At 61.6% G+C, this 57,671-nt stretch carries 47 protein-coding genes (2 of these 47 only partly in view); 19 read left to right on the forward strand and 28 right to left on the reverse strand.

The genetic code is table 11. From position 1 onward, the window contains the following. From pfkB to P7C00_RS04870, 3 genes are all read left to right on the forward strand, one after another. Window positions 1-8, forward strand: the end of a protein-coding gene (pfkB, locus tag P7C00_RS04860; protein ID WP_041115950.1) for a 1-phosphofructokinase. It extends 934 nt beyond the left edge of the window; 8 of the gene's 942 nt are visible here — the last part of the coding sequence; its start codon lies off the left edge, out of view; its stop codon occupies window positions 6-8. Between the two features lie 11 nt (window positions 9-19). Continuing rightward, a complete protein-coding gene (locus tag P7C00_RS04865; protein WP_404938222.1) occupies window positions 20-1,762 on the forward strand; it encodes a PTS fructose-like transporter subunit IIB in 1,743 nt (580 codons plus the stop codon). Between the two features lie 834 nt (window positions 1,763-2,596). Further along, complete coding sequence (locus tag P7C00_RS04870; RefSeq protein WP_404938223.1) at window positions 2,597-4,138, forward strand: alkaline phosphatase D family protein; 1,542 nt, start codon at window positions 2,597-2,599, stop codon at window positions 4,136-4,138. Window positions 4,139-4,400: 262 nt separating this feature from the next. Here the strand turns inward: P7C00_RS04870 and P7C00_RS04875 are convergent, their stop codons facing one another. Then, window positions 4,401-6,932 carry a PepSY domain-containing protein gene (locus P7C00_RS04875; RefSeq protein ID WP_404938224.1) on the reverse strand — a complete coding sequence of 844 codons (2,532 nt, stop codon included), beginning with the start codon at window positions 6,930-6,932 and terminating at the stop codon, window positions 4,401-4,403. A gap of 155 nt (window positions 6,933-7,087) precedes the next feature. Continuing rightward, complete coding sequence (locus P7C00_RS04880; protein WP_346633655.1) at window positions 7,088-9,394, reverse strand: TonB-dependent siderophore receptor; 2,307 nt, start codon at window positions 9,392-9,394, stop codon at window positions 7,088-7,090. A 208-nt stretch (window positions 9,395-9,602) separates the two neighbouring features. Between P7C00_RS04880 and P7C00_RS04885 the strand changes: the two genes are divergently transcribed. Both P7C00_RS04885 and P7C00_RS04890 read left to right on the forward strand, forming a co-directional pair. After that, complete coding sequence (locus P7C00_RS04885; RefSeq protein ID WP_346633654.1) at window positions 9,603-10,283, forward strand: Fe2+-dependent dioxygenase; 681 nt, start codon at window positions 9,603-9,605, stop codon at window positions 10,281-10,283. A 3-nt stretch (window positions 10,284-10,286) separates the two neighbouring features. Beyond that, window positions 10,287-11,087: a tetratricopeptide repeat protein gene (locus P7C00_RS04890; RefSeq protein ID WP_346633653.1), complete on the forward strand. Its 801-nt coding sequence runs from the start codon at window positions 10,287-10,289 to the stop codon at window positions 11,085-11,087. Window positions 11,088-11,206: 119 nt separating this feature from the next. Here P7C00_RS04890 and wecB read toward each other — a convergent pair whose 3' ends face one another. From wecB to P7C00_RS04920, 6 genes are all read right to left on the reverse strand, one after another. Beyond that, window positions 11,207-12,295 carry a non-hydrolyzing UDP-N-acetylglucosamine 2-epimerase gene (gene wecB, locus P7C00_RS04895; RefSeq protein ID WP_346633652.1) on the reverse strand — a complete coding sequence of 363 codons (1,089 nt, stop codon included), beginning with the start codon at window positions 12,293-12,295 and terminating at the stop codon, window positions 11,207-11,209. Between the two features lie 366 nt (window positions 12,296-12,661). Next, window positions 12,662-13,825 carry a type III PLP-dependent enzyme gene (locus P7C00_RS04900; RefSeq protein WP_346633651.1) on the reverse strand — a complete coding sequence of 388 codons (1,164 nt, stop codon included), beginning with the start codon at window positions 13,823-13,825 and terminating at the stop codon, window positions 12,662-12,664. Window positions 13,826-14,502: 677 nt separating this feature from the next. Beyond that, complete coding sequence (locus P7C00_RS04905; protein ID WP_346633650.1) at window positions 14,503-15,660, reverse strand: ABC transporter ATP-binding protein; 1,158 nt, start codon at window positions 15,658-15,660, stop codon at window positions 14,503-14,505. Then, the gene (locus P7C00_RS04910; protein ID WP_346633649.1) at window positions 15,657-16,310 is read right to left on the reverse strand and encodes an ABC transporter permease; all 654 of its coding nucleotides are present in this window, start codon (window positions 16,308-16,310) and stop codon (window positions 15,657-15,659) included. Before P7C00_RS04910 ends, P7C00_RS04905 begins: the two co-directional genes overlap by 4 nt. Window positions 16,311-16,325: 15 nt before the next feature. Then, complete coding sequence (locus tag P7C00_RS04915) at window positions 16,326-17,219, reverse strand: glycine betaine ABC transporter substrate-binding protein (protein WP_346633648.1); 894 nt, start codon at window positions 17,217-17,219, stop codon at window positions 16,326-16,328. 24 nt (window positions 17,220-17,243) lie between these two features. Continuing rightward, window positions 17,244-17,960 (reverse strand): ABC transporter permease, encoded by a 717-nt coding sequence (locus P7C00_RS04920; protein ID WP_346633647.1) that lies wholly within the window; start codon window positions 17,958-17,960, stop codon window positions 17,244-17,246. Between the two features lie 349 nt (window positions 17,961-18,309). Here P7C00_RS04920 and P7C00_RS04925 point away from each other — a divergent pair, with 349 nt between their 5' ends. Together P7C00_RS04925 and P7C00_RS04930 are read left to right on the forward strand one after the other, a co-directional pair. After that, window positions 18,310-19,893 carry a peptide chain release factor 3 gene (locus P7C00_RS04925; RefSeq protein ID WP_346633646.1) on the forward strand — a complete coding sequence of 528 codons (1,584 nt, stop codon included), beginning with the start codon at window positions 18,310-18,312 and terminating at the stop codon, window positions 19,891-19,893. Between the two features lie 335 nt (window positions 19,894-20,228). Then, window positions 20,229-20,474 carry a hypothetical protein gene (locus tag P7C00_RS04930; RefSeq protein ID WP_346633645.1) on the forward strand — a complete coding sequence of 82 codons (246 nt, stop codon included), beginning with the start codon at window positions 20,229-20,231 and terminating at the stop codon, window positions 20,472-20,474. Between the two features lie 106 nt (window positions 20,475-20,580). Here P7C00_RS04930 and P7C00_RS04935 read toward each other — a convergent pair whose 3' ends face one another. The 11 genes from P7C00_RS04935 to P7C00_RS04985 form a co-directional block, all read right to left on the reverse strand. Further along, on the reverse strand, window positions 20,581-21,552 hold the full coding sequence (locus P7C00_RS04935) for a peptide ABC transporter ATP-binding protein (protein ID WP_346633644.1): 972 nt from the start codon (window positions 21,550-21,552) through the stop codon (window positions 20,581-20,583). Then, the gene (locus P7C00_RS04940; RefSeq protein ID WP_346633643.1) at window positions 21,552-22,520 is read right to left on the reverse strand and encodes an ABC transporter ATP-binding protein; all 969 of its coding nucleotides are present in this window, start codon (window positions 22,518-22,520) and stop codon (window positions 21,552-21,554) included. The genes P7C00_RS04935 and P7C00_RS04940 overlap by 1 nt, the downstream gene beginning before the upstream one ends. Before the next feature lie 10 nt (window positions 22,521-22,530). Further along, on the reverse strand, window positions 22,531-23,442 hold the full coding sequence (locus tag P7C00_RS04945; RefSeq protein WP_011059232.1) for an ABC transporter permease subunit: 912 nt from the start codon (window positions 23,440-23,442) through the stop codon (window positions 22,531-22,533). Window positions 23,443-23,453: 11 nt separating this feature from the next. Then, window positions 23,454-24,464 (reverse strand): ABC transporter permease subunit, encoded by a 1,011-nt coding sequence (locus tag P7C00_RS04950; RefSeq protein WP_346633642.1) that lies wholly within the window; start codon window positions 24,462-24,464, stop codon window positions 23,454-23,456. Window positions 24,465-24,537: 73 nt separating this feature from the next. Further along, the gene (locus P7C00_RS04955; RefSeq protein WP_346633641.1) at window positions 24,538-26,133 is read right to left on the reverse strand and encodes an ABC transporter substrate-binding protein; all 1,596 of its coding nucleotides are present in this window, start codon (window positions 26,131-26,133) and stop codon (window positions 24,538-24,540) included. A 78-nt stretch (window positions 26,134-26,211) separates the two neighbouring features. Next, window positions 26,212-27,618, reverse strand: a complete 1,407-nt coding sequence (locus P7C00_RS04960) for an OprD family porin (RefSeq protein WP_346633640.1) — start codon at window positions 27,616-27,618, stop codon at window positions 26,212-26,214. Window positions 27,619-27,784: 166 nt separating this feature from the next. Beyond that, window positions 27,785-29,371, reverse strand: coding sequence for an ABC transporter substrate-binding protein (locus P7C00_RS04965; protein ID WP_404938225.1), 1,587 nt, complete (start codon window positions 29,369-29,371; stop codon window positions 27,785-27,787). Window positions 29,372-29,678: 307 nt separating this feature from the next. Next, window positions 29,679-31,304, reverse strand: a complete 1,626-nt coding sequence (locus tag P7C00_RS04970) for an ABC transporter substrate-binding protein (RefSeq protein WP_404938226.1) — start codon at window positions 31,302-31,304, stop codon at window positions 29,679-29,681. A gap of 113 nt (window positions 31,305-31,417) precedes the next feature. Continuing rightward, on the reverse strand, window positions 31,418-31,855 hold the full coding sequence (locus P7C00_RS04975) for a hypothetical protein (protein WP_404938227.1): 438 nt from the start codon (window positions 31,853-31,855) through the stop codon (window positions 31,418-31,420). A 263-nt stretch (window positions 31,856-32,118) separates the two neighbouring features. Further along, window positions 32,119-32,682 carry a helix-turn-helix domain-containing protein gene (locus tag P7C00_RS04980; RefSeq protein ID WP_123727445.1) on the reverse strand — a complete coding sequence of 188 codons (564 nt, stop codon included), beginning with the start codon at window positions 32,680-32,682 and terminating at the stop codon, window positions 32,119-32,121. A gap of 222 nt (window positions 32,683-32,904) precedes the next feature. Continuing rightward, the gene (locus P7C00_RS04985; protein WP_346633636.1) at window positions 32,905-33,621 is read right to left on the reverse strand and encodes an SIMPL domain-containing protein; all 717 of its coding nucleotides are present in this window, start codon (window positions 33,619-33,621) and stop codon (window positions 32,905-32,907) included. A 239-nt stretch (window positions 33,622-33,860) separates the two neighbouring features. On the opposite strand from P7C00_RS04985, the gene P7C00_RS04990 reads away from it, so the two are divergent. From P7C00_RS04990 to P7C00_RS05000, 3 genes are all read left to right on the forward strand, one after another. Beyond that, on the forward strand, window positions 33,861-35,123 hold the full coding sequence (locus P7C00_RS04990; RefSeq protein WP_123727447.1) for an ATP-binding protein: 1,263 nt from the start codon (window positions 33,861-33,863) through the stop codon (window positions 35,121-35,123). After that, complete coding sequence (locus tag P7C00_RS04995) at window positions 35,116-35,676, forward strand: response regulator transcription factor (RefSeq protein ID WP_025132017.1); 561 nt, start codon at window positions 35,116-35,118, stop codon at window positions 35,674-35,676. Before P7C00_RS04990 ends, P7C00_RS04995 begins: the two co-directional genes overlap by 8 nt. 97 nt (window positions 35,677-35,773) lie before the next feature. After that, entirely contained in the window at window positions 35,774-37,501 is a 1,728-nt protein-coding gene (locus P7C00_RS05000; RefSeq protein ID WP_346633635.1) for an ABC transporter ATP-binding protein/permease, read from the forward strand. 97 nt (window positions 37,502-37,598) lie between these two features. Here the strand turns inward: P7C00_RS05000 and P7C00_RS05005 are convergent, their stop codons facing one another. Both P7C00_RS05005 and P7C00_RS05010 read right to left on the reverse strand, forming a co-directional pair. Then, complete coding sequence (locus P7C00_RS05005) at window positions 37,599-37,790, reverse strand: hypothetical protein (protein ID WP_404938228.1); 192 nt, start codon at window positions 37,788-37,790, stop codon at window positions 37,599-37,601. Between the two features lie 13 nt (window positions 37,791-37,803). Next, on the reverse strand, window positions 37,804-39,444 hold the full coding sequence (locus P7C00_RS05010; RefSeq protein ID WP_404938229.1) for a phospholipase: 1,641 nt from the start codon (window positions 39,442-39,444) through the stop codon (window positions 37,804-37,806). A gap of 166 nt (window positions 39,445-39,610) precedes the next feature. Between P7C00_RS05010 and P7C00_RS05015 the strand changes: the two genes are divergently transcribed. Next, window positions 39,611-40,552 carry an AEC family transporter gene (locus P7C00_RS05015; RefSeq protein ID WP_346633632.1) on the forward strand — a complete coding sequence of 314 codons (942 nt, stop codon included), beginning with the start codon at window positions 39,611-39,613 and terminating at the stop codon, window positions 40,550-40,552. 67 nt (window positions 40,553-40,619) lie between these two features. Here P7C00_RS05015 and P7C00_RS05020 read toward each other — a convergent pair whose 3' ends face one another. The 6 genes from P7C00_RS05020 to gatC form a co-directional block, all read right to left on the reverse strand. Then, entirely contained in the window at window positions 40,620-41,000 is a 381-nt protein-coding gene (locus P7C00_RS05020; protein WP_346633631.1) for a carboxymuconolactone decarboxylase family protein, read from the reverse strand. Then, on the reverse strand, window positions 40,997-42,034 hold the full coding sequence (locus tag P7C00_RS05025; protein WP_404939913.1) for a calcium/sodium antiporter: 1,038 nt from the start codon (window positions 42,032-42,034) through the stop codon (window positions 40,997-40,999). The genes P7C00_RS05020 and P7C00_RS05025 overlap by 4 nt, the downstream gene beginning before the upstream one ends. A gap of 77 nt (window positions 42,035-42,111) precedes the next feature. Next, window positions 42,112-42,567, reverse strand: a complete 456-nt coding sequence (locus P7C00_RS05030; protein ID WP_404938230.1) for a septal ring lytic transglycosylase RlpA family protein — start codon at window positions 42,565-42,567, stop codon at window positions 42,112-42,114. Window positions 42,568-42,574: 7 nt separating this feature from the next. Beyond that, entirely contained in the window at window positions 42,575-44,020 is a 1,446-nt protein-coding gene (gene gatB, locus P7C00_RS05035) for an Asp-tRNA(Asn)/Glu-tRNA(Gln) amidotransferase subunit GatB (protein WP_011059248.1), read from the reverse strand. A 10-nt stretch (window positions 44,021-44,030) separates the two neighbouring features. Next, window positions 44,031-45,482 carry an Asp-tRNA(Asn)/Glu-tRNA(Gln) amidotransferase subunit GatA gene (gene gatA, locus P7C00_RS05040; protein ID WP_346633630.1) on the reverse strand — a complete coding sequence of 484 codons (1,452 nt, stop codon included), beginning with the start codon at window positions 45,480-45,482 and terminating at the stop codon, window positions 44,031-44,033. A gap of 16 nt (window positions 45,483-45,498) precedes the next feature. Continuing rightward, window positions 45,499-45,786: an Asp-tRNA(Asn)/Glu-tRNA(Gln) amidotransferase subunit GatC gene (gene gatC / locus P7C00_RS05045; RefSeq protein WP_317071465.1), complete on the reverse strand. Its 288-nt coding sequence runs from the start codon at window positions 45,784-45,786 to the stop codon at window positions 45,499-45,501. A 210-nt stretch (window positions 45,787-45,996) separates the two neighbouring features. Between gatC and mreB the strand changes: the two genes are divergently transcribed. The 8 genes from mreB to tldD all read left to right on the forward strand — a co-directional run bounded on the left by mreB (window position 45,997) and on the right by tldD (window position 57,174). Further along, complete coding sequence (gene mreB / locus P7C00_RS05050; RefSeq protein ID WP_002555108.1) at window positions 45,997-47,034, forward strand: rod shape-determining protein MreB; 1,038 nt, start codon at window positions 45,997-45,999, stop codon at window positions 47,032-47,034. A gap of 178 nt (window positions 47,035-47,212) precedes the next feature. Then, on the forward strand, window positions 47,213-48,274 hold the full coding sequence (gene mreC, locus P7C00_RS05055; RefSeq protein ID WP_404939915.1) for a rod shape-determining protein MreC: 1,062 nt from the start codon (window positions 47,213-47,215) through the stop codon (window positions 48,272-48,274). Next, on the forward strand, window positions 48,274-48,765 hold the full coding sequence (gene mreD, locus P7C00_RS05060; protein WP_123727456.1) for a rod shape-determining protein MreD: 492 nt from the start codon (window positions 48,274-48,276) through the stop codon (window positions 48,763-48,765). The genes mreC and mreD overlap by 1 nt, the downstream gene beginning before the upstream one ends. A 43-nt stretch (window positions 48,766-48,808) precedes the next feature. Then, window positions 48,809-49,414: a nucleoside triphosphate pyrophosphatase gene (locus tag P7C00_RS05065; RefSeq protein ID WP_346633629.1), complete on the forward strand. Its 606-nt coding sequence runs from the start codon at window positions 48,809-48,811 to the stop codon at window positions 49,412-49,414. A gap of 56 nt (window positions 49,415-49,470) precedes the next feature. Next, entirely contained in the window at window positions 49,471-50,928 is a 1,458-nt protein-coding gene (gene rng / locus P7C00_RS05070; RefSeq protein ID WP_123727458.1) for a ribonuclease G, read from the forward strand. Window positions 50,929-51,003: 75 nt separating this feature from the next. Then, window positions 51,004-54,807, forward strand: a complete 3,804-nt coding sequence (locus tag P7C00_RS05075; protein ID WP_404938231.1) for a YhdP family protein — start codon at window positions 51,004-51,006, stop codon at window positions 54,805-54,807. Window positions 54,808-54,865: 58 nt separating this feature from the next. Further along, window positions 54,866-55,705: a carbon-nitrogen hydrolase family protein gene (locus P7C00_RS05080; RefSeq protein ID WP_346633627.1), complete on the forward strand. Its 840-nt coding sequence runs from the start codon at window positions 54,866-54,868 to the stop codon at window positions 55,703-55,705. A 26-nt stretch (window positions 55,706-55,731) separates the two neighbouring features. Beyond that, window positions 55,732-57,174, forward strand: coding sequence for a metalloprotease TldD (tldD, locus tag P7C00_RS05085; protein WP_041115974.1), 1,443 nt, complete (start codon window positions 55,732-55,734; stop codon window positions 57,172-57,174). 48 nt (window positions 57,175-57,222) lie between these two features. Here tldD and yjgA read toward each other — a convergent pair whose 3' ends face one another. Continuing rightward, window positions 57,223-57,671: the 3' portion of a ribosome biogenesis factor YjgA gene (gene yjgA / locus P7C00_RS05090; RefSeq protein WP_123727460.1), read on the reverse strand. 73 nt of this gene lie beyond the right edge of the window; only the last 449 of its 522 coding nucleotides appear in the window; its start codon lies beyond the right edge, outside the window; its stop codon occupies window positions 57,223-57,225.

A 57,671-nucleotide genomic window follows, 5' to 3' on the forward strand; every position in this document is an offset into this window, starting at 1 on the left:
AACAATAAGAGGGTTGCGTATGAAGTTAGCCATAGTTACCGCCTGCCCCAACGGCATGGTCACCAGCGTGCTCTGCGCCCGCCTGCTGGACGCCGCGGCCCAGCGCCAGGGCTGGAGCACCAGCGTTGAAGTGCACGATGAGGCGCACCCGGAACGCCAACTGTCAGCGGCCACCCTTGAAGCCGCCGAGTGGGTGCTGGTGGTCAGCACCGGGCCTGTGGATATGTCGCGCTTTGTCGGCAAACGGGTGTACCGCAGCAGCCCGTCCCAGGCCTTGCAGGATGTCGATGCAGTGCTGCGTCGCGGCGCCGAAGAGGCCCAGGTCCATGTGGCCAGCGAGGCCAGTGCCGAGCCCGTGGTCGAGGCGGGCAAACGCGCGCCGCGATTGGTGGCGATCACTGCGTGCCCGACCGGCGTGGCGCACACCTTCATGGCCGCCGAGGCCTTGCAGCAGACCGCCAAGCGCCTGGGCTACGACCTGCAAGTGGAAACCCAAGGCTCGGTGGGCGCCCGCAACCCGCTGAGCGCCCAAGCCATTGCCGAGGCCGACGTGGTGCTGCTGGCGGCGGACATCGAAGTGGCCACCGAGCGTTTTGCCGGCAAGCGCATCTATCGCTGCGGCACCGGCGTGGCCCTGAAACAGTCCGAGGCGACCCTGAACAAGGCCCTGGCCGAGGGCCAGCTGGAGTCCTCCGCGCCAGGCGCCCAGGCACCGGCCAAACAGGAAAAGACCGGGGTCTACAAACACCTGCTGACCGGGGTGTCGTTCATGCTGCCGATGGTGGTGGCGGGCGGTCTGATGATTGCCCTGTCCTTCGTCTTCGGCATCACCGCATTCAAGGAAGAGGGCACCTTGGCCGCGGCCTTGATGCAGATCGGCGGCGAGACCGCCTTCAAGTTGATGGTGCCGCTGCTGGCGGGTTACATCGCCTACTCCATCGCCGACCGACCAGGGCTGGCACCGGGAATGATCGGCGGCATGCTCGCCAGCACCCTGGGCGCGGGTTTCATCGGTGGCATCGTCGCCGGCTTCCTCGCCGGTTATGCGGCCAAGGCGATCAATAAATATGCGCGTTTGCCACAAAGCCTGGAGGCGCTGAAGCCGATCCTGATCATCCCGCTGCTGGCCAGCCTGTTCACCGGGCTGGTGATGATCTACGTGGTGGGCAAACCCGTGGCGGGCATGCTCGAAGCCCTGACCCACTTCCTCGACAGCATGGGCACCACCAACGCGATTCTGCTGGGCGTGCTGCTGGGCGGCATGATGTGCGTGGATTTGGGCGGGCCGATCAATAAGGCGGCCTATGCGTTCTCGGTAGGACTGCTGGCTTCCCAGAGTTATGCACCGATGGCCGCGACCATGGCCGCGGGCATGGTGCCGCCCATTGGCTTAGGGATTGCCACCTTCATTGCCCGACGCAAATTTGCCCAGACCGAGCGTGAAGCCGGCAAGGCAGCCCTGGTGCTGGGCCTGTGCTTTATCTCCGAAGGGGCGATTCCGTTTGCCGCCAAAGACCCGTTGCGAGTGATCCCGGCGAGCATTGCCGGCGGCGCCCTGACCGGGGCCTTGTCGATGTACTTCGGCTGCAAACTGATGGCGCCCCACGGCGGCCTGTTCGTCATGCTGATCCCGAATGCCATCAACCATGCGTTGCTGTACCTGCTGGCGATTGTCGCGGGCAGCCTGCTGACGGCGGTGGTGTACGCGTTGGTGAAGCGGCCCGAGGCGGTGGAGCTGGCCCTGCAACCCGCCTCTTCGTAGGAGCCGGCTTGCCGGCGAACAGGCCCTTGAGCCTTGCACCGTTCCGGCCCACGCCTTCGCTGGCAAGCCAGCTCCTACGGAGGAGAGCGCGCCACCGCAGTTCCGTAGGAGCCGGCTTGCCGGCGAATGGGCCCTTGAGCCCTGCGCCGTTTCGGCCGACGCCTTCGCTGGCAAGCCAGCTCCTACGGAGGAGAGCGCGCCACCGCAGTTCCGTAGGAGCCGGCTTGCCGGCGAATGGGCCCTTGAGCCCTGCGCCGTTTCGGCCGACGCCTTCGCTGGCAAGCCAGCGCCTACGGAGGAGAGCGCGCCACCGCAGTTCCGTAGGAGCCGGCTTGCCGGCGAAGAGGTCCTCAAGCCTTGCACCGTTCTGGCTGGCGAAGACGTCCTCAAGCCGGGCTCGCCCTTTTTCCTCGCCGCTCAACCTCGGCGCACCTGCTATTGCAGGCCGCGCCCAGGGCTTATTGCGGCTTTCTCCAGCGGCCACCGTCGGCCAAGTCTCTTTCTTTTGTAAGGGGTTTCCGAGGCACTCCTTGGCGCTTGCGGCTGGGTATTCAGCTCAATAGGCTCGGTTCGTCACTGAATATTCAGTGATCGGGTTTAGCCGCCTGATTCCAAGACACGCAAGTATTGCCCCTGTCCCGGTTGGCTTTTGACCTGCCGAGTTCTGTTATGGCGGCTGTGCGTGGGGCGCCCTTGGGTGCGCCGGATTCCTTGGACCGGTCTGCTAACCCGCGTACAGCTGCCACCCTGCATGGCGGCCGTATGTCCTTGCTGTCACACCCCCTTCATCCCCACTGACTAAGGTTGCCTTTTGACCATTGTCAGGGAGTCACCATGAGCGAGTTCAACCTCGGCCGTCGTCGGATCATGCAAATCGCCGGGGCGGGGCTGTTGCTGCCGAGCCTGGCGCCGGCGGTGATCGCCTCGGTCAAGGATCGGCCGCAGCTCACCGATGGGGTGCAGTCCGGGGATCTGCTGGGGGATCGGGCGATGATCTGGAGTCGCAGCGACCGCCCGGCGCGGATGGTGGTGGAGTGGGATACGCGCAGCATGTTCAGCAACCCTCGGCGTTTCATCTCGCCCCTGGCCGATGCGCGGACCGACTTCACGGCGCGGGTGGAGTTGACCGGGTTGCCGGCCGATCAGGCGATCTTTTATCGGGTGACCTTCGAGGACGCCCAGTCTGGCGTGGTCAGTGAACCCTGGTTCGGCCATTTGCGCAGTGCGCCGGCGCAACGCCGGGATATCCGTTTTGTCTGGAGCGGTGACACGGTGGGCCAGGGCTTTGGCATCAACCCGGACATCGGTGGTATGCGCATCTATGAGGCGATGCGCCTGCGTCTGCCGGACTTTTTTATCCACAGCGGCGACACCATCTACGCCGACGGCCCGGTGCCGGCGCAGTTGACCGTGGAAGACGGGCGCATCTGGCGCAATATCACCACCGAGGCCAAGAGCAAGGTGGCTGAAACCCTGGACGAATACCGGGGCAATTACCGCTACAACCTGATGGACGACAACCTGCGCCGCTTCAATGCCGAGGTGCCGCAGATCTGGCAGTGGGACGATCACGAGGTGGTCAACAACTGGTCGCCGAGCAAGCAGTTGGACGAGCGTTACGTGACCAAGGACATCCAGACCCTGGTGGGCCGCGCGCGGCAGGCGTGGCTGGAGTATTCGCCGATGCGCCGGCAGAGCGCCGATGGCGGCGGACGGATTTACCGCAAGCTCAGCTATGGGCCGTTGCTGGATGTGTTCGTGCTGGATATGCGCAGTTATCGTGGCGCCAACGATGACAACCTCGGTGGCGAGAAACCCTTCCTCGGCCGTGAACAACTGGACTGGTTGAAGCGCGAACTCAAGGATTCTTCGGCCCAGTGGAAAGTGGTGGCGGCGGACATGCCCATTGGCCTCGGTGTGCCCGATGGTGAAGTCAGCCCCGGGGTGGCGCGTTGGGAGGCCGTTGCCAACGGCGACCCGGGGCCGGCCCAGGGGCGTGAGCTGGAGATTGCCGAATTGCTGGCGCATCTGCGCAAGCATCAGGTGCGCAACCATGTGTGGCTGACGGCGGACGTGCATTACTGCGCGGCCCACCATTACCACCCGGATCGCGCGGCGTTTCAGGACTTCGAACCGTTCTGGGAGTTTGTTGCCGGCCCGCTGAATGCCGGGAGTTTCGGGCCCAATGTGCTGGATAAAACCTTCGGCCCGGAAGTGGTGTTTCAGAAGGCGCCGCCTGCACAGAACACTTCGCCCTTTGCCGGCTTCCAGTTCTTTGGCGAAGTGCAGATCGATGGGCAGACGGCAGAGCTGAAGGTGATCCTGCGGGACCTGGATGGCGTGGCGGTGTACGAGCACAACCTGCAACCGGTGTAACCCTCCTCGACAACGCCCCGTCCCGGAGCCGGCTTGCCGGCGAAGAGGCCCTTGAGCCTTGCGCTGTTCTGACGGGCGCCTTCGCTGGCAAGCCAGCTCCTACGGAGGGTGCGGCACTATGGGTGTAGGAGCCGGCTTGCCGGCGAATAGGGTTTTGAGCCTTGCGCCGTTCTGACGGGCGCCTTCGCTGGCAAGCCAGCTCCTACGGAGGATGCAGCACGATGGGTGTAGGAGCCGGCTTGCCGGCGAAGCGTCTGAGGCCTCAGTAAACGTCGCGGCGATAGCGACCCTGTTCGATCAGGCGTTCGACGTGGTCTGCGCCCAGCACTTCATTGAGCACTTGATCCACCCCCGACGCCATGCCCTGCAAGCTGCCGCAGATGTAGATCGCGGCGCCATCGTCCAGCCATTTTTTAAGCTCGTCCGCCGCCTGGCGCAGGCGGTCCTGGACGTAGACTTTCTCGGCCTGGTCCCGGGAGAACGCCAGGTCCAGGCGGCTCAGGTCGCCGCGGGTCAACCATTCCTGCAGTTCGTCCTGGCAGTAGAAGTCATGCTCGGCATTGCGCTCGCCAAAGATCAGCCAGTTGCGTTGCTGGCCCTCGGCGATCCGCGCCTTGAGCAGGCTGCGCAAGCCAGCCAGCCCGGTGCCGTTGCCCAGCAGAATCAGCGGGCAAGGTTCGGCCGGCAGGTGGAAGCCGCTGTTGCGTCTGACCCGCAGGCTGATGCTGGCGCCCACTGGCGCGTGTTCGGTCAGCCAGCCGGAGCCGATGCCCAGGCTGCCGTCGGCGTGGCGTTCCTGGCGTACCAGCAGCTCCAGGCAACCGTCGGCAGCAATCGAGGCGATGGAGTATTCGCGCACGCTCAAGGGCACTAGGGCGTCTACCAGGGCTTGGGCATGCAGCCCCACCAGATGGCTGCGGTTTTCCGGCAGTTGGCGGCTGCCCAGGGCCTGTTCGAGGCTTTCTTCCAGGCCGTCGAGCTGTACCTTGCTCTCACCGCAAAGGCCCAGGCCGTTGAGGAAGTAGTCGACCATCCATGGGCTGTTGCGTGGCATGACTTCCACCAGGTCGCCCGCTAGCCAGCTACTGGTGCTGGGGGCCAGCAACTGCAGCAGGTAGACTCCGGAACCGCTGCTTTCAGGGTTGAGCAGGGTGCGGGTGTTCAAGGTCCAGTTGTCGAAGGCCGGGGCCTGCCACAGGTCCACGGGAGCCTGTCCGGTCAGTTGGCCCAGTTGCTGTTGCCAGTGGCGCAGGGCGTAGGTGTCGCCGCTGTCCACTTCGATGGGGGCGAACAGGGTGTTGCCGCCCTGGCTCGACAGCCAGTCATGCAGGCGCCGGGCAAAGCCGCAGAAGTGCTGATACTGGCGGTCGCCGAGGCCGAGCACGGCGTATTGCAAACCCGCAAGCGGCAGCTCGCGGCCCAGCAGTTTGCGTTCGAAGCCCCTCGCGCTGTCCGGGGCTTCACCGTCGCCGAAGGTGCTGACTACGAACAGCGCGCGTTGGGCGCTGCGCAGATCCTGTTCGCTGAGGCTGGCCAGCGACTGGACCTTGGCGCTGACCCCGGCAGCTTGCAATTGCCCGGCCGTCTGCCAGGCCAATTGTTCGGCAAAGCCGCTCTGGCTGGCGAAACCGATCAGCCACGCCGAGCCATCGTCGGCGGCGCTTTCCAGGCCTTGGCGAGCGTTCTTGATCTGGCGCTTTTTGCGACGCCGGTCCAGGTACAGCAGCCAGCCGGTGACGAAGAACAGCGGCATGCTCAATGAGGCCAGGGTCAGCACTATGCGTCCGATCAGGCCGAAGTAGCTGCCCACGTGCAGGGCGTAGACGCTGGTGAGCAACTGCGACTTGAAGCTCTTGTCGGCGTAGCGGTCATGACGGCTGATGACCCCGGTGGCGGGGTCCAGGGTCAGCTGGTTCAGCGCTCGATCGTGGGGCGAGTCCTTCAACAGGTAGAACACCGTCGCCGGTTGACCGGCCACTGGCGGCATGCGGATGTTGTAGCCGCTGAGGTCCTTGCCGGCGGCGCTGTAGATGCTGCTCCACATGGCGTTGTAGTCCGCCAGCGGCGCCTGGCCCTTGGGCGGTGGGCCGCCGCGACCGCCGCGCTGGCGTTCACTGTGTGGCGAGTCGGAGAGCAGTTTGGTCAGGCCCTCTCTGTACCAATCGTAGGACCAGTACAGGCCAGTGAGGGCGAACAGCAGATAGAACAGCAGGCACCAAGTGCCGAACACCGCGTGCAGGTCCCAGTTGAAGCCGCGACCTTTCTTGGCCCAGTCCAGGGTCAGCCACACGCGCCAGTTGCCGACCTGGCGCGGCCAGCGCAGGTACAGGCCGGACAGGCAGAAAAAGATCAGGATCAGGGTGCAGGCGCCGGTGATCTGGCGGCCGGTGTCGCCGATGGCCAGGAAACGGTGCAGTTGCAGCATGAAGCCGAAGAAGTCCTGGCCGACGGCGTCGCCCATGAATTCGCCGGTATAAGGATCGAAGTAGCGCATCTGGCCACGACGTTCCCCCGGCGGCGGGGTGAAGAACACCCGTGCGGCGTTGCCACTGTCGGTTTCCACCCAGAGCATGGACACGGTCTTGCCTTCGGCGGCCTGGATTTTTTCCACCAGTTCGGCGGGCGGCAGCACTCCGGCGGGGAGCTTGTCGACTTGCAGCACCGATGGGTTGAGGGCGCGCAGGATCTCGTCCTGGAACGACACCGTCGCCCCGGTGATGCCCATCAGGGCCAGGATCAGCCCCGCGCTGATGCCGAAGAACCAGTGCAGCTGGAACAGGGTTTTCTTCAACACATCGACCGCCTTGTACGTCCAGAGAGGTGAAACACGGCGCGCATTATGCCGTGGGTTGTCGAGAAGCATTCTTTCTTACACGCAAAAGCCCCAGGCATTGAAATGCGCGGGGCTTGGCTGCCTGTGGCCGGGGCCACAGGAGGGGCTGCGTTGGATCAGAAGTGGAAGTTGGCACTCATCAGGGCGGTACGGCCGGCCGCCTGGTTGGCGAAGTGCGACGCGTAAGCCTTGTCGTAGTAGGTCTTGTCGGTCAGGTTCTGTACGTTCAACTGCAGGTCGACGTTCTTGGTCAGCTTGTAGCTGGCCATGGCGTCGTAGCGGGTGTAGGACGGTACGTACACGGTGTTGCCGGTGTCGCCGTAGACATCGTCGACGTAGAACGCACCGCCACCGACGGTGAGTTTCGAGGTGATGGCGTAGGTGCTCCACAGGCTGAAGCTGTTCTTCGGCGTGTTGGGCATTTCATTGCCTTTGGCCGAGGCCGCACCTGCGGTGATCACGCCGTTACGACCGGTCAAGCCTGGATCAACCAGCTCGCTCTTGAGGTAGCTGTAGCCAGCGAAGACTTGCCATTTGTCGGTGATCTTGCCGCTGGCGCCCAGTTCCAGGCCGTCGACACGGGACTCACCGGCGTTCTGGTAGGTCAGTGCGTCCACCAGGACGCGGGTGTTTTTCTTCTCGGTACGAAATACCGCCGCGGTGAGGGACATGCGGTCGTTGAGCACGTTCCACTTGGTCCCCAGTTCATAGTTGACCGTCTCTTCAGGTTGCAGGTCGCTGGTACTGGCGCCGGCAGCCAGGGGGTTGCCCTCGGCACCTTCGCCCACCAGCGCGCCGGCCGGGGTAGCCGAGGTGGCGTAGGAGGCGTAGACACTGCCGTTGTCGGTTGGTTTCCAGACCAGGCCGGCCTGCCAGTTCCAGAACTGGCTGTCGTCTTTGAGCTTGCTTCTGGCCTTGACCGTGGCAGTGGGGACCGCGTTGGTGTTGGCCACGGTGTCGAAGGTGTCGTAGCGCAAGCCGACGTTCAGCAGCCATTGCGGGTCCAGTTCGATGGTGTCGAAGACGTAGGCGGCACGGCTGGTGGCCTTGGTGTTGGTGCCGTTGTAGTTGCGTGCAACGCTGCCGGTCCAGGCGTCGTCCGGGTTCGGATTGCCCAGTGAGGTGCAACTGCCGCCGCTGTTGCCCACTTTGTTCGTGGTACAGGTCGGGTTGCTGTTGGGGCTGACGGTATAGCTGCTGACACGGGTTTCTTCGCCCGTGAACTCAAGCCCGGTGGAGTAATTGTGCTTGAAGCCCAGTGCGTGGAATTCGCCAAACAGATCGGTCTGGTTGGTGGTGGTTTCCGTGGTCGAGACGCGGCTGTTGGCGCGACGCCATACAGTGCCATAGCGGTTGACGTTGAACTTGCTGTCGTCCGGCTGGGTGAGGACATAGTCCTGCCCGGTGCTGCCGTGGCGCAGGGTGTTCTTGAGCGTCATGGTGTCGCTCAAGTCATGCTCGATGGAGAAGGTGCTGATGTCCGCGCGGGTCTTGCGGAAGTCACGGTCCTTCAGGCCGTAGAAGTTGCTGCTGTCACCGCCGTCGGTGGGCTTGTCGTGACCATGGGCCGTGGCGCTCGCCGAGCTGTAGCCGTAGGGAATGCCCGAATCCGGCAGGTCGTCGCTTTCCATGTGGTAGTAGCTGAGGTTGACCCGGGTCGGCGTGCCCAGGCCGAAGGTCAGCGACGGTGCCACGCCCCAGCGGTCGTAGTTGACGGCGTCACGACCCGCCACATTCTGTTCGTGGCTCATCAGGTTCAGACGGAACGCGGCACCCTCGAGGAACTGCCGGTTGACGTCCAGGGTGTAGCGTCGGGTCTGGTCGGAACCGTAGGTGAATCCACCGTTGAGGAAGTCTTGCTGCTTGGGCATCTTGCTGGTCAGGTTCAGGCTGCCGCCCGCGGAGCCACGTCCACCAAAGGCCGAGTTCGGACCTTTGCTCACTTCAATGGTTTCGATGTCGAAGATCTCGCGGCTCTGGCCACCGGTGTCACGCACACCGTCGAGATAGGTGTCGCCCTGGGCGTCGAAACCACGAATGAACGGACGGTCACCTTGAGGGTTGCCACCTTCACCGGCGCCGAAGGTGATGCCCGGTACCGTGCGCAGTGCGTCTTGCAGGGAGGTGGCAGCGGTGTCCTTGAGGACCTGCTGCGGAACCACGGTGACCGAGCGCGGTGTATCCACCAGTGGCGCGGTGTATTTCTGTGACGACGCCTTTTCCACCTGGTAGGACGTGCTGTCCTGGGCCTCACCGGTAATGCTGGTGGCCTCCAGAGCAATGGCTTTGCCCGAGGTCTTCTGGTTGGTGTCTTCAGCGGCCTGGGCCATATGGCCCGCGGAGCCGGCGGTAATCGCCACGCCAATCGCAGACGCCAGCAGGCGTGGTGAACTGACAGCGGATGGTGGTTGTTGGCGTGACATGGTGATTCCCCTCCCCAAGGATTTGAGGCCGCGGAATATAGGGGAAAGAAACAATTGTTATCAATTGCGAAACATTACTATTCGCACTGAATTTACATTCTTTACAATTTATCCTTACGGTTTTTGCGTTCTCGTTCGTCTGTCGGGTTTTACACAGTCAATAAGAATCAATATCATTGACGGCCTTTCGCTGCTCAGGTACCTGGCCATGTTGCTGCATATCCCCGGCGTGTTCACCCGTGATGAAGTGGGGCGTATCCGTGAAGCCCTGGAGCAGGCGGACTGGGCGGACGGCAAGATCACCGCCGGGTATCAGTCGGCCAAGGCCAAGCACAACCTGCAGTTGCCCGAGGGCCACCCGCTGGCCCAGGAGATCGGTGCAGCGATGCTTGATCGCCTGTGGCAGAACCCCTTGTTCATGTCCGCCGCCTTGCCGCACAAGGTGTTCCCGCCCTTGATCAATTGCTACACCGCCGGCGGCAGTTTCGACTTCCACATCGACAACGCCGTGCGCCAGCCCAAGGGCAGCCCGGAGCGGGTGCGCACGGACCTGTCGTCGACCCTGTTCTTCAGCGACCCCGAGGATTACGACGGCGGCGAGCTGGAGATCCAGGACACCTACGGCCTGCAGCGGGTCAAGCTGCCGGCGGGGGACATGGTGCTCTACCCCGGCACCAGCCTGCACAAGGTCAACCCGGTGACTCGCGGCGCTCGCTACGCCTCTTTCTTCTGGACCCAGAGCCTGGTGCGCGAAGACAGCCAGCGGGCCTTGCTGTTCGAAATGGACGGGGCGATCCAGGAACTGACCCGAGATATGCCCGAGCACCCTTCGCTGATCCGCCTGACTGGCACCTATCACAACCTGCTGCGTCGCTGGGTCGAGGTGTAAGCCGTGACTTTTCAACTTCGCCGCGAGGAAGTCCTCGACGGCGCGCAACTGAGCGCCATGCTCCAACAGAGCCCGGCCCGTGCGGCCCAGGCGATACTGGTGGCGGCCCGGGAAGGCCTGGTGGATGCCCAGGCGCTGCTGGGGCAGATCCTCCTCGATGGCCACGGTATCCAGCAGGATCAACCCCTGGCCTTGCGCTGGTTCGACATCGCCGCCCAAGGCGGCCACCTGATGGCGCGCAACATGCTCGGCCGCTGCCATGAACATGGCTGGGGTTGCCTGGCGGATGCAGCCAATGCTGCACGGCACTATCGCCAAGCCGCGGAAGCGGGGCTGGATTGGGGCTTGTACAACTACGCCAACCTCCTGGCCACTGGTCGTGGTGTAGAGCAGAACCATGCCTTGGCCCTGGACTGTTATCGTCGTGCGGCGGGCTTAGGCCATGCCAAGTCAATGAACCTGCTGGGGCGTTACCTGGAGGAAGGGGTGGTGTGTCCGGCCGATCCCGAAGCGGCGTGGGACTGCTACCGACGTTCGGCCGAAGGCGGGGATTTCCGTGGGCAATTCAGCTATGCGGCGGTGCTGGCGGATGCCGGTCGTATCGACGAAGCCGTGGATTGGCTGCAACAGGCCCTGGCTGGCGGCAATTTGAACTTCCTCCGAGTGGCTCGTTTTTCGTTGTTGAGCGCTGCTCATCCGGAGGTCAGAGATATGGCTGGGGAGTATTTTCAGCGCGCGGCTGAGCTGGGGGATAAGAGCGATAGAGCTGAGCTGGCTGCTTTTTCCAATGTCGCCAGGTATTGAGGGCAACACTGGCCTTGTTGGCCGGTAGATCTAAAGGTGGTTGCAGGGACGTTTTCCGTCCCTGAACAATCCTTGAGCTGCGAGTAAAGTGAGATACAGGCTGACCAGAAGGCGCGGTCTCAAGCTCCCATTATCAAGTGCTTGATAATTGCCTGGCTTGCACTTCCGTTCCCGTAGGGGGCGCTCTGGTCGCCGTTCTGGCCGTCCTTCAACTGTGCGAAAGCATTCAGGATACGAGCTTCGGATGCACCCACCACATGGTTCCAACCGAGGGCCACTGTTTCAACCCACTCGGTTTCATCGCGCATGGTGATGCAAGGAACCTGATAGAAAAACGCTTCTTTCTGGACGCCGCCGGAGTCGGTGAGAATCACCTTGGCTGCCTGTTCGAGTGCCACCATGTCCAGAAATGCCAGGGGCTCGACGATCGTGAGCTTTTCCAATAGATGTTGCAGCTTGTGGTCATTGACCAGTTTGCGTGTTCGAGGGTGCAGTGGCAGAACCACTGGTAGTTCTGTACTGATGGCTGCGAGTGCCGAGAGGATCGCATTCAGTCGTTCAGGCGAATCAGTATTTTCAGCGCGATGGCAGGTGGCCAGGGCAAAGCCCTTCTCGGACAGGCCCAGGGTGTCGAGGATTCGGCTGTTGCTCCGTGCCCGATCACGGTAGTAGAGGGCCACGTCATACATGACATCGCCGACGTTATGGACGCCTTGAGTGATGCCTTCCTGTGCCAGGTTATCGACTGCCACTACCGTTGGGCACAGCAGCAATGTCGAGACCCGATCGGAGAGAATCCGGTTGATCTCTTCCGGCATGCGCATGTTGAACGAACGCAGGCCAGCCTCGACATGAGCGACTGGAATATGCAGTTTCGCCGCTGCCAGCGCTCCTGCCAGGGTCGAATTGGTATCTCCGTAGATCAGAACCCAGTCGGGTTTCTCGTCCTGCAGGATTTGTTCGATGCCTTCAAGCATGCGGCCGGTCATGGCCCCGTGTCCCCCGCCCGATACTTCCAGGTTGTATTTCGGAGCGGGAATCTCCAGCTCATCGAAAAACACCTGGGACATGTTCGGGTCGTAGTGTTGGCCAGTGTGGACCATGATTTCTTGCAGTTGGTCAGGGTGTTTGAGGATCTCTCGCGAGACTGCTGCGGCCTTGATGAACTGAGGGCGTGCGCCGACGATGGTGATGATTTTACAGGTCATGCGTTAATTCTCTTTTCAAGGCGTTCACTATGGCTATTCAGAGCCTTCACTGAGATACCGATAATTTGGCAGGCTCATGATTCGAAGAGCAAGGCTATCGCTTGCTTTGGCTGAGTGTGGCAGTGCTTGATCGCCGGTTTGGTGAATTCGGAGAGTTTACGGTGACGGGTCCGAATGGTGCTGGCGATATCGCTGCAACATGTCCTGTCATGCCGTTCTCTCAGGGCGAGAGGTGCTACGGCCACCTAGCGAGCTGGGCACTCCAGCGAAACCCCAACGGCGCTGTAGTTCGCTAGTAGATCAAAAAAGCCCATGACAAGTCATGGGCTTTCACTTACCGCTTGCCGCTGGTCACTTGCAGCTTTCTTACAGATAGTAGGCCTTCAGCGGCGGGAAGCCGTTGAATTCCACCGCGCTGTAGCTGGTGGTGTAGGCACCGGTAGACAGCCAGTACAGGCGGTCGCCGATGGCCAGGTTCAGCGGCAGGCCGTACTTGTAGTTCTCGTACATGATGTCGGCGCTGTCGCAGGTCGGGCCGGCGATGACCACTTCTTCGACTTCACCTTTTTTCTCGGTCCAGATCGGGAACTTGATGGACTCGTCCATGGTTTCGATCAGGCCGGAGAACTTGCCCACGTCGGTGTAGACCCAGCGCTCCACGGCGGTGCGGGATTTGCGCGCCACCAGCACCACTTCGCTGACCAGGATACCGGCGTTGGCAATCAGCGAGCGGCCCGGTTCCAGAATGATTTCCGGCAGGTCGTCACCGAAGTCTTCCTTCAGGAAGCGGATGATTTCCTCGGCGTAGGTTTCCAGGCTGTTGGTACGGGTGATGTAGTTGGCCGGGAAGCCGCCACCCATGTTGATCAGCTTGAGCTCGATGCCGTCTTCTTCCTTCAGGCGCTCGAAGATCACCTTGACCTTGGCGATTGCCGCGTCCCAGACGCTGATGTCGCGCTGTTGCGAACCCACGTGGAACGATACGCCGTAAGGCACCAGGCCCAGGTCGCGGGCGAGGATCAACAGGTCCATGGCCATGTCGGTCTGGCAGCCGAATTTGCGCGACAGCGGCCAGTCGGCGGTGGTGGAACCTTCGGTGAGGATACGCACATAGACTTTCGAACCCGGGGCGGCCTTGGCGATGTTGCGCAGGTCGGCTTCGGAGTCGGTGGCATACAGACGCACGCCCTTCTCATAGAAGTAGCGGATGTCCTTGGATTTCTTGATGGTGTTGCCGTAGCTGATATTGGCCGGGTTGACGCCGCGGCCCAGCACCTTGTCCAGCTCGTAGATCGAGGCGATGTCGAAGCTCGAGCCTTTTTCGTGCAGCAGGTCGATGATCTCGGCAGCCGGGTTGGCCTTGACCGCGTAGTAGACCTTGGCGAATTCGAAACCGGCGCGCAGGTCGTCGTAGGCCTTGGAGATCATCTGGGTGTCGATGACCACGAACGGGGTTTCTTGCTGGTCGGCGAAGGCCTTCATTTTCTGAAAGGTTTCGCGCGCGAAATAGTCTTCGACGTTAATCGACATGCGTTGGGAGCTCCTACTGGCAAACGTTGGTAATCAATGGGTTTAAGGACAGGTCATGGATGACACCGCCTTGTGAACGTCCTCCGTATCCCCACTTTGGTTCGCCTACTTCCCAAGGCATGTCGCCGAAAGCAAAAAGGCCATGGGAAAGTTGCCCTTGGCCTTGCTGTCTCGTCGTCAGTACTTGAGCCGGATGGATCGTTTCCAGCATGGACGTTCGGCGCGAACTTTAGGCGGTGAGGGGCCTGAGATCAACAAAAAATGTCGCGTTTTTGCACTTGTCTGACGTGCGTGACGGACACCTCTCTTTGTAGCCGACACAGATGACGGGCAGATGTTCCCGAAGAATTCACGGGTGTTAAAAATACCTGCACGTTCGACGCTTTTGCGTGCCAAGTGGCTGGTAAGTATGAAATCGTCAACATCGGCGACGTTAGCGGCGAGAGGCGGGTGTGAGGGGGATTTTGGCTGTTTGGGAAGGCGTCGCCGGACAGCATTCACGGGGGTGGCTGTTGATATTTTTTTCCGGCGCGTTGGCAGGCAAAAAACCTTGTGGCGAGGGAGCTTGCTCCCGCGGACTGCGCAGCAGTTCCACTCTTTTTTGCCAAGAGGGTCCGCTTCGCGGCCCAGCGGGAGCAAGCTCCCTCGCCACAGGTTCGTTATTGGCTATTTATTGATCAGGCAACCACCGCTTCAGCCGGCGAGACGATATTGGTCTTCATCCCCCGTGAACGCCCCGAGCTCAGGTAGGCAGCAATGGATTCCTGGGTCACTTCCCCAAGGAACACCCGTTCGGCATCCATTACCGGCAGCCACGAACGGTTGAACTCGTACATGCGCGACAGAAGAATCCGCAGGTGTTCGTCATAGGCAGCGGTGGCGTTGAACTCCCGCAGGAACTGCGCGCAGGTGCCGGTCTGACGGTGCAGGTCGCGACGACGTACATAACCCAGGGCCTTGTTCTCGGCGCAGGTCACCACCACGTAGCGGCGGTCGTGTTCGTCCATCAGTTCCAGGGCATCGGCCACTGGGGTTTCCGGGCTCACCGACGGTGCGTTGTCTGCGGCGTCTTCGGCTTTCACCAGCAGCAGGCGCTTGAGGGTGCTGTCCTGGCCAACGAAATTGCTGACGAAATCGTCCGCCGGGTGCGCCAGCAGGGTGTCCGGGTGGTCGATCTGCAGCAGCTTGCCGGCGCGGAAGATGGCGATCTTGTCCCCCAGCTTGATGGCTTCATCGATGTCGTGGCTGACCATGATCACGGTCTTGTTCAGCGCTCGCTGCATCTCGAAGAATTCGTTCTGGATCATCTCGCGGTTGATCGGGTCCACCGCGCCGAAGGGTTCATCCATCAGCAACAGCGGCGCATCCGCCGCCAGGGCGCGAATCACGCCGATGCGCTGTTGCTGACCACCGGACAGCTCTCGCGGGTAACGGTGCAGGTACTGCTTGGGCTCGAGCTTGATCATGCTCATCAGCTCGCGGGCGCGGTCGTGGCATTTCTGCTTGTCCCAGCCCAGCAGCTTGGGCACCACCACGATGTTTTCCTCGATGGTCATGTTCGGGAAAAGGCCGATCTGCTGGATCACGTAGCCGATGTTGCGGCGCAGGGTTACTTCGTCCAGGTCGGTGGTGTCTTCGCCGTTGATCAGGATCTTGCCCGAGGTGGGCTTGATCAGGCGGTTGATCATTTTCAGCGTGGTGCTCTTGCCGCAGCCGGACGGCCCGAGGAACACGCAGATCTCGCCTTCATTGACGGTCAGGCTTACCGAGTCGACGGCTTTGACATCTTTGCCGTTGCTGCGAAAGGTCTTGGTCAGGTTTTGAAGTTCGATCATTTCAGGAGTCCTTTTGGAGTCAGCGAGCGTTGCAGCCATTGCAGAAGCAGGTCGGCGAAGATGGCCAGAAGACTGACCAGCACCGCGCCGACGATCAGCATCGACATGTCGCTGCGGCTGATGGAGGCAAGAATGAGTACGCCCAGGCCGCCGGCGCCAATGGTGGCGGCGATGGTCATGACGCCGATGTTCATCACCACGGCGGTGCGCACCCCGGCGAGGATCACCGGCACCGCGATCGGCAGTTCGACCATGCGCAGGCGCTGGCCGAAGGTCATGCCGATGCCGCGGGCAGCTTCGCGGATACCCGGCTCGACACCGGTCAGCGCCAGGTAGGTGTTGCGCATGATCGGCAGCAGGGAATAGAGGAACACCGCAGTGATGGCCGGCAGCGGCCCCAGGCCCTGGCCGAACTTGGAGTAGAACGGCAGCAACAGGCCGAACAGGGCAATGGAAGGAATGGTCAGCAGCACCGTGGCGCTGGCCTGCAGGGGCCCGGCGAGGGAGGGAAAGCGGGTCATCAGAATGCCCAGGGGGACACCGAAGACAATCGCCAGGGTCACGGCGATACCCACCAGGGTGATGTGTTGCCAGGTCAGGTGCAGGACCTGGGTCCAGTCAAGATGGGAAAAGGCGTTTAAAAATTCCATGTCTTCTCCTCTCTATTAGTTGATCGGGTGTTGGCGCAGGAAATCGGCGGCCACGGCGGAGGGGCTTTCATGGTCAACGTCGACTCGCGCGTTCAACTGACGCATGGTTTCGTCGTCGAACAGGGCCGCCAGCGGCTTGAGGTCGGCGGCCAGTTGCGGGTGGGCGTCGAGATAAACCTGACGCACCACGGGCGCTGCGGTGTAGTCCGGGAAGTAGTGCTTGTCGTCTTGCAGCAGCTTGAGCTTGAAGGCGTTGAGGCGGCCATCGGTGGTGTACACCAGGCCGGCAAACACCTGGCCATTGCGCAAGGCGGTGTAGACCAGGCCGGCGTCCATTTGCCGGGTGTTTTTGCGGGTCAGGTTCATGTCATACAGCTTGACCATGCCGCCCATGCCGTCGGAGCGGTTGGCGAACTCGGTGTCCAGGGCCACCAGGCGGTTTTCCTTGGGGTTTTCGGCCAGGGCCTGGGTCAGGTCGCTGATGCTGTTGATCTGGGGGTGTTCCCGGGCCACGTTCTCCGGCAGGGCCAGGGCGTAGGTATTGCTGAACTTGGACGGCGACAACCAGACCAGGCCTTTTTTCGCGTCGAGTTCTTTCACTCGGGCGTAGGACTGTTCGCTGTCGAGTTTCTCGTCGATGTGGTTGTAGGCCACCAGCGAGACCCCGGTGTATTCCCAGATCAGGTCCAGCTGTCCGCTTTCCTGGGCACTGCGGGCCAGGTTGCTGCCCAGGCCGCCGGTAACGCGGGTGTCGTAACCCTTGCTGCGCAGGTACTGGGAGGTGATTTCCGCCAGCAGGGTCTGTTCGGTGAAGACCCGGGCACCAATGCGGATCAGCGGTTTTTCCGCGGCTTGCACCCATCCGGAAAAAAGCAGGATGCAGCCGAGTATCAGGCTTGTTTTTTTCATGTTCATTCCTTGGCGCTTACGGACTTAAGACGGGCGCAGACCACGTTCCAGCCAGAGGCGGCTGGCCAGGGTTACCAGGCCGTCGAGGAGCAAGGCCAGCAACGCGGTACAGGCCGCGCCGAGCAGCAATTGCGGCTGATTGTTCAGGGCTATGCCGGGGAAGATCAGGCTGCCCAGGCTGTTGGCGCCGATCAGGAAGGCCAGGGGCGCGGTGCCGACGTTGATCGCCAGAGCCACCCGTACGCCACCGATGATGATCGGCACGGCATTGGGCAATTCGACTTTCCACAGCACTTGGCGTGGCGTCATGCCGATGCCGACCGCCGCTTCCTTGAGGGAGCCCTGGACGTTTTTCAGGCCTTCATAGGTGTTGCGCACGATGGGCAGCAAGGAGGCGAGGAACAGAGCGAAGATGGCCGGGCCACTGCCGATGCCGAGAATCCCCAGGGCGATGGCCAGGACGGCCAGAGGGGGGACGGTGTTACCGATGTTGAACACTTGCATGAAGCGTTCGGCGCGTCCGACCATGCTCGGGCGGCTGAGGAAGATGCCGGCGGGGATGCCCACTAGCAGTGCGGCGAGCATGGACGCCAGGACCAGGAACAGATGAGCTTGCAGGTAGAACAACAGATCGTCGCGGTAGTGTTCGATCGTACTGATGCCGATCCAGTGGATCAGCAGGGCCAGGAGGGCGATTACCGCAACCCCTCCTATCAGCCCTTTGCCATAGCGAATAGCCACAGGCGGACTCCTTTTGTCGGTCGGCGGGTACTTTCCCGTGTGGCAGGGCCATTCCTGGCTGCCGGGAAAGTACGCGCGAAAAGCAGCTCGTCGAGTGCCGGCAGAGCGGCGGTTGAACGAGCCATGAGCGCAGCTTCGTCAAGCTAACTTGCTGATATTTCAGCCCCTGACGACAGCGCGTGACAGGGGAGTGGACGTCTCCACGTTTTAAAAGGTTCCATACTTGGCAGCATATAGCCACCGTTTATCTGCCTTGCTGTGGTTTGGGCGACGGGGGCAGCGGTGGCCCGCGAGGCTTTGTCTGGGCTATAATCTGCGCCCTTTTTTGATCACCGCCAGGCGATTTCCCATGACCAAACAGGCCGCCGAAGTCGCGAAACGCCGCACTTTCGCCATTATTTCCCACCCGGATGCGGGTAAGACCACCATCACCGAAAAGCTCTTGCTGATGGGCAAGGCAATTGCGGTGGCGGGCACCGTCAAATCGCGTAAGTCCGATCGCCATGCCACTTCCGACTGGATGGAGATGGAGAAGCAACGGGGTATTTCCATTACCACGTCGGTCATGCAGTTCCCCTATCGCGAACACATGATCAACCTGCTGGACACCCCGGGCCACGAAGACTTCTCGGAAGACACCTATCGCACCCTGACCGCGGTGGACTCGGCGCTGATGGTGCTCGACGGCGGTAAGGGCGTTGAGCCACGGACCATCGCCCTGATGGACGTCTGCCGCCTGCGGGACACGCCCATCGTCAGCTTCATCAACAAACTCGACCGCGACATTCGCGATCCGATCGAGCTGCTGGACGAAATCGAAGCGGTACTGAAGATCAAGGCCGCGCCCATCACCTGGCCGATCGGTTGCTACCGCGACTTCAAGGGTGTGTACCACCTGGCGGGCGACTACATCATCGTCTACACCCCGGGCCACGGCCACGAACGCACTGAAACCAAGATCATCGAGAAACTCGACTCCGACGAAGCCCGCGCCCACCTGGGTGACGAGTACGAGCGTTTCATCGAGCAACTGGAGCTGGTGCAGGGTGCCTGCCACGAGTTCAACCAGCAGGAGTTCCTCGACGGTCATCTGACTCCGGTGTTCTTCGGTACCGCCCTGGGCAACTTCGGTGTCGATCACGTTCTCGACGCCGTGGTGGACTGGGCGCCGTTGCCGCTGCCCCGTGAAGCCAACGAGCGAGCCGTGGCGCCCCAGGAAGAAAAATTCAGCGGTTTCGTGTTCAAGATCCAGGCGAACATGGACCCCAAGCACCGCGACCGTATTGCCTTCATGCGCATCTGCTCGGGCAAGTACGAGAAGGGCATGAAGATGCGCCACGTGCGTACTGGCAAGGACGTGCGCATTGGCGACGCCCTGACCTTCTTCTCCTCCGAGCGTGAGCAACTGGAAGAGGCCTATGCTGGCGACATCATCGGCCTGCACAACCATGGCACCATCCAGATCGGCGACACCTTCACCGAAGGCGAGGCCCTGGGCTTTACCGGTATCCCGCACTTCGCCCCGGAACTCTTCCGCCGCGTGCGCCTGAAGGACCCGCTCAAGTCCAAGCAACTGCGCCAGGGCCTGCAACAGCTGGCCGAAGAGGGCGCGACCCAGGTGTTCTTCCCGGAGCGCAGCAACGACATCATCCTCGGCGCCGTGGGTGTGCTGCAGTTCGATGTGGTGGCCAGCCGCCTGAAGGAGGAATACAAGGTGGAGTGCTCTTATGAGCCGATCACCGTGTGGTCTGCCCGTTGGATCGAATGCAGCGACAAGAAGAAGCTGGAAGAGTTTTCCAACAAGGCGGTAGAAAACCTGGCGTTGGACGGCGGCGGTCACCTGACCTACCTGGCGCCGACCCGGGTCAATCTGGCGCTGATGGAAGAGCGCTGGCCGGACGTGAAATTCCGCGCCACCCGCGAACACCACTAAGTTCGCCTGCGACACCCCAAGCCCCGCTGTGCAGACAGCGGGGCTTTTTGTTGCGCTCAGGATAGGCCCGCCGCCCCGTAGCAGCTGGCTCGCCAGCGAAGGCTACGGACGCGGCGGTGCATGGCTTGCGGGCCTCTTCGCCGGCAAGCCGGCTCCTACGGGTTGTGGTGTATTTCAGGGAGCGCCGTTAGTCGGAAGGGCCCGGTCGGCTCGGGTATCGATAGCCTGCTATCTGGAAAAGCCGGGATATCGGGACTAGGTTTCAGACAGTGCTGCGACCTTCACAAGGTTGGGCGCAGCCTTTGATGATTCACCTGTGAAGGATGGAATCGGCTATGAATATTTTCCAACGCACGCTGTTGCTGATCAAAGTGCTGGTGATGCTGTCGCTCGGAACCTCGGCGGCCTGGGCCCACAACCTGCTGGAGGTCAAGGAACCGGGCTTTTCGTCGACCATAAGCGAACCGGTACAGATGCTCGCCAAGTCCGAGTCGGAGCCGGGGGATGAAGGGCAGGGGGGCAGTTCGGGGGATGACGATCAGACCACCGACGATGACGACGATGGCGACAGCCAGGGCTAAAAGAAAACCCCTGGCAACGGACTGATGCGCAATCCGTTGCCAGGGGCGGGTGGAACACTGTACAGGCGCTCCCGGACCGTTTCGGGAGCGCCTTTTTCATGTCCGCTTAAACCACAAACTGCTCGGCGTAGTGGCAAGCCACCTGACGGCTGTCGAGCTGGCGCAGGGCTGGCTCTTGCGTGCTGCAACGCTCGGTGGCGTAGGGGCAGCGCTTGTGGAAGGCGCAGCCCGACGGCGGGTTCAATGGGTTGGGCAATTCGCCGACGATCTTGATCTTCGGTTTGTCCGGGTCCGGGTGGATGGTTGGGGTCGCCGACAGCAGCGCCTGGGTGTAGGGATGCAGGGGGCGGGTGTAGATGTCCTCCTTGGGGCCCATTTCCACCGGCCGGCCGAGGTACATCACCAACACTTGGTCGGCGACGTGACGCACCACCGCCAGGTTGTGGGAGATGAACACGTAGGCAGTGTTGAATTCCTGCTGCAGGTCCATGAACAGGTTCAGCACCTGGGCCTGGATCGACACGTCCAGGGCCGAGGTCGGCTCATCCGCCACCAGCACCTTGGGCTGCAGCATCATGGCCCGGGCCAGGGCGATGCGCTGGCGCTGACCACCGGAGAACATGTGCGGGTAGCGCTGGTAGTGCTCGGGGCGCAGGCCCACCTGTTTCATCATCGCCTGGACTTTCTCCCGGCGTTCGGCGGCGGACAGCTTGGTGTTGATCAGCAGCGGCTCGGCCAGTTGGTCACCGATCTTCTGCCGCGGGTTGAGCGAGGCATAAGGGCTCTGGAACACCATCTGCACGTCTTTGCGCAGTTGCTTGCGCTGGGCCTTGTCGGCGCCGGCGACTTCCTGGCCGGCGATTTTCAGCGAGCCCGAGGAGGGTTCTTCGATCAGGGTCAGGGCCCGGGCCAGGGTGGACTTGCCGCAGCCGGACTCGCCGACCACGGCCAGGGTCTTGCCGGCTTCCAGTTCAAAGGACACGCCGTTGAGGGCGCGCACGGTGGCATGGCCCTTGAACAGGCCACGGGACACTTCGTAGTGACGGGTCAGGTCGCGGGCGGTAAGAACGACGGCCATTACGCCACCTCCTGATTCAGCGGGTAGAAGCAGCGCACCAGGCTGGCGGCTTTTTGATCGAGGCTCGGACGCTGCTGACGGCAGTTGTCCTGGGCGTAGGGGCAGCGCGGCGACAGCAGGCAGCCCTGTGGTCGGTCGTAACGCCCGGGGACGATACCGGGCAGAGTCGAGAGGCGGGTGGCGCCCAGGCTATGCTCGGGAATCGCCGCCAGCAGCGCTTCGCTGTAAGGGTGAGCGGGGATGTCGAACAGCTCCGGTACCTGGCCGACTTCCACGGCTTGCCCGGCGTACATCACGCACACGCGCTGGGCGGTTTCGGCCACGACGGCGAGGTCGTGGGTGATCAGCACCAGGCCCATGTTCTGTTCTTTCTGCAGGTTGAGCAGCAGGTCCATGATCTGCGCCTGGATGGTCACGTCCAGGGCGGTGGTGGGTTCGTCGGCGATCAGCAGCTTGGGCTCGCCGGCAATCGCCATGGCGATCGCCACCCGTTGGCTCATGCCGCCGGACAGCTGGTGCGGGTAGGCGTCCATGCGGCTGGCCGCGCCAGGGATCTCGACCTTTTCCAGCAGCTCGATGGCGCGCTTGCGCGCCGCCTTGGCGGACATCTTCAGGTGCAGGCGCAGCACTTCCTCGATCTGAAAGCCCACGGTGTAGCTCGGGTTCAGCGCGGTCATCGGGTCCTGGAAGACCATGGCCAGGTCCTTGCCGACGATCTGCCGGCGCTGGCGGGCGCTGAGCTTGAGCATGTCGCGGCCGTCGAAGCTGAGGGCGTCGGCGGTGACGATGCCGGGGTGCTCGATCAGCCCCATCAGCGCCATCATGGTCACCGACTTACCCGAGCCGGACTCGCCGACGATGGCCAGCACTTCGCCCTTGTCGACCTTGAGGTCGAGGCCATCAACCACCGGCACCGCCGTGGCATCGCCGAAGCGTACGTTGAGATTCTTGATTTCTAGCAGTGACATGGGAATCTCCTCAGGCGGCGTTCTTGAGTTTCGGGTCCAGCGCATCGCGCAGGCCGTCGCCCATCAGGTTGATTGCCAGCACGCTGAGCAAAATGGTCAGACCCGGCAGGCTCACGACCCACCAGGCGCGTTCGATGTAGTCCCGGGCCGAGGCCAGCATGGTGCCCCATTCCGGAGTCGGCGGTTGCACGCCCAGGCCGAGGAAGCCCAGGGCGGCGGCGTCGAGGATCGCCGAGGAGAAGCTCAAGGTGGCCTGGACGATCAGTGGCGCCATGCAATTGGGCAGCACGGTGATGAACATCAGGCGCGGCAGGCCGGCACCGGCCAGGCGTGCTGCGGTCACGTAGTCGCGGTTCAGTTCGCCCATCACCGCGGCACGGGTCAGGCGCACATAGGACGGCAGGGACACCACGGCAATGGCGATCACGGTGTTGATCAGGCCAGGGCCGAGGATGGCGACGATGGCCACGGCCAGCAGCAGCGATGGCAGAGCCAGCATGATGTCCATCAGGCGCATGATGGTCGGGCCCAGCAAACGCGGGAAGAAACCGGCGAACAGGCCCAGGAGGATGCCCGGGATCAGCGACATCACCACCGATGACAAGCCGATCAGCAGCGACAGCCGCGAGCCCTGGATCAGGCGCGACAGCAGGTCGCGGCCCAGTTCGTCGGTGCCCAGCAGGAACTGCATCTGCCCGCCTTCGAGCCAGGCCGGCGGCGTCAGCAGGAAGTCGCGGTACTGCTCGCTGGGGTTGTGCGGCGCCACCCAGGGGGCGAACAGTGCGCAGAACACGATCAGCAGCATGAACAGCAGGCCGGCTACCGCGCCCTTGTTGCGGGAGAAGTGCTGCCAGAATTCTTTGTAGACGGACGGATAGAGCAGGCTTTGATCGACTGCTACTGAGGAAGTTGGAGTGCTCATTAGTCTTGATCTCAGCGCTGGTGACGGATGCGTGGGTTGGCAAAGCCGTAGAGGATGTCCACCACGAAGTTGACCATGATCACCAGGCAGGCGATCAGCAGGATGCCGTTCTGCACCACGGGATAGTCCCGGGCGCCGATGGCTTCGATTAGCCACTTGCCGATCCCCGGCCAGGAGAAGATGGTTTCGGTCAGCACTGCACCGGCCAGCAGGGTGCCGACTTGCAGGCCGACTACGGTCAGCACCGGAATCAGCGCGTTGCGCAGGCCGTGGACGAATACCACCCGGGCCGGCGACAGGCCCTTGGCCTTGGCGGTGCGGATGTAGTCTTCACGCAGCACTTCGAGCATCGAGGAGCGGGTCATCCGCGCGATCACCGCCAGGGGAATGGTGCCCAGGACAATGGCCGGCAGAATCAGGTGGTGCAGGGCGTCGAAGAAGGCACTGGTGTCCCCGGCCAGCAGGGTGTCGACAAGCATGAAGCCGGTCTTGGGCTCGATGTCGTAGAGCAGGTCGATGCGCCCGGACACCGGGGTCCAGCCCAGACTCACCGAGAAGAACATGATCAGGATCAGGCCCCACCAGAAGATCGGCATCGAATAGCCCGCGAGGGAGATGCCCATGACCCCATGGTCGAACAGGGACCCTCGCTTGAGGGCGGCGATCACCCCGGCCAGCAGCCCGAGCACGCCGGCGAACAGCAGGGCGGCCATGGACAGTTCCAGGGTCGCGGGGAACAGCGAAGTGAATTCGCTCCACACACTGGTGCGGGTGCGCAGGGATTCGCCCAGGTCACCGTGGGCGAGCTTGCCGATGTAGTCCAGGTATTGGGCATACAGCGGTTTGTTCAATCCAAGGCGTTCCATTGCCTGGGCATGCATCTCGGGGTCGACCCGACGTTCGCCCATCATGACTTCCACGGGGTCGCCGGGAATCATGCGTATCAAGGCGAAGGTCAGCAAGGTGATGCCGAAGAATGTGGGGATCAACAACCCCACACGGCGGGCAATAAAACTAAACATCTTCTGAAATACCTCAATCAGCCGGTTAGGCGTTCCCGCCACCCTTGGGGTCAAGGGCGGCGGGCGTTTCTTATCACTTCACTTGGGTGGTCGCGAAGTTGTTGGTGGTCAGGGGGCTCTGGTGGTAACCCTCGACGTTCTTGCGCATGGCTGTGAACATCTTCGGATAGGCCATGGGAATCCACGGTTGATCCTGTTGGAAAATCAGCAACGCTTTTTCATAGAGCTCTGCGCGTTTGGCAGGTTCAGCGTCGGAACGGGCCTGGTCGATCAGGTCCTGGAATGCCTTGTTGCACCAGCGGGCGTAGTTTTCGCCGTTTTTCGCTGCGTCACAACTCAGGTTCGGGGTCAGGAAGTTGTCCGGATCGCCGTTGTCACCCGCCCAGCCGGCCGACACCATATCGTGTTCGCCGTTTTTCGCACGCTTGAGCATCTCGCCCCACTCCATGACGCGGATGTCGAGCTTGAGGCCGATCTTGGCCAGGTCGGCCTGCATCATCTGGGCGCCCAGCAGGGGGTTGGGGTTGGTCGGGCCTCCGCCATTGCGGGTGAACAGGGTGATGACCGTGCCATCCGGCACGCCGGCGTCCTTGAGCAGGGCGCGGGCCTTGTCCAGGTCCCGGGCCGGGTTCTGCAGGCTGGTGTTGAAGCCCAGCAAGGTCGGAGGATAAGGGCCGGTACCCACCAGGGCGTTGCCTTTGCCGTACAGGCTGTTGACGTAGGCTTCCTTGTCAAAGGCAATGTCGATGGCCTTGCGCACTCGCACGTCGCTCATGTACTTGCGCGTGGTGTTCATGGCGATGTAGCCGGTGGTCATGGCAGCCAGCTCGTCGACCTTGAGGTTGGCGTCGGCCTTGATGCTGGGGATGTCGTCGGGTTTGGGGTACAGGGCGATCTGGCACTCGTTGGCCTTGAGCTTCTGCAGGCGCACGTTGTTATCCGTGGTGATCGCCAGCACCAGCGGGTCCGCCGGCGCCTTGCCCCGGAAGTAGTCCGGGTTGGCCTTGAAACGTACCTGGGCGTCCTTGGCGTAGCGGGTGAAAACGAACGGGCCGGTGCCGATGGGCTTGCTGTTGAGGTCGCCGGTCTTGCCTTCCTTGAGCAGCTTGTCGGCGTATTCCGCCGGGAATATGGAAGAGAAGGCCATGGCGATGTCGGCCAGGAACGGGGCCTCGCGGCGGGTCAGGGTGAAGACCACGGTGTGGTCGTCAGTCTTCTCGACGCTTTTGAGCAGCTCCTTGAAACCCATGCTTTCGAAGTAGGGGAAGCCGACGCTGGACTTGTCATGCCAGGGGTGCTTCGGGTCCAGTTGACGCTGGAAGCTCCAGAGCACGTCGTCGGCGTTCATGTCGCGGGTTGGAGTGAAGTAGTCGGTGGTGTGGAACTTGACGCCTTTACGCAGGTGGAAAGTGTATTGCAGGCCGTCCGGGCTGATCTCCCAGGATTCCGCCAGGGCGGGCTGGATGTCGGTGGTGCCGGGCTTGAAGTCCACCAGGCGGTTGAAGATGGTTTCCGCCACCGCGTCGGCAGTGACTGCAGTCGTGTACTGGACCATATCGAAGCCTTCCGGGCTGGCTTCGGTACAGACCACCAAGGGTTTGGCTGCGGCGCCCATGGCAACGCTCAGCAGTGCGGCGCCCATGGCCGCTCTCAGGGGAAGCATTTTCATCAAGAACCCTCTGCAATCAATTGAACCAGATTAGCTTGAACGGCGGATTCGTCATGAATCCGCCCTTCAACTGGTGGGTTAGAGAATATTGAACGGGATGGTGGTGACCAGACGGAACTCGTTGATATTGCCGTCGGCCTGGTTCTCGCTGGCGCGGTGAGTGGTGTAGGTCGCCCGGATCGCCGTGGCTTTGAGCGGACCACTCTGTACGGCATAGGATGCGCCGATGCCATATTCATAGTGGTGTTCGCCGTCCATGGTGCGTACGCCGTAGACGGTGCCGTCGGCTTTTACGCCGCTGTAGGCGGTGCCGTTGTAGTGGGTACCATCGATGCCCCAGCCGCGAGCCTGGTAGATATTGAACTTCAGGCCGGGCACGCCGTATTCGGCCATGTTCAGGCCGTAGGCGATCTGGAAGGATTTCTCGTTCGGGCCGTTGAAGTCCGAGAGCAGGGAGTTGGCCAGGTAGATGCCGTTGGTTTCGTGCAGGTAGTCGAAGTACTCGTTACCGTTAATTTCCTGGTACGAGAAGGTCAGGCTGTGGGCCTGGTGGGTCAGCCCCAGGGAGAGGGAGTAGGTATCGTTGTCGATGTTCCCCATCTCTTTCTTGCCGGTGTCGACGGTCTTGTAGTAGTTCAGGCCGGTGGTCAGGCTCAGTACCTGGCTATCACCCAGCTCATGGGTGGCGCCGAAGTAGTACTGGTTCCAGAAGTCTTCCACCTTGGAGGCGTAGAGGCTGGTCTTCAGGCTTTTCAGCGGCTGGTAGTTGACACCGACAAGGCTGACGCGATCGGTCTCGGCGCCATTGGTGTTGTACTCGGAGCGGAATTTCGAAAGGCTCTGCTCGGTCCGTGGCGATACCCGGTCGAAGGTGCCGGCGTCGAACGACAGGTTGTTGAATTCTTCGCTGTGGATGCTCACCCCTTCAAAGCTGGAAGGCAGTGGACGGTTGCCGATGACATCGACGATTGGCGTGCTGAAGTTCTGCCGGCCGGCGGTCAGGGTGGTGTTCGAGACACGGAACTTGACGTTGGCCAGACCGAGCTTGCTCCACTGGCCTACGGCGTCGCCGTCGGAGTGGGTCAGGGTGCGGTTGTTCTTGCCGGCGATGTCCTTGCGGTCACGATCCAGGGCAATGGCGTTGTAGGCCGCGACTTCGGTGCTGACACCCACGGTGCCTTCGGTGAAGCCCGAGGTGTAGTTGAGGATGGTGCCCTGGACCCAGTTGATACGGCGTGGGGTCGAGGTGGGAACGCCATTGTGGTTGTACGAGAAACGGTCATTGCGACGGTTCAGCTCGTTGGCGTACCAGTTGCGGGTGCTGCCCGACAGGCTCTGCCCTTCGATGAAGCCCTTGGTTTCAGCCTGGGCCTTGGTGCTGTTCAGTTCAGTCGGGACGAAGTCCTGGCTGACATTCTCCGCATAGGCCGTGGCGGTGATGCTACTGATAGCCAAGGCTAACAATGCGCTGCTGCTCAGTTTCATGGGTGAAGCTCCTTTGTTTTCTTTTTTAGATGCCGGTTTTTTTGGGCCGGCTGGTTTTTGGAACTCATTCATGGCATCGCAAACGTTTGCACGCGGCTCAATCGCCGAATTCAGGCAAAGCGCCTGCGTGAGGGCGAGAATCGCCCTCAGGGTTTTGGCTCGTCGGTTATGGGGCTAGGCCGACACCTGAAAAGGAGTTGCGGCCGAAGGGACTGACCTTGAAACCCTCGACTTTCGCGCTTAACGGCTGGTTGATCGTCGAGTGGGCCACAGGCGTGATCGGCACTTGCTGCTTGAGCAACTGCTGGGCCTGCTTATAGAGCTCGGTGCGCTGTTCACGGTCGGTGACGACCTTGGCTTGCTTGATCAGCGTGTCGTACTGCGGGTCGCACCACATGGAGTAGTTGTTGCCGCCGATGGCGTCACAGCTGTACAGGGTGCCCAGCCAGTTGTCCGGGTCACCGTTGTCTCCAGTCCAGCCGATCAGGCTGATGTCGTGTTCGCCGTTCTTGGTGCGCTTGATGTACTCGCCCCATTCGTAGCTGACGATCTTCACCTTGAGGCCGATCTTCGCCCAGTCGGACTGGAGCATTTCGGCCATCAGCTTGGCGTTGGGGTTGTAGGGGCGTTGCACGGGCATGGCCCAGAGGGTGATTTCCGTGCCTTCCTTGACCCCGGCAGCCTTGAGCAGCTCGCGGGCCTTTTCCGGGTTGTAGGCGGCGTCCTTGATGGTCTCGTCGTAGGACCACTGGGTGGGCGGCATGGCGTTCACCGCCAACTGGCCGGCGCCCTGGTACACGGCATTGAGGATGCTGTGCTTGTTCACCGCCATGTCCAGTGCCTGGCGCACTTCGAGGCGGTCGAAGGGTTTGTGTTGCACGTTATAGGCGATGTAGCCGAGGTTGAAGCCGGGCTTCTCGATGACCTGCAGTTTTGCGTCGTTCTTCAGGGCATCGATGTCGGCGGGACGCGGGTGCAGGGTCACCTGGCATTCGCCGGCGCGCAGCTTCTGCACGCGTACCGAGGCATCGGTGTTGATGGCGAAGATCAGCCTGTCGAGCTTGACCCGGCTCGGGTCCCAATAGTGCGGGTTGGCGGCGTAGCGGATTTGCGAGTCTTTCTGGTAGCGCTGGAATACGAACGGCCCGGTGCCGATGGGTTGCTGGTTGATCTGGCTGGGAGTGCCGGCCTTGAGCAGTTGCTCGGCGTATTCGGCGGAGAGGATCGCGGCAAAGCTCATGGCCAGGTTCTGGATGAACGCGGCGTCCACGGTGTTGAGGGTCATGACCACGGTCAGTGGGTCGGTTTTCTCGACCTTGGCGATGTTCTTGTTCAGGCTCATGCCGTTGAAGTAAGGGAACTCCGTCGGATAGGCCTTACGGAACGGATGTTCGGCGTCGAGCATGCGATTGAAGGTGAACAGCACGTCGTCGGCGTTGAGGTCGCGGCTGGGCTTGAAGTAAGGAGTGTTGTGGAACTTCACGCCTTCACGCAGGTGAAAGCTGTACCTGAGGCCGTCCTCGGAAATGTCCCAGCTCTTGGCCAGGGCCGGCAGTACGTTGGTTGCGCCTTTCTCGAACTCCACCAAGCGGTTGTACAGCGGCTCGGCGGCATCGTTGTCGGTGGCGGTGGTGTACTGCGCGGTGTCAAAGCCTGCGGGGCTGCCTTCGGAACAGAACACCAGGCTGCGGTCGGCAGCGCTGCAGATCGAACTGGTGGCCAGCAGGGCCGAGAAAATCAACGAATGACGCATGACGGTCCATCTCCATTTTTTGTTGTGATGATCAATGGACCATGGCTCCTTCCTGGAGCCTGTACAGGCCATTGATGCCAAACCATGGCTGCAGCAAATGCCCACCGACAGACGCAGTTTTGCCATGCCTCGACGTTAGGAGCCGATGGCTGGGGCGTATATGCGCTGTACCTGAAAGCCTTGTAGGAATCGGCTCTAAATTCGAGCGATCACGTACAAAGGGATGCGATCTCGACCCCAGGGCCGGACGCTTTCAGGGGGAGCGGTAACACAACGGCGACGTCATCGACGTCGCCGTTGCACAACCTTATTTGCCGATGCCTACGCCGTAGAAGGAGTTCAAGCCAAAGGGGCTGATCTTGAAATCCTGCACGTTGGCGCGCATGGGTTGGAACACCGTCGAGTGAGCGATAGGTGTCATCGGAACGGCATCTTTGAGGATGTGTTGCGCCTGCTTGTACAGCTCGGTGCGTTTGGCCACATCCGAGGTGGCCTTGGCTTGCTTGATCAGTGCGTCATAAGGCTTGTCGCACCATTTCGAGAAGTTGTTGCCGTTCATTGCATCGCAACCGAACAGGGTGCCGAGCCAGTTGTCGGGGTCACCATTGTCGCCGCTCCAGCCGATGATCATCGCCTGGTTCTCGCCGCCTTTGGAGCGCTTGATGTACTCGCCCCACTCGTAGCTGACGATGTTGACCTTGAGACCGATCTTGGCCCAGTCGGACTGCAGCATCTCTGCCATCAGCTTGGCGTTCGGGTTGTACGGACGCTGTACCGGCATGGCCCACAGGGTGATCTGGGTGCCTTCCTTGATGCCGGCCTCCTTGAGCAGCTGCTTGGCTTTCTCGGGATCGTACTTGGCATCCTTGATGGTGGTGTCGTAGGACCACTGGGTCGGCGGCATGGCGTTGACCGCCAGCTGGCCGGCGCCCTGGTAGACCGAGTCGATGATCTGCGGCTTGTTGACGGCCATGTCCAGCGCCTGGCGAACCTTGAGGTCAGCCAGCGGGTTGGCGTCGGTGCGGCCCTTGAGCACCGGCATCACGTTGTAGGCGATGTAGCCCAGGTTGAAGCCTGCCTGTTCAGGCATCTTCAGGGTCTTGTCTTCCTTGAGCGCCTTCAGGTCGGCCGGACGCGGGAAGAGGGTGACCTGGCATTCGTTCTTCTTCAGCTTCTGGATGCGCACCGATGGGTCGGTGGTGATGGCGAAGATCAGGTTGTCGATCTTCACGTCTTCAGGCTTCCAGTAGTCCTTGTTGCCGCTGTAGCGGATGTTGGAGTCTTTCTGGTAGCTCTTGAAAACGAAGGGGCCTGTGCCGATCGGCTTCTGGTTGATATCGCTGGTCTTGCCTTCCTTGAGCAGCTTGTCGGCGTACTCGGCGGACTGGATGGAGGCAAAGCTCATGGCCAGGTTCTGGATGAACGCGGCATCAACGGTTTTCAGGGTGAACTTGACGGTCTTGTCGTCGACTTTCTCGACCTTGGTGATGTTGGTGTCCATCCCCATGTCGGTGAAGTACGGGAATTCGGTCGGGTATGCCTTACGGAACGGCATGTCCTTGTCGATCATGCGGTTGAAGGTGAACAGCACGTCGTCGGCGTTGAAGGTACGGGTCGGGGTGAAGTACGGCGTGGTGTGGAACTTGACCCCTTCGCGCAGGTGGAAGGTGTAGGTCAGACCGTCGTCCGAGATGTCCCAGCTGGTGGCCAGGCCAGGAATGACTGCGGTGCCGCCACGTTCGAACTGGCTGAGGCGGTTGTAGAGGGTTTCGGCTGAGGCGTCGAAGTCGGTTCCGGTGGTGTACTGGCCAGGGTCGAAACCGGCCGGGCTCCCTTCAGAGCAGAACACCAGGTTAGTCGCCGCGTGGGCGAAGGGTGCGCTGGCCAGCAAGCCGGCACTGACTAAAAACGGAAGGACTGCTTTTTTGAACATGGTGGCCTCATGATTTGTTGTCATTTTTGGTGTAGAGGGCGACCTTGTGAGTCGACCCGCCGATACTTATGCAGCCCTCATACCCATTGCAAGATGCAGGGCCGACACAAGTCTCAAAGAGTGGAACGAACGTACACGAATGACGCATTTGTATAAATATTGACGCATTTGACCGATTGCGCCGGTTTTTTCTGGTGCGTGCGTTGCTTCTCCATTGGGCAAACGGGGCTGTTCGTGCTCCCGGTTGGTGCGTCAATGGAGCGGGTGCCTACTGGCTTGCGCTTGAACCGCCAGGCCTTTTCAGGCTGGCGCAAATCTGCGACGCATCCGGCTGACCGGATGGCGTAGGGCGATGGAATGGGGGAGGCCGTGGGAGACGGTTGCCCGGGACCTTGCAGGCGACGGCAGGTGGTCAGCGCATCGTCGGCGGTGTTGAAGTCGCGGCTCGCAGTGAAGTTGTCACTGTGGAGGTTGCTGCTGGCATGCGACAGGCGTGGGTCGAGGATCAGCCCCGCTGTCTGCCAAACCTGGAGCGGAAAGGTCTTACGCATGCAAACCTCATTTTTTCTTTTTCTAGGGCATATCTGAGGATTGGCCTTATGGGCCGCGGTAACTCGCCTTTCTATGGGGCGTGGATGCAGCCCCATGGACCCTGTGCGGCGATGGCGATCGCTTATTGTGTTGTTGATTGTCGATTCGCCGATGCCGAAATTAAGTCATGCTGAAATCGTGGTCAACGAAAATTAAGCCTGACTAACATTTCTCTTGCGCACAGGTGTGTCTGTGAGGTTCGGCAGGCGCCTGCGCGTGGGGCTTACGCCGCCGAATGGTCGTCGAACAGACCCATGGTCGTGACAGTCAGGACTTCCGCCGGGCCGCTGCCGACATTGGCCAGGCAGTGGGTTTTGGTCGAGTCGAAGTGCACCGAGTCGCCGGCGCCAAGGGGATATTGGTGACCCTCGATGGTGTAGACGATCTGCCCTGAAAGAACGTAGGAAAACTCAGAGCCATCGTGGGAGATCAGTTCCGACTGGTAGCCCACCGGGATGTTCATTTTCACCGCGTTGATCAGGTTGCCGGGAAAGGAACTGGACAGTCGCTCGTAGGCCAGTGGCTGGCCTTCGATGGTGTAGCGCACCCGCTTGCCGTCGTGGGAGTCGGGTTGCGCCTGGGTTGGCTGGTCGAACAGAGCGTTCAGCGGAACGTTCAGAGACTTGGCAATGTTGACCAGGGAAGAGATCGAGACACCGGTGAGATTGCGTTCCGCTTGGGAGAGGAAACTGGCGGTCAGGCCAGACTCACTGGCAATTTGGCGCAGGGTTTTCTTGGCGGCGCGGCGATAGCGACGCAGGCGTTCGCCGATGCGATCTGCGGTCATTGGAGAGACTCTTATAGGAAAGGAGCAGTATACCCGGCGCACGACCATGACGCCTGACAGGCGCAATACCGAGGTGCGTAACTTTAGCATCACCACAGTGGCCGAACGCACCCACCCAGAGCTGAGTTCATCGGCTGCGGGTTGAAATGCCTGGTCACGAAAAACGGCGGCGACCTCGTTTTGCACTAGAGGTTACCGCCGTTGGGGGACGCTGGGAGAGGTTTACGGCATCAGCACTTCGATGGCGCCGTCGGCGGTCATGCTGACCTGGCTGGTGCCGGCCTCGACTTCCGGAGTCACTGGCGCCGAATCCATGCTGGCGGCCTTCATCATCATCGGTGCTCGCAGGTAGGGCTGTGGATAACCGTTGCTGTTGAGGTTCAGATTGACGATTTTGTATCCCTTGCCGCCCAGGGCTTCGGTGGCCAGTTGCGCACGGGCCTTGAATGCTTTGACCGCGTCCTTAAGCAGGGCATCTTCGCTGGCCTTGCGGGTCGGGTCGGCGATGGCGAAGTCCATGCCGGCCATTTTCAGGTCGCCCAGCAGCTCACCGGTGAGCTTGGACAGGGCGGCGAAGTCGGAGCTTTCCAGGCGCAGTTCGGCGCGTTCGCGCCAACCAGTGATCTTCTGACCCTTGCCGTCGTAGATCGGGTAGCTGTTGCGGCTGCCCTGGCGCAGGGTCACATCCTTGACCTGGCGGGCCTGACCCAGGGCCTTGTTCATGGTGCTGGTGATTTCTGCGGCGAGCTTGGCCGGGTCGCTGTTCTGCGATTCGCTGTAGAGGGTCACGATCATCAGGTCCCGTGCCACTTCCTGACTGACTTCGGCACGCAGGGAAATCTGGTTGTAGTGCAGTTCATCGGCGGCCAGGGCGGGCAGACTGGTGAGGGTGCCGGCGCTGAGGGCCAGAAGGGCGAGGCTTCGACGGAAATGCTGCATGGAAACTCCTTGAGTGCGGTCCGCAGGATCAGCTCAGAGCCTGCGTGAAACGTTCAGACAGTGTCGGGCTGCGGCAAGTTTCAAGCCGCAAGCTGCGTGTTGAGAGCCAATACGCTTGTAGCTCAAAGCTTGCAGCTTGCCACTGTTTTTCTGTGACGCTTTGCCGCAGTTTTGCCTGTGGCGGGGGCTGCTTGGTTATACTCCCGCCGATTGCCCTGGAGCGCTCATCAGGAGAGCTCATGCTCGCCCCCGTAAAATTATTGTCTGCCACTCGTCAGAACCTCTGGCGCCTGACCTTTATCCGTACCCTGGTTCTGGCTGCTCAGGCCGGTTCGGTGGGGCTCGCCTATTGGCTGGAATTGTTGCCGCTGCCCTGGTTGCAACTGGGCGTCACTCTGATGTTTTCCATGGTGCTCTGTGCCTTCACCGCCATCCGCTTGCGAACCTCGTGGCCGGTGACGGAGCTGGAATATGCCCTGCAACTGGCCTGCGACCTGTTTATCCACAGTGTGCTGCTGTATTTCTCCGGCGGCTCTACCAACCCCTTTGTCTCCTATTACCTGGTGCCCCTGACGATCGCCGCCGTGACGCTGCCCTGGCGCTATTCGGTGGTGTTGTCGGGTATTGCCCTGACCCTCTATACCTTGTTGCTGGCGCGCTTCTACCCCTTGCAGACTTTCCCCATCGCCCGGGAAAACCTGCAGGTCTATGGCATGTGGCTGAGTTTTGCCCTGGCGGCGGCGGTGATCACCTTCTTCGCTGCACGCATGGCCGAAGAACTGCGCCGTCAGGAAGAGTTGCGGGCGATCCGCCGTGAAGAGGGCCTGCGCGATCAGCAGTTGCTGGCCGTGGCGACCCAAGCCGCCGGCGCCGCCCATGAGCTGGGTACGCCGCTGGCGACCATGAGCGTACTGCTCAAGGAAATGCGCCAGGACCATCCCGATCCGCTGTTGCAAGATGACCTCAGCGTGCTCCAGGATCAGGTCAAACTGTGCAAGGAAACCTTGCAGCAGTTGGTACGTGCCGCTGAGGCCAATCGCCGTCTGGCGGTGGAAATGCAGGAAGTCACCCAGTGGCTGGACGAGGCGTTGAACCGCTGGCACCTGATGCGCCCTGAAGCCAGCTATCGTTTCCACCTGCTGGGTGAGGGACCGGTGCCGCGCCTGGCGCCGCCGCCGGACCTGACCCAGGCCTTGCTCAATCTGTTGAACAATGCAGCCGATGCCTGCCCCGAAGGCTTGGAAGTGCGCCTGGACTGGGACGCGGAAAACCTCACCATCAGTATTCGCGACCACGGTGCCGGAGTACCCTTGGCCATCGCCGAGCAGATTGGCAAACCGTTTTTTACCACCAAGGGCAAAGGCTTCGGCCTGGGCCTGTTTTTGAGCAAGGCCAGCGTGACCCGCGCCGGTGGCTCAGTGAAACTCTACAGTCATGAGGAAGGCGGAACGCTCACCGAGCTGCGCCTGCCCCGTGCCGCCCGAGGAGACGACCATGAGTGAAGAGATCCAAGTCGAAGGCGAAGAACTGCCGCATTTGTTGCTGGTGGATGATGACGCCACCTTTACCAGGGTGATGGCACGCGCCATGAGCCGCCGGGGCTTTCGCGTCAGTACCGCAGGTTCCGCGGAAGAGGGGCTGACCATCGCCCAGCAGGATCTGCCGGACTACGCCGCGCTGGACCTGAAGATGGATGGCGACTCCGGGCTGGTGCTATTGCCCAAGCTGCTGGAGCTGGACCCGGAAATGCGCGTCCTGATCCTCACCGGCTATTCGAGCATCGCCACGGCGGTGGAGGCTATCAAGCGCGGCGCCTGCAACTACCTGTGCAAACCCGCGGACGCCGATGATGTGCTGGCCGCGCTGCTCTCCGAACATGCGGACCTGGACACCCTGGTGCCGGAAAACCCGATGTCCGTGGACCGTCTGCAATGGGAGCACATCCAGCGCGTGCTGACCGAACACGAAGGTAATATCTCCGCCACTGCCCGGGCCCTGGGCATGCATCGCCGTACCTTGCAGCGCAAACTGCAGAAGCGTCCCGTCCGTCGCTGAACCGCGACTGAATGAATGTCGCTGGACACCGTGAAAAAGCGAGCCGATCTACTAAGATCGGCTCAACGCTTGTCCCTCTCCCTATCGAGCCACAACGATGAATCAGAACGCTGAGTACTCCGCGGTCAACGATGCTGTGCGCGGTCAATTCTTTCGCCGGGTCTGGGCCATGATTACCCCTTACTGGCGTAGTGAAGAGAAGAACAAGGCCTGGCTGTTGCTGATCGCGGTGATTGGCCTGTCGCTGTTCAGTGTTGCCATCTCGGTGTGGATCAACAGTTGGTACAAGGACTTCTACAACGCCTTGCAGAAGAAGGATGAGGCGGCCTTCTGGAGCCTGATCCTGTATTTCTGCGGGATCGCTGCGGTGGCCATTCTCGGTGCGGTGTATCGCTTGTACCTGACCCAGATGCTGACCATCCGCTGGCGCGCCTGGTTGACCGAAAGACACTTTGCCCGTTGGCTGGGCAACAAGAACTACTACCAGCTGGAGCAGGGTGGCTACACCGACAACCCCGACCAGCGGATTTCCGAAGACCTCAACAGTTTCACCACCAACACCTTGTCCCTGGGCCTGGGGTTGATCCGCAACGTGGTCAGCCTGGTGTCCTTTTCCATCATTCTCTGGGGAGTGTCCGGCAGTATCGAGGTGATGGGCTACACCATTCCCGGCTATATGTTCTGGTGCGCCCTGGTGTATGCGGCGGTCGGCAGTTGGCTGACCCACCTGATCGGGCGTCGCTTGATTGGCCTGAACAATCAACAGCAACGTTTTGAAGCCGACCTGCGTTTCTCCATGGTGCGAGTCCGGGAGAACGCCGAGAGCATTGCCCTTTACGACGGCGAGAAGAACGAAAACCAGCGTCTTAGTAGCCGTTTCAGCAAGGTCTGGCACAACTTCTGGGACATCATGAAGGTGTCCAAGCGCCTGACCTTCTTCACCGCCGGTTATGGCCAGATCGCGATCATCTTCCCGTTTATCGTCGCCGCGCCGCGCTACTTCGCCGGCAAGATCGAACTGGGAGAGCTGATGCAGATCAACTCGGCTTTCGGCAATGTCCAGGAGAACTTCAGTTGGTTTATCAGCGCCTATTCGGACCTCGCCGCCTGGCGCGCTACCTGTGACCGTCTGTTGAGCTTCCGTCAGGCCATGAGTGAAAACGAGGAGCGTCCTCCGGCGATTGACGTGCAACACCAGGGCGAACAATTGCAAGTGCGTGATCTGGGCCTGGATCTGGCGGACGGCCGTCATCTGCTGGCCGGTGCCCAGATGACCGTGAGTCCTGGCGAGCGACTGATGCTCAGTGGTCGCTCCGGCAGTGGCAAAAGCACCCTGCTGCGGGCCATGGGACGGTTGTGGCCGGCGGGGCACGGCAGCATCTTGCTGCCGAACCAGCGCTACCTGTTCCTGCCGCAGAAACCTTACCTGCCCATTGGCAGCCTGCGGGAAGCCTTGAGTTATCCACAGTCGGGCGACAGCTATCCCGAGGAGCGTTATGCACAGGTCCTGGAAACTTGTCGCTTGCCCCACCTGGTGGCGCGTCTGGACGAGAGCAATCACTGGCAGCGCATGTTGTCGCCGGGGGAGCAGCAGCGGCTGGCGTTTGCCCGTGCGTTGCTCTATGCCCCGCAATGGCTGTACATGGACGAAGCCACATCGGCCATGGACGAGGAAGACGAGGCCACGCTGTATCAGGCCCTGATCGACCAGTTGCCGGGCTTGAGCATTGTCAGCGTTGGCCATCGCAGCAGCCTCAAGCGCTTCCATCCACGGCACGTTCGTATCGAGCAAGGGCATCTGCTGGAGCAGACTTTCACGGCTTGACGGCGGGCTGGGCGCTGGCATCAAGCCCAGCGCCTTGCACAGCCGGTGCAAGGGCGCTGAGCCGTTTCGCGGGCGAGCCCGCTCCTACAGGGGGCGATCAGGCCTGGTGCAGGATCGAGCGGTCCACACGCACGGCCAATTGGCCATTCCCCGGTTTGGCGTTGAAGGCCACGTTGCCGTGTTCATCCACGCTGGCCCGGGCGATGGGGGCGCCATTGAGCAGCAGCTCCAGAGGTGCGTCCTTGAGGGATTGCCCGGAGGCCAGTTGCAGTTTCAGGTTGATAGCCATGGTGATTTCCTTATCAGGCGTTACGGTCGATGAAGCGGTTGGCGTTCTTGTCGATGGAACCGATCAGCTCCGGTGAGCCACCGCGAAACTGACGGAACACATTGCGTCCGGTGGCGCTGCTGTTGCTGGTACCCGCCGGAATGTTCAGGGTGGGCTGGAAGCTGTCGCTCAGTTCCATGTAGGCCGACCATGGACCTATATAGGACTCGTTCAAGCCGTTGGTTTCGCTGAGGGCGTAGCGCACCGCCTGGCCAGGGAGCCAGTTGGGCTCGCTGGGGGTGTGGCTTTGCCAGCCGTCGGCCAGGATCTTTGGGACCGCACTCGGGGTTTCCAGGTAGCCCGTCGGTTTGTTCGGGCTGTAGTTCTTCAGCAGCAGGTAGGTGCTCCAGCCCCACCAGTTGTCGATGGTCTTGCTGTCATTGAGATTGTTGACGTCGCTGCGGCGCAGCACTTTGTCACCGCTCATCACGAACAGTGGCGAGAAGTTGCCGCTCTTGGCGGCATTCAGGTCCGGCAAGGCCTTGAGGGCCGCGTAGCTGGCGGGCGCCGGCAGGTTGCCGCTGAGGTAGCTGGTGAAGATCTCGTCCGCCGAACGCTGCACTGCCAGTTTCACCTGCTGGCGATTGCGATGATCGACGCTGTCGAAATAACGTTTGTCGCCGTAGGCGTGCCAGCGGTCGCCCTGGGCGTTACTGACATTGAGGCCGAACTTGCTGTCCTCGTCGTGCATGAAGCGGGTAATCAGCGATCCCAGGTCGCTGGGGGTGACCACTGCCGCCACCTGTTTACGTGGCACTCGTACATGGCCGGCAGAAAACAGGTCGGTGAGGAAGTGGTCGGCGAAGGCGTTCATTGCGTAGGCCAGTTCCAGTTGCTTGTCGTCGGCAGTCTTGCCTGCCAGTACCGCTTGTTGCAGGGCTGCTGTGTGCCCGGCGATATACGCCGCCAGGGCCCACTCGCCAAAGTGGTCGGCATTGTTTGCCGCAAGCTTCAGGTAGCGCCCCAGAGGGAACAGGGCGGAGACCACGCTGCCGCCGCCGGTAATCCGGTTCCACTCTTCAGACAGGGTATCGCCCAAGGCGTCATAGGCTTCGTGGGGCTGTTTGCCGTCGCGGATCGCCTGGTTGGCGGCGACGATTTCCTTCTGCATTACCGCGAGGATCTGCCGTGCTTCGTCTTTCGCCGCCGGCAGTACCGCCAGGGAGTTGAAGGCCGCGGTAAAGCGTTGCACTCGATCAGCCGGCGTCGCGCCTTCGCAGATCGGTTGCTCGGGAATGCCGTAGAAATCGCCGCCCAGGGCAACCGCCTGGCCGTAGGTCAGAGCCAGTCCGTTGGGCAGGTGCAGTTCAACCTGCCACGCGGGAATGGCCGGGGCATCCTTGACGAAGCGCAGCAGGGTGCTGTCGCCGATGGCGGTGTGTTCGCCGCCCTCGAAACGCAATTGGGGCAGGCCCCTGGCGGATTTTAGCGGGGTGTGGGGCAGGTCTTCCGGGCGGTGGTATTTGATGGTGTGGTGGCCGTCGGCGACCAGCACCAGGGTCTCGCCATCGCCGGAAATGGCGATGCCTTGTTCAGTGAACAAACGGTCCAGGTCGGCAATGATCTTGCCGGTCTGTTGTGGCTGTTGCTGCGTCTGTGCAGAGAGTCCTGACATTTCTAGCTCCTTGATATGTCATGGTTATGCTTGTTTTAACTGTATGCATATACAGTTATTCTGAGCATAATTGAAAATGACGCGCCGTCAAGAAGGCAGTTACGCGAGGGAGGGTTGATTGGATTATCATTAGCGCCCTAACGACAGGCTCAAGGTCCACCCGCGCATGCTGGCTATCTTTTTCGAAACCCTGACGATTACTGCGCCGGTGTTTGCGATGCTGTTTCTTGGGCTGCTGCTCAAGCGGGTGGGGTGGATCAATGACAACTTCATCCATACGGCGTCGGCCCTGGTGTTCAACGTCACCATGCCGGCGTTGCTGTTTCTCGGCATTGTCCATGCCGACCTGCATGCCTCATTGAAGCCTGGCGTGCTGATCTACTTTTCAGTGGCCACCCTGGTCTGTTTTGCCCTGGCCTGGGGCTGGGCCATCTGGCGTTGTCCGAAGGTGGATCGGGGGATCTATACCCAGGGAGCATTTCGCGGCAATAACGCGATCATCGGCCTGGCCCTGGCGGCCAGCATGTATGGGGATTACGGGATTTCCCTGGGGGCGCTGCTCGCTGCGTTGGTGATTCTTTACTACAACACCCTGTCGACGGTGGTCCTGGCGGTCTACAGCCCGGCGATCAAGTCCGACCCCTGGAGCATCTGCAAAAGTGTGTTCAGCAACCCGTTGATTGTCAGCGTGCTGGTGGCTGCACCGTTTGCCTACTGGCAGATCAGCCTTCCCGGCTGGCTGGAGACTTCGGGCAAGTACCTGGCGCAGATGAGCCTGCCTCTGGCGCTGATCTGCATTGGCGGCACGTTGTCCATGGCGGCCTTGCGCAACAGTGGGCGGATGGCCATGAGCTCCAGCCTGTTGAAGATGGTCAGCCTGCCGACGCTGGCGACCTTTGGCGCTTGGTTATGCGGTTTTCGTGGGGCGGAACTGGGGATTCTGTTTCTGTATTTCGGCAGTCCGACTGCGGCAGCGAGCTTTGTCATGGCCCGGGCGGCCAATGGCAATCATGAGCTGGCGGCAGCCATTATCGTCATCACCACGGTGATGGCGGCAGTGACCACCAATATCGGGATCTTTGTGTTGCAGTGGGGTGGGTGGATCTGAAGCTGTTCGCCGGCAAGCCGGCTCCTACAAAACGAGGTAGGAGCCGGCTTGCCGGCGAAGAACGGGTTCACTGCGGTGGCTGATAGGCGTCAATCACTTCCTGGGCTGCGCGAAACGCATCGATGGCCGCTGGTACCCCGGCATACACCGCGCAATGCAGCAGCGCTTCACGTATCTCTTCCACGGTGCAGCCGTTGTTCAGGGCGCCACGCACGTGGCCCTTCAACTCCTGGGGACATTTGAGCGCAGTCAGGGTTGCCAGGGTGATCAGGCTACGGGTTTTCAACGGCAGGCCATCACGGTTCCACACGCCGCCCCAGGCGTGTTCGTTGACGAATTCCTGCAGCGGTTGGGTGAATTCGGTGGCGTTGCCCAGAGCACGGTCGACGAAGGCGTCGCCCATTACTTGGCGACGCATTTGCAGTCCACTTTTCTTGTTCTCGCTCATGGCGTTTCTCTCTTGTGTTGGCGGCGCCAGGCTCTTAGCGAACTGAGCAGCAGAAACGCCACCAGCGCTGGCAGGACGAAAAACAGCATCAAGTGTTCCAGCTTGCCCGCCAGGGGCATGCCCGTGGTGAACGACACCACGTGCAGCCCATAGGCCAGGTACAGGCCGAGAAACAGCAAGCCTTCGGCCCGGGTCACGCGATACCCCGAATAAAATACCGGCAGGCATAGCACCGCGACGCCAAGCATCACCGGCAAGTCGAAATCCAGGGCGTTGGGCGAAACCGAGAGTGGCGTCGGTGCCACCAGTGCGGTAAACCCCAGGACCCCCAGCAAGTTGAAGAGATTGCTGCCGATGACATTGCCCACGGCGATATCCCGCTGGCCCCGCAAGGCGGCGAGCAGCGAAGTGGCGAGCTGGGGCAGGGAAGTGCTGACGGCAATCACCGTCAGTCCCATGACCCGCTCCGACAACCCCAGGTCGTCGGCCACAGTGACGGCGGCACCCAGTAGCAAGTGTCCGGCGAAGACCAGCAGCCCCAGGCCGATAAGCACCATCAGCATGCTGCTGAACCTGGGCGCAGAACCGCGTTGGCCGGCTGGAGCGGGCAGGTGATGGCGTGCCGAGTGCCGCGACTGGCGCAACAGCAGGAGCAGATACAGCACCAGGGCCGCCAGCAGGATGACACCGTCGGAGGGGGTGAGGCGCTCGTTGTAGGCCAGGATGAACACCAGCAGGCTGGCACCGATCATCAGCGGGATGTCCAGACGCACCAGCTGTCGCGATACCCGCAGCGGAATGATCAGGGCCGAGAGGCCCAGAGTCACCAGGATGTTGAAGATGCTGCTGCCGATCACGCTGCCCACGGCGATATCGGTGTTGTCGGCCAGGGTCGCCTGCAGGCTGATGGCCATCTGAGGCGCGCTGCTGCCGAAGGCGACGATGCTCAGGCCCATGATCAGCGGGCGAACATGCAGGCGCGCAGACAAACGCACTGCGGCACGCACCAGCAACTCGGCGCCGGCAATCAGCATCACCAGGCCGCTGATGAGTTGGATCAGGCTGAGCAGGGGCAGTTCGGCAAAGGCGGTAATGGCTCGGGCTCCGTCGGTCAGTCGCTGAGGGCTTGGATGCGTACTTTGGCGGTGCCGCTGCGCAGCATGTCGAGCTGTTGCGCGGCAGCGCGGGATAAGTCGATCAGGCGGCCGCGGGTGTGCGGGCCACGATCGTTGATACGGACCACGACGCTTTTGTCGTTGCCCAGGTTGGTGACTTGCACTCGGGTGCCGAATGGCAGTTCGCGATGGGCCGCAGTGAGGCCGTTCAGATCGAAGGGTTCGCCGCTGGCGGTGCGTTTGCCGTGATGGCGGGCGCCGTAATAGGAGGCTGTCCCGGTCTGGTCATAACCTCGAGGGTCGATGATATGGCTGCTGGCGCAACCCGTGAGCAGAGCGAGCAGGGCGCTGGCCACGAACCAGGGACGGGGAACAATCCTATGCAAGAGCTGGCTTGCCAGCGAAGACGGGCTTGCATCCCCGCAGTTTCGACTGACAAGCCAAGGCTGCATTTTTCGATCAGCCTTCGAGCTTGCTTTTCAGCAGCTCGTTGACTTGTTGCGGGTTGGCCTTGCCCTTGGAGGCCTTCATCGCCTGGCCGACGAAGAAGCCGAACATCTTGCCGCGTTTGGCCTCATCGGCGGCGCGGTACTGTTCGACCTGTTCGGCGTTGGCCGCGAGCATCTCATCGAGCACCGCAGAGATCGCGCCGCTGTCGGTGACTTGCTTGAGGCCACGCTTGTCGATGATCTCGTCGGCATTACCTTCGCCGTTGGCCATGGCTTCGAACACGGTCTTGGCGATCTTGCCGGAGATGGTGTTGTCCTTGATCCGCAGCAGCATGCCGCCCAGTTGTTCGGCCGAGACCGGTGCCTCGTCGATTTCCAGGCCTTGCTTGTTCAGCAGGCTGCCCAGCTCGACCATGACCCAGTTGGCGGCGAGCTTGGCGTCACCGGCAATGCTGGCGACCTTCTCGAAGTAGTCCGCCTGCTCACGGCTGGTGGCCAGGACGCTGGCGTCGTAGACCGACAGACCGAACTGCTCCTGGAAGCGTTCGCGTTTCTGCGGTGGCAGTTCCGGCAGGGTGGCGCGTACCTGATCGAGGAAGGAGTCTTCGATGACCACAGGCAGCAGGTCCGGATCGGGGAAGTAACGGTAGTCGTTGGCTTCTTCCTTGCTGCGCATCGGACGGGTCTCGTCCTTGTTCGGGTCGTACAGGCGGGTCTGCTGGATCACTTTGCCGCCGTCTTCGATCAGCTCGATCTGGCGACGGATCTCGCTGTTGATCGCCTTCTCGATGAAGCGGAACGAGTTGACGTTCTTGATCTCGCAGCGGGTGCCGAACTCGACCTGGCCCTTGGGACGGATCGAGACGTTGCAGTCGCAACGCAGGGAGCCTTCGGCCATGTTGCCGTCGCAGATACCCAGGTAGCGCACCAGGGCATGGATCGACTTGACGTAGGCCACGGCTTCTTTGGCGCTGCGCATGTCAGGCTCGGAAACGATTTCCAGCAGGGGCGTGCCGGCACGGTTCAGGTCGATGCCGGTGGCACCGTTGAATTCTTCATGCAGGCTCTTGCCGGCGTCTTCTTCCAGGTGCGCGCGGGTGATTCCTACGCGTTTCATCGTGCCGTCTTCCAGGGGAATGTCCAGGTGGCCCTTGCCGACGATCGGCAACTCCATCTGGCTGATCTGGTAGCCCTTGGGCAGGTCCGGGTAGAAGTAGTTCTTGCGGGCGAACACGTTGTGCTGGCCGATCTCGGCGTCAACCGCGAGGCCGAACATCACCGCCATGCGCACCGCTTCCTGGTTCAGCACTGGCAGTACGCCGGGCATGCCCAGGTCGATCAGGCTGGCCTGGGTGTTGGGCTCGGCACCGAAGGCGGTGGAGCTACCGGAGAAAATCTTCGATTGAGTGGTGAGCTGGGTATGAATCTCCAGCCCGATCACGACTTCCCATTGCATGTGTGTCTCCTCAGAAGCCGGTTGGGGTGCGGGTGTGCCAGTCAGTGTTCAACTGATACTGGTGCGCAACGTTGAGCAAGCGGCCTTCCTGGAAATACGGGGCGAGCAGTTGCACGCCTACCGGCAAGCCGTCGACGAAACCGGCCGGCATCGACAGGCCTGGCAGGCCGGCGAGGTTGGCGGTGATGGTGTAGACGTCTTCCAGGTACGCAGCGACCGGATCGCTGCTCTTGGCGCCGAGCTTCCAGGCCGGGTTGGGCGTGGTCGGGCCGAGGATGATGTCGACTTCGTTGAACGCGGTCATGAAGTCGTTCTTCACCAGGCGCCGGATTTTCTGCGCCTTGAGGTAGTAGGCATCGTAGTAGCCGGCGGACAGCGCGTAGGCACCGACCATGATCCGGCGCTGGACTTCGCTGCCGAAGCCTTCGCCACGGGAGCGTTTGTACAGGTCTTCCAGGTTTTCTGGGTTCTCACAGCGGTAGCCGAAGCGCACGCCGTCGAAACGCGACAGGTTGGAGGAGGCTTCCGCCGGGGCGATCACGTAGTACGCAGGAATCGCGTGCTGCATGTTCGGCAGGCTGATTTCCTTGATCACCGCACCGAGCTTTTCCAGCTCCTTGATGCTGTTGTGGATCAGTTCGGCGATGCGCGGGTCGAGACCGGTGCTGAAGTATTCCTTCGGCACGCCGATGCGCAGGCCCTGCAGCGAGCCGCTGAGCCCGGCGCTGTAGTCCGGCACCGGTTCATCGATGCTGGTGGAATCGTTCGGGTCGAAGCCAGCCATGCCTTGCAGCAGGATCGCGCAGTCTTCGGCGGTGCGAGCCAGTGGGCCGCCCTGATCGAGGCTGGAAGCGTAGGCGATCATGCCCCAGCGGGAAACGCGACCGTAGGTCGGCTTCAGGCCGGTGAGGTTGGTGAAGGCGGCGGGCTGGCGGATCGAGCCGCCGGTGTCGGTGGCCGTGGCGGCTGGCAGCAGGCGCGCAGCGACCGCCGCGGCGGAACCACCGGAGGAACCGCCGGGCACGTGTTCCAGGTTCCACGGGTTTTTCACCGCGCCGTACCAGCTCGACTCGTTGGCCGAGCCCATGGCGAATTCGTCCATGTTGGTCTTGCCCAGGGTCACGGCCCCGGCAGCGGCCAGCTTGGCGACCACGGTGGCGTCGTAGGGCGCCTTGAAGTTGTCGAGCATCTTCGAGCCGCAACTGGTGCGGATGCCCTGGGTGCAGAACAGGTCTTTATGGGCGATCGGCGCGCCCAGCAGGGCACCGCTCTCACCATTGGCGCGACGTTCGTCGGCGGCCTTGGCCTGGGACAGCGCCAGGTCTTCGGTGAGGCTGATGAAGCTGTTGATCTGCGGATCCAGCTGGGCGATGCGCGCCAGCAGGGTCTGAGTCAGTTCTACAGAGGAGAATTTCTTGTCGGCGAGTCCGCGGGCGATCTCGGCCAGAGTCATGTGATGCATTGCAGGCTCTTTCCCTTTAGTCGATGACTTTCGGAACCAGATACAGGCCGCTTTCGACCGCTGGTGCGATGGACTGATAAGCCTCGCGATGATTGGACTCGGTCACAACGTCTGCGCGCAGGCGCTGGCTGGCTTCCAGTGGGTGGGCCAGGGGCTCGATACCGTCGGTATCGACTGCCTGCATTTCATCCACCAGCCCGAGAATGCTGTTCAGGGCGGAGGTGATGTGTGGAAGATCGCTTTCATTGAGCTTGATGCTGGCCAAATGAGCGATTTTTTCCACGTCGGAGCGTTCAAGCGCCATGGGATTCTCCAGTGGAAAACAGAACGGATCTCGTCCGTGTGTTAGATTGTCGGAACACTACCGCATTTCTACGGTCTTATGGCCGCGATTGTGGGGGTTGGTGCACAGAAAAGCGGCCAATTTAACATATTGGCGCCTTGCCCAAAATCCCTGTCGTTGTTAGAGTTTGCCGCACTTTTTTACCCACGCGTTGCCTAGGGTCCCTTTCCCATGTTCAAGAAACTGCGTGGCATGTTTTCCAGCGATCTTTCCATTGACCTGGGCACTGCCAACACCCTTATTTACGTGCGCGAGCGCGGTATTGTCCTGAATGAACCATCGGTTGTGGCCATTCGGACCCACGGTAATCAGAAAAGTGTTGTGGCGGTTGGTACCGAAGCCAAGCGCATGCTCGGTCGTACTCCGGGCAACATTGCAGCCATTCGTCCGATGAAGGATGGCGTGATCGCCGACTTCAGCGTCTGCGAAAAGATGCTGCAGTACTTCATCAACAAAGTTCATGAAAACAGCTTTCTGCAGCCCAGCCCTCGTGTGCTGATCTGTGTTCCATGCAAGTCCACCCAGGTTGAACGTCGTGCCATCCGTGAGTCGGCCCTTGGTGCCGGTGCTCGTGAAGTGTTCCTGATCGAAGAGCCAATGGCCGCTGCGATCGGTGCCGGCCTGCCGGTTGAAGAAGCCCGTGGTTCGATGGTCGTGGACATCGGTGGTGGTACCACTGAAATCGCCCTGATCTCCCTGAACGGTGTGGTTTACGCCGAATCCGTACGTGTTGGTGGCGACCGTTTCGACGAGGCCATCATCACCTACGTGCGTCGCAACTACGGCAGCCTGATCGGTGAATCCACCGCTGAGCGCATCAAACAGGAAATCGGTACCGCCTATCCAGGCGGCGAAGTGCGTGAAGTTGACGTACGCGGCCGTAACCTGGCTGAAGGCGTGCCACGTGCCTTCACCCTGAACTCCAATGAAGTGCTGGAGGCTCTGCAGGAGTCCCTGGCAACCATCGTTCAGGCGGTGAAAAGTGCCCTGGAGCAATCGCCTCCGGAGCTGGCTTCGGACATCGCCGAGCGCGGTCTGGTGCTGACCGGTGGTGGTGCGTTGCTGCGTGATCTGGACAAGCTGCTGGCCCAGGAAACCGGTCTGCCGGTGATCGTTGCCGAAGATCCGCTGACCTGTGTTGCTCGCGGCGGTGGCCGTGCATTGGAAATGATGGACAAACACACCATGGACCTGCTCTCCAGCGAATAACTTCGCTGGTTGCATCTATGCTGTTGCGCTCACAGGCAGCACTTTGCAGTGCTGCCTGTGGCGTTTATCTTCTGTCAATCTGCATCCAGGCCGGTTTGATGCCGTATGAATAAACACAACATTTGCCTGGGAGGAGCGGCTTATTAAACCGCTTTTCGCCAAAGGCCCCTCATTGGGCGTGCGCCTCCTGGTGCTGGTCGTACTGTCGGTCGCACTGATGGTGGTCGATGCCCGCTTCACACTGCTCAAGCCAGTGCGTAGCCAGATGTCGCTGGTGTTGATGCAGTCCTACTGGATCACCGACCTGCCGCAGCGGCTATGGCAGGGCGTTGCCAGTCAGTTCGGCAGTCGCACCGAGCTGGTCGCCGAAAACGAAAAACTCAAGACCGAAAACCTGCTGCTGCAGGGGCGCATGCAAAAGCTCGCAGCCCTGACCGAGCAGAACGTGCGTCTGCGCGAATTGCTCAACTCTTCGGCACTGGTCAACGAGAAGGTCGAAGTGGCCGAGTTGATCGGCATGGACCCCAACCCCTTTACCCATCGCATCATCATCAATAAAGGTGAGCGTGACGGCGTATTCCTCGGCCAGCCGGTGCTCGATGCCCGTGGCTTGATGGGGCAGGTGGTGGAGTTGATGCCTTATACCTCGCGCGTCCTGTTGCTGACTGACACCACCCACAGCATTCCGGTACAGGTCAATCGCAACGGTCTGCGGGCCATTGCCAGTGGCACTGGCAACCCGGAGCGCCTGGAGTTGCGCCACGTGGCCGACACCGCCGATGTCAAGGAAGGCGATTTGCTGGTCAGCTCGGGCCTTGGTCAGCGTTTCCCCGCGGGATATCCGGTGGCCACGGTCAAGGAAGTGATCCACGACTCCGGTCAGCCATTCGCCATTGTGCGTGCAGTGCCCACTGCCGCGTTGAACCGCAGCCGTTATCTGTTGCTGGTGTTCAGTGATCCGCGCACTGCCGAAGAGCGGGCCAATGATGCGGCCCAGGCCCAGGAAGCCCAGGACCAGCAGGGTGGCAATAGCACCCCGGTGGTGCCGGCCACGGTACCCAAGCCTGCGGTGGCTCCAGCCGCGACCGCAGCACCGGCCACCGCTCCCGCGACTGCACCGGCGACTCCGGTCAAGCCGGCAGTCCATGCTCCGGCCAAGCCGGTCAATAAACCTGTGGTGAAACCGGCGGCGGCCAAGCCTCCGGCTGCGGCACCGGCCACCACCGGAGGAAGAGAATAATGGCGGGTAGTACCTATTCGCGAAATGGCTGGATTGTCTGGCTGACGTTTCTGATCGGCATGCTGCTCAGCGTGTCGCCGTTGCCACAGTTCATGGAAATCCTGCGCCCGCTGTGGTTGGCCCTGCTACTGGCCTTTTGGGCCCTGGCCCTGCCGCACAAGGTAGGCATGGTCACGGCCTGGTGCCTGGGGCTGGCGGAGGATGTGCTCTACGGCACGCTCCTGGGGCAGAACGCCTTGATCCTGACCCTGATCACCTTTCTTGTACTGTCCCTGCAACAGCGTCTGCGGATGTTCCCGATGTGGCAGCAGAGCCTGGTAATCCTGGTGATCTTTGGCCTGGCGCAGTTGGTACAACTCTGGCTCAGCGCCCTGACCGGCAATCGCCAGCCGACCCTGGCTCTGGTCCTGCCGGCCCTGGTGAGTGCGCTGTTGTGGCCGTGGGTCAGCTTCGGCCTGCGCGGGTTGCGCCGACGTTTCAAAATCAATTAATTCGGTCAGGCATTGGCCCGCACCTCGACAGGGAGATGTCTTGATGAATCCGCTTTACCTCGCTTCCGGTTCGCCCCGTCGGCGTGAGCTGCTCACCCAGATCGGCGTGCCTTTCACCGCCATCAGTGCGGACATCGATGAAACCCCGCTGGCCGATGAATCCCCTGCTGCCTATGTCGAGCGTCTTGCCCGTGGCAAGGCGGCGGCCGGGCGCGCCCTGATCACCTGCAGCGAATCCCAGGCTCCGGCCTGCGTGTTGGGGGCCGATACGGCCGTGGTGCTGGATGGGCGGATCCTTGGCAAACCGCTGGATCAGGCCGATGCGCTGGCGATGCTCATGGCACTTGCCGGGCGCGAGCACGAAGTGTTGACCGCCATTGCCCTGCTCGACGGCGAACGCTGCGAGTCGCGGGTGGTGCGCAGCCTGGTACGCTTTCGCGCTATCTCTCCTGAGGAAGCGAGCGTCTATTGGGCCAGCGGCGAGCCCCGGGACAAGGCTGGCGGTTATGCAATCCAAGGGCTTGCGGCGGTATTTGTGTCAGGGCTCAATGGCAGTTATTCCGCTGTGGTTGGCTTGCCGGTGTGCGAAACCGCAGAACTGCTCGGCCATTTCGGCATACCCTGTTGGCAAAACCTTCCAGTGCGCTAAAGCGCCGTACCCGACTGCTGCGGCCTTCTATGAACACGCCTGAACGAGACATTGCCATGAGTGAAGAGATTCTGATCAACATCACGCCGATGGAATCACGGGTGGCGGTGGTCGAAAACGGAGTGTTGCAAGAGGTTCACGTCGAGCGCACCCAGCGCCGCGGTATCGTTGGCAACATCTATAAAGGCAAGGTGGTGCGGGTATTGCCCGGCATGCAGGCCGCTTTCGTCGATATCGGCCTGGACCGTGCGGCGTTCATCCATGCTTCGGAAATTTCCACTCGCGAAGGTACGGCGGTGGAGAGCATCAGTGCCCTGGTGCACGAAGGGCAGAGCCTGGTGGTGCAGGTCACCAAGGACCCCATTGGTACCAAGGGCGCGCGTCTGACCACCCAACTGTCGATTCCTTCGCGTTATCTGGTGTACATGCCCCGTACCGCCCATGTCGGCATCTCGTTGAAGATCGAGGATGAAGCCGAACGTGAGCGTCTGAAGCAGGTCGTCAGCGACTGCGTGGCCCAGGAAGGCATCAAGGAGGCGGGCGGATTCATCCTGCGTACTGCCGCCGAGGGCGCCGGCGCCGATGAGATCCTGATGGACATCCGCTACCTGCGCCGGCTCTGGGATCAGATCGGCGCTCAGATCAAGACCATTGGCGCGCCCAATGTGATCTACGAAGACCTTGGCCTGGCGCTGCGTACCCTGCGGGATCTGGTGAGCCCGAAGATCGAGAAGATCCGCATCGACTCCCGGGAAACCTTTCAGAAGACAACTCAGTTCGTTGCCGAGCTGATGCCGGAAATCGCCGACCGCCTGGAACACTACCCCGGCGAGCGGCCGATCTTCGACCTGTACGGGGTCGAGGATGAAATCCAGAAGGCCCTGGAGCGCAAGGTGCCGCTCAAGTCCGGTGGCTATCTGGTGGTGGACCCGGCGGAAGCCATGACCACCATCGACGTCAACACCGGAGCTTTCGTCGGCCATCGCAATCTTGAGGAAACCATCTTCAAGACCAACCTCGAAGCCGCTACCGCCATTGCCCGGCAACTGCGCCTGCGCAACCTGGGCGGGATCATCATCATCGACTTCATCGACATGGAAGACGAGGAGCATCAGCGCCAGGTACTGCGGACCCTGGAGAAGCAGCTGGAGCGCGATCACGCCAAGACCAACATCATCGGCATCACCGAGCTGGGCCTGGTGCAGATGACCCGCAAACGCACGCGCGAGAGCCTGGAGCAGGTGCTCTGCGAGCCGTGCAGCAGCTGTCAGGGACGGGGCAAGTTGAAGACTCCGGAAACCATCTGTTACGAAATATTCCGTGAAATCCTCCGCGAGGCCCGGGCTTATCAGGCAGAAGGGTATCGAGTGCTGGCCAATCAGAAAGTGGTGGATCGTCTGCTGGACGAAGAGTCGGGCAATGTGGCGGAGTTGGAAGGTTTTATCGGCCGTACCATCAGGTTCCAGGTCGAAACCATGTATTCCCAGGAACAATACGACGTGGTGCTGCTCTGATTTCCCGTGTTTTACATCACTGGAAACGGCTGGCTTCAGCTTTTTGCATGACTTTTGCCATGGGAGCCAACTGAAATGGAGCGGCTGATCCGCCTGTTCACCACGCTGATTCGCTGGGGGCTGGGCTTCTGCGCGTTGCTGTTGGTGGTGACGGCCTTGTACGTCAGCCTGGGTCGGGAACTGACTCCGCTGGTGGCTGAGTATCAGGTCGAGGTCGAAGCCAAGTTGCAGCAGACCGTAGGTTTGCCGGTGCATATCGGCAGTCTGGAGGGGCGTTGGAGCGGGCTGTCGCCGATTCTCCTGGCTCACGATGTGATGGTGGGCGAGGGGGCCAATGCCCTGCGTCTGGACCAGGTCAGCGTGGCGCCGGATATGCTCGGCAGTCTCCTGGCTCGTGATTTGCGGGTAGGGCGCCTGGAACTCAGCGGCCTGAGCCTGAGCCTCAAGGAGGGCGCTGATGGCCAGTGGCAGCTGGAGGGTCTGCCGACGCAGCAGGACCAGCCGCTGGACCCCGAGCAGTTGCTGACCCGCTTGCAGCAGGTGGCCGAGCTGTCTCTCTTGGACAGCCAAGTCACCTTGCTGGCGCAGAATCACCCGCCCCTGGCCCTGACCTATGTCGGCCTCAATCTGCGTACAGGTCCTAGTCGTCAACGCCTGGACCTGCGTCTGACCCTGCCGGACGGCCAGCCCCTGGCCATGAACCTGCGGACCCGGATCCGTGCCAATACCTGGCGCGAGGCTCAGGCCGATCTGTACCTGAGCCTGCCGCAAAGCGACTGGTCGCGCTGGCTGCCGGCCCGCCTGACCCGGCAATGGAAACTGTCTGAACTCAAGGCCGGTGGCGAGTTGTGGCTGAACTGGGCCAAGGGCACAGTGCAGAGCGCTGCGCTGCGCCTGAATGCCCCTCAGTTCACCGGAGCCTACGCCGAGCGGACCCCAGTTACCCTGAAGAACCTGGCGTTGAACGCCTTCTTCCAGCGCAGCGAGCAAGGCCTGCAGGTGCAGCTCGACTCCCTGGCGCTGAACCTGGGCGATACTCGTTGGGAGTCGCGGCTGCAGCTGCAGCAAAGCAACGCCAGCGAAAAAACCGAAGAGCTCTGGCATGTACAGGCTGATCGCCTGGACCTGACGCCGATCACGCCGATCCTCGATGCCCTGGTACCGTTGCCGGAAGGCCTGGCCACCACCATCGAACGTTTGAAGGTCACTGGCGGGTTGCGCAATGTGCTGCTCGACTATCGCCCACAGAACACCGGCGACCAACGGCTGAGCTTTGCCGCCAACCTCGACCGGGTCGGCTTCGATGCCTATCACGGCGCTCCGGCGGCGCGAAACGTCAGTGGCAGTATCAGCGGCGACCTGGGCCAGGGCGAGCTGCGCATGGACAGCAAGGATTTTTCCCTGCACCTGTATCCGATCTTCGCCAAGCCCTGGCAGTACATCCAGGCCAACGCCACCCTGACCTGGAAGCTGGACAAGCAAGGTTTCACCCTGATCGCCCCCTACCTCAAGGTGCAGGGAGAAGAGGGCAAGATTGCCGGCGATTTCCTGATCCGGCTGCACTTCGACCACAGCCAGGAAGACTACATGGACTTGCGGGTCGGCCTGGTGGACGGCGATGGGCGCTACACCGCCAAGTACCTGCCCCAGGTGCTCAGTCCGGCGCTGGATGAATGGCTGCGCACGGCGATCCTTAAGGGCGCGGTGGATGAGGGTTTCTTCCAGTACCAGGGTTCGTTGAACCATGACGCTATCGAGGCGGCTCGCAGCATCAGTCTGTTTTTCAAGGTGCATGACGCCGAACTGGCGTTCCAGCCGGGCTGGCCGCACCTGAGCAAGATCAGTGGCGACGTGTTCGTCGAAGACAGCGGCGTACGCATTGTCGCCAGCAAGGGGCAGCTGTTGGACACCAAGGTGCGGGATGTTTTCGTCAATATTCCCCATTCCGTCGCCGGTCAGAGCATCCACATGTTCATCGACGGCAGTTTTGCCGGCGGCCTGGGTGACGGGGTGAAGATTCTGCAGGAAGCGCCGATCGGCACCGGCTCGACCTTTGCCGGCTGGCAGGGCGAGGGCGATCTGCAAGGCAAGCTGAACCTGGACATCCCCCTGGTCAAAGGCGAAGAACCGAAGATCGTGGTGGACTTCAAGACCGACAAGGCCCGCCTCAAACTCAGTGAACCCGAACTGGAACTGACTCAGCTCAAGGGCGACTTCCGCTTTGACAGTGCCAGGGGGCTGAGCGGTACAGGGATCAGTGCCCAGGCGTTCGATCGGCCGGTCACGGCGCAGATCTTTGCCGATGGCAAGCCAGGCAAACCCAATACCCGGGTGGTTGCCAAGGGCCAGGTTACGGTGAAGAAGCTCACCGATTGGTTGAAAGTCAGCCAGCCGTTGCCGGTGTCTGGCGAAGTGCCCTATCAGTTGCAACTGAACCTTGATGGTGCCGACAGCCAATTGATGGTCAGCTCCAGCCTCAAGGGCGTGGCGGTGGACCTGCCGGCGCCGTTCGGCATGGCCGCCAGCACCGGGCGTAACAGTGTGTTTCGCATGACCCTGCAAGGGGCCGAGCGGCGCTACTGGTTCAAATACGGTGAGTTGGCCGACTTCACCTTCGCGGCGCCCAGCGGCAAGTTCGCCGAGGGCCGGGGCGAACTGTTCCTCGGCGACGGTGCGGCCTTGCTGCCTGCGGGCAAGGGACTGCGGGTGCGGGGGATTCTGTCCGAGCTGGATGTGGAGCCGTGGAAAGCGCTGGTGGATCGCTATGCCGGGCAGGACCCGGGGGGCAGTGCCAAGCAGTTGCTCAGCAGTGCGGACTTCAAGGTCGGCAAGCTCAGCGCCTTCGGCACCACGCTGGACCAGGTCAATCTGCTGCTGAGCCGAAAGCCGGCTGCCTGGGAGCTGCAGATCGACAGTCAACAGGCCAAGGGCAAAGTCGGGATTCCCGATGCCAAGGTGGCGCCGATGGTCATCGACATGGCGTATGTGCGTCTGCCGGCTGCCGACCCGGCGGCCCAGGCCGATGAAAATGCACCTGACCCTTTGGCTTCGGTGGACCCGAAGAACGTTCCGCCACTGGATATTTCCATTGCCCAACTGTTCCAAGGGCAGGACCTGATCGGCCGCTGGGCGCTCAAGGTCCGGCCGACGGCCAAGGGCATGGTCTTCAATGGCCTGGACCTGGGCCTCAAGGGCATGCAGTTGCAAGGCGAGGGTGGCTGGGAAGGCCAGGCCGGTGCCAGCAACAGTTGGTACCGTGGCCGTATTGGCGGCCAGAACCTGGCTGACGTGCTCAAGGGCTGGGGCTTCGCGCCGACCGTGACCAGTGAGGACTTTCACCTGGACGTCGATGGCCGCTGGCCGGGCTCACCGGCCTGGGTGGGCTTGAAGCGTTTCTCCGGCAGCCTGGACGCCACCCTGCGCAAGGGCCAGTTCGTCGAAGTCGAAGGCGGCGCCCAGGCACTGCGGGTGTTCGGCTTGCTCAACTTCAACTCCATCGGCCGGCGCCTGCGCCTGGACTTCTCCGACCTGTTCGGCAAGGGCCTGAGTTATGACCGGGTCAAGGGTGTGCTGGCGGCGAGCAACGGCGTGTACGTCACTCGCGAGCCGATCACCCTGACCGGGCCGTCGAGCAACCTGGAGCTCAATGGCACCTTGGATATGGTGGCTGATCAAGTGGATGCCAAGCTGCTGGTGACCCTGCCGGTCACCAACAACCTGCCGATTGCCGCGCTGATTGTCGGGGCGCCGGCGGTGGGTGGGGCGTTGTTCCTGATCGACAAGTTGATCGGTGATCGCGTGGCGCGCTTTGCCAGCGTCAAATACAACGTCAAGGGCCCGTGGAAAGAGCCGAAAATCACCTTCGACAAGCCGTTTTGAGAATCCTCGATTCGCGCCTATGGAGTAGCATGGCGGCCTACCCAATACGGAGTACGCCATGTCTCTTGCGGTGATTCAAATGGTCAGCCAGAGCGATGTTCTGGCCAATCTGCTGCAGGCCCGGGGCCTGCTCGAGCGAGCCGCTGCCGGCGGTGCAACGCTGGCGGTCCTGCCGGAAAATTTCGCCGCCATGGGCCGCCGTGACATGGCAGCCATCGGTCGTGCCGAAGCCCTGGGCGAAGGTCCGATCCTGCCATGGTTGAAACAGACCGCCCGCGACCTCAGGTTATGGATTGTGGCCGGGACCTTGCCGCTGCCCCCCAAGGATCAGCCAGAGGCCAAGTCCAATGCCTGTTCATTGTTGGTGGATGATCAGGGGCAGATCGTGGCGCGTTACGACAAGCTGCATCTGTTCGATGTCGACGTGGCGGACAATCGCGGACGCTATCGTGAATCCGATGACTATGCTCATGGAAACCGAGTGGTGGTGGCGGATACGCCGGTGGGCCGGTTGGGGCTGACGGTCTGTTATGACCTGCGCTTTCCCGAGCTGTATAGCGAATTGCGGGCCGCTGGCGCTGAATTGATTACCGCGCCTTCGGCTTTTACCGCTGTGACCGGCGCCGCGCACTGGGAGGTGCTGATCCGGGCTCGGGCCATTGAAACCCAGTGCTACCTGCTGGCGGCGGCCCAGGGCGGAGTCCACCCCGGCCCCCGGGAAACCTACGGCCATGCGGCCATCGTCGACCCTTGGGGACGCTTGCTGGCGGAGCAGGATCAAGGTGAGGGCGTGCTGCTGGCCGAGCGCGACAGCAGTGAACAGGCGTCCATCCGGGCGCGGATGCCGGTGGTCAGTCACCGGCGCATTTTCTCGCAAGGCGTTCAACGGCTTGCATAAGTACGACGAATTTAAGGCCAAAGCATATGAGCGGGTTGTTGTCCTCAGTCAGTGAACATCTTCTAGCCCCTGGCGGCGTGACCATCGAAAGCTTGCAGGGCGTGCTCGGGGATCTGGCCGGCCCGGGCATCGATGCCGCCGACCTGTATTTCCAGGGGCAGATTTCCGAGTCCTGGTCCCTGGAAGACGGGATCGTCAAGGAAGGCAGTTTCAACCTCGACCAAGGGGTTGGGGTGCGTGCGCAGTCCGGTGAGAAGACCGGCTTTGCCTACAGCAACGCCATCACCCTGGAAGCCTTGGGGCTGGCGGCCCGTGCTGCGCGTTCGATCTCCCGGGCCGGGCAGAACGGCACCGTGCAGGCGTTCTCGACCCAGGACGTGGCGCAGCTTTACGCACCGGACAACCCTCTGGAAGTCATCAGCCGGGCCGAGAAGGTCGAGTTGCTCAAGCGCGTCGATGCGGCGACCCGTGCCCTGGACCCGCGTATCCAGCAGGTCAGCGTGAGCATGGCCGGGGTCTGGGAGCGGATCCTGGTAGCCTCGACTGACGGCGGTCTGGCGGCGGATGTGCGGCCGCTGGTGCGCTTCAATGTCAGCGTCATCGTCGAGCACAATGGCCGACGCGAGCGCGGTGGCCACGGTGGTGGCGGGCGTACCGATTACCGCTATTTCCTCAGCGAAGACCGGGCCATGGGGTATGCCCGTGAAGCGCTGCGCCAGGCCCTGGTCAATCTCGAGGCCATTCCGGCGCCGGCCGGCACTTTGCCGGTGGTGCTCGGCTCCGGCTGGTCCGGGGTGCTGCTGCACGAAGCTGTGGGCCACGGCCTGGAGGGTGACTTCAACCGCAAGGGCAGTTCGGCCTACAGCGGCCGCATGGGCGAGATGGTGGCTTCCAAACTCTGCACCATCGTCGACGACGGCACCCTGGCCGGGCGTCGCGGGTCCCTGAGCGTGGACGATGAGGGCACCCCGACCGAATGCACCACCCTGATCGAGAACGGCGTGCTCAAGGGCTATATGCAGGACAAGCTCAACGCCCGCCTGATGGGTGTGGCCCGTACCGGCAACGGACGTCGTGAGTCCTACGCGCACCTGCCGATGCCACGCATGACCAACACTTACATGCTGGGTGGCGAAAGCGATCCGGCGGAAATCATCGCCTCGGTGAAGAAGGGCATCTACTGCGCCAACCTTGGCGGCGGCCAGGTGGACATCACCAGCGGCAAGTTCGTGTTCTCCACCAGCGAGGCGTATCTGATCGAAGACGGCAAGATCACCGCCCCGGTCAAGGGCGCGACTCTGATCGGCAACGGTCCGGAAGCCATGAGCCGGGTCTCGATGGTGGGCAATGACCTGTCCCTGGACAGCGGCGTCGGCACCTGCGGCAAGGATGGGCAATCAGTGCCGGTAGGCGTCGGCCAGCCGACCTTGAAGATCGATGCGATCACCGTGGGTGGTACAGGGGCATAAGAGAAGAGGGCGCCGGGTGAGCTGCTGGGCAGCTCACACGTGGAGGACTCAACGCAGACCGCGTTGGGTCTCGTCCAGTTCGCGGATGTACTTGAAGATTTTACGGCTGGAGGCCGGCGCCTTGTTATGGGCCACCTCGTGCTGGGCCTGACGGATCAGGGAACGCAGTTGCTGGCGATCGGCGTCCGGGTATTCACCGACGAACTTCTCCAGTACGTCATCGCCACCGCCGATCAGGCGGTCGCGCCAACGTTCCAGGTTATGGAAGCGTTCGTTGTACTGCCGGGTGGAGGCGTCGAGTTGGTCAAGCAGTTGCAGAATCGCGTCGGTGTCCTGGTCCCGCATCAGCTTACCGATGAATTGCAGGTGGCGCTTTCGGGCGATATGAGCGACGTGCTTGGGTGCATCCGCCAGGGCCCGGCGCAAGGCGTCGGTCAGAGGCAGTTTGTTCAGCAAGTCAGGCTTGAGAGTGGTAAGGCGCTCGCCGAGATCAACCA

The organism is Pseudomonas sp. JDS08PS003 (assembly GCF_045013505.1).
Classification (GTDB): domain Bacteria; phylum Pseudomonadota; class Gammaproteobacteria; order Pseudomonadales; family Pseudomonadaceae; genus Aquipseudomonas; species Aquipseudomonas protegens_B.

Excerpts from the sequence above, each read along its gene's own strand:
- P7C00_RS05065 (WP_346633629.1), top strand. The coding sequence starts at position 48,809 with ATGAATCCGCTTTACCTCGCTTCCGGTTCGCCCCGTCGGCGTGAGCTG.
- gatC (WP_317071465.1), bottom strand. The coding sequence starts at position 45,786 with ATGGCGCTTGAACGCTCCGACGTGGAAAAAATCGCTCATTTGGCCAGC.
- P7C00_RS04915 (WP_346633648.1), bottom strand. The coding sequence starts at position 17,219 with ATGAAAAAAACAAGCCTGATACTCGGCTGCATCCTGCTTTTTTCCGGA.
- P7C00_RS04935 (WP_346633644.1), bottom strand. The coding sequence starts at position 21,552 with ATGGCCGTCGTTCTTACCGCCCGCGACCTGACCCGTCACTACGAAGTG.
- P7C00_RS04955 (WP_346633641.1), bottom strand. The coding sequence starts at position 26,133 with ATGAAAATGCTTCCCCTGAGAGCGGCCATGGGCGCCGCACTGCTGAGC.
- gatB (WP_011059248.1), bottom strand. The coding sequence starts at position 44,020 with ATGCAATGGGAAGTCGTGATCGGGCTGGAGATTCATACCCAGCTCACC.
- tldD (WP_041115974.1), top strand. The coding sequence starts at position 55,732 with ATGAGCGGGTTGTTGTCCTCAGTCAGTGAACATCTTCTAGCCCCTGGC.
- P7C00_RS04940 (WP_346633643.1), bottom strand. The coding sequence starts at position 22,520 with ATGTCACTGCTAGAAATCAAGAATCTCAACGTACGCTTCGGCGATGCC.
- P7C00_RS05015 (WP_346633632.1), top strand. The coding sequence starts at position 39,611 with ATGCTGGCTATCTTTTTCGAAACCCTGACGATTACTGCGCCGGTGTTT.
- P7C00_RS04865 (WP_404938222.1), top strand. The coding sequence starts at position 20 with ATGAAGTTAGCCATAGTTACCGCCTGCCCCAACGGCATGGTCACCAGC.
- P7C00_RS04950 (WP_346633642.1), bottom strand. The coding sequence starts at position 24,464 with ATGTTTAGTTTTATTGCCCGCCGTGTGGGGTTGTTGATCCCCACATTC.
- P7C00_RS05010 (WP_404938229.1), bottom strand. The coding sequence starts at position 39,444 with ATGTCAGGACTCTCTGCACAGACGCAGCAACAGCCACAACAGACCGGC.
- P7C00_RS05080 (WP_346633627.1), top strand. The coding sequence starts at position 54,866 with ATGTCTCTTGCGGTGATTCAAATGGTCAGCCAGAGCGATGTTCTGGCC.
- wecB (WP_346633652.1), bottom strand. The coding sequence starts at position 12,295 with ATGACCTGTAAAATCATCACCATCGTCGGCGCACGCCCTCAGTTCATC.
- P7C00_RS04885 (WP_346633654.1), top strand. The coding sequence starts at position 9,603 with ATGTTGCTGCATATCCCCGGCGTGTTCACCCGTGATGAAGTGGGGCGT.
- P7C00_RS04905 (WP_346633650.1), bottom strand. The coding sequence starts at position 15,660 with ATGATCGAACTTCAAAACCTGACCAAGACCTTTCGCAGCAACGGCAAA.
- P7C00_RS05005 (WP_404938228.1), bottom strand. The coding sequence starts at position 37,790 with ATGGCTATCAACCTGAAACTGCAACTGGCCTCCGGGCAATCCCTCAAG.
- P7C00_RS05030 (WP_404938230.1), bottom strand. The coding sequence starts at position 42,567 with ATGCAGCCTTGGCTTGTCAGTCGAAACTGCGGGGATGCAAGCCCGTCT.
- P7C00_RS04945 (WP_011059232.1), bottom strand. The coding sequence starts at position 23,442 with ATGAGCACTCCAACTTCCTCAGTAGCAGTCGATCAAAGCCTGCTCTAT.
- P7C00_RS05020 (WP_346633631.1), bottom strand. The coding sequence starts at position 41,000 with ATGAGCGAGAACAAGAAAAGTGGACTGCAAATGCGTCGCCAAGTAATG.
- P7C00_RS04965 (WP_404938225.1), bottom strand. The coding sequence starts at position 29,371 with ATGCGTCATTCGTTGATTTTCTCGGCCCTGCTGGCCACCAGTTCGATC.
- P7C00_RS04960 (WP_346633640.1), bottom strand. The coding sequence starts at position 27,618 with ATGAAACTGAGCAGCAGCGCATTGTTAGCCTTGGCTATCAGTAGCATC.
- P7C00_RS04970 (WP_404938226.1), bottom strand. The coding sequence starts at position 31,304 with ATGTTCAAAAAAGCAGTCCTTCCGTTTTTAGTCAGTGCCGGCTTGCTG.
- P7C00_RS04910 (WP_346633649.1), bottom strand. The coding sequence starts at position 16,310 with ATGGAATTTTTAAACGCCTTTTCCCATCTTGACTGGACCCAGGTCCTG.
- P7C00_RS04880 (WP_346633655.1), bottom strand. The coding sequence starts at position 9,394 with ATGTCACGCCAACAACCACCATCCGCTGTCAGTTCACCACGCCTGCTG.
- P7C00_RS05025 (WP_404939913.1), bottom strand. The coding sequence starts at position 42,034 with ATGCTGATTGCCGGCGCCGAGTTGCTGGTGCGTGCCGCAGTGCGTTTG.
- P7C00_RS04990 (WP_123727447.1), top strand. The coding sequence starts at position 33,861 with ATGCTCGCCCCCGTAAAATTATTGTCTGCCACTCGTCAGAACCTCTGG.
- mreD (WP_123727456.1), top strand. The coding sequence starts at position 48,274 with ATGGCGGGTAGTACCTATTCGCGAAATGGCTGGATTGTCTGGCTGACG.
- P7C00_RS04975 (WP_404938227.1), bottom strand. The coding sequence starts at position 31,855 with ATGCGTAAGACCTTTCCGCTCCAGGTTTGGCAGACAGCGGGGCTGATC.
- P7C00_RS04870 (WP_404938223.1), top strand. The coding sequence starts at position 2,597 with ATGAGCGAGTTCAACCTCGGCCGTCGTCGGATCATGCAAATCGCCGGG.
- P7C00_RS05000 (WP_346633635.1), top strand. The coding sequence starts at position 35,774 with ATGAATCAGAACGCTGAGTACTCCGCGGTCAACGATGCTGTGCGCGGT.
- P7C00_RS04995 (WP_025132017.1), top strand. The coding sequence starts at position 35,116 with ATGAGTGAAGAGATCCAAGTCGAAGGCGAAGAACTGCCGCATTTGTTG.
- rng (WP_123727458.1), top strand. The coding sequence starts at position 49,471 with ATGAGTGAAGAGATTCTGATCAACATCACGCCGATGGAATCACGGGTG.
- P7C00_RS05075 (WP_404938231.1), top strand. The coding sequence starts at position 51,004 with ATGGAGCGGCTGATCCGCCTGTTCACCACGCTGATTCGCTGGGGGCTG.
- P7C00_RS04900 (WP_346633651.1), bottom strand. The coding sequence starts at position 13,825 with ATGTCGATTAACGTCGAAGACTATTTCGCGCGCGAAACCTTTCAGAAA.
- P7C00_RS04980 (WP_123727445.1), bottom strand. The coding sequence starts at position 32,682 with ATGACCGCAGATCGCATCGGCGAACGCCTGCGTCGCTATCGCCGCGCC.
- P7C00_RS04930 (WP_346633645.1), top strand. The coding sequence starts at position 20,229 with ATGAATATTTTCCAACGCACGCTGTTGCTGATCAAAGTGCTGGTGATG.
- gatA (WP_346633630.1), bottom strand. The coding sequence starts at position 45,482 with ATGCATCACATGACTCTGGCCGAGATCGCCCGCGGACTCGCCGACAAG.
- mreB (WP_002555108.1), top strand. The coding sequence starts at position 45,997 with ATGTTCAAGAAACTGCGTGGCATGTTTTCCAGCGATCTTTCCATTGAC.
- P7C00_RS04985 (WP_346633636.1), bottom strand. The coding sequence starts at position 33,621 with ATGCAGCATTTCCGTCGAAGCCTCGCCCTTCTGGCCCTCAGCGCCGGC.
- P7C00_RS04925 (WP_346633646.1), top strand. The coding sequence starts at position 18,310 with ATGACCAAACAGGCCGCCGAAGTCGCGAAACGCCGCACTTTCGCCATT.